Origin of the sequence: Shewanella sp. 38A_GOM-205m, from assembly GCF_000518445.1 — a bacterium.
Lineage (GTDB): Bacteria > Pseudomonadota > Gammaproteobacteria > Enterobacterales > Shewanellaceae > Shewanella > Shewanella algae.
In genome coordinates, this window is the sequence record NZ_JADP01000002.1 from 262,417 (window position 1) to 320,087 (window position 57,671).

The following is a 57,671-nucleotide window of genomic DNA, read 5'->3' on the forward strand; positions in this document are numbered from 1 at the left end:
GAACTGGCCGACGATAATGGTTATCGCCACCCCGTTGAGCAGCCCCATCAAAATCGGCCGCGAGAGAAACTCGGCAAGCACCCCGAGCCGAAAGCGACTGGCCAGCAGGCACCAAATGCCCGTCATCAGGGTCATGGTCATCACCAACTGCCAGTGCACCTTGGCATCTCCGGCGGCCAGTGGCGTCACCACAGCGGCTATCACGGCACAGGTCGCGGCATCCGGACCCACTATCAGTTGCCTCGATGTACCAAACAAGGCATAAATCAACATAGGTAAAATACAGGAGTATAGCCCGGCAACGGCGCTTACCCCGGTAAGCTGGGCATAAGCGATGGCCACAGGCAAGGCCACTGCGGTTACCGACAAGGCGGCACGCAGATCATCCCGCAACCATTCTTTTTGGTAATGCAGCAATCCTGCCAGCCCGGGAAGTGATTGAGTCAGCAACTCCCTGGTGTTCCATTGTGGAAAATTAACTCTCATATTCAGCACTCAACTCCATCAATTTAAGCGCATACTGTCCTGAGTGGATAATGTAGTGAGCTTATGCCAGGAAGTCATCCAGGGTGAAATAAAATATTCTCACTATTCACATTTCCGCTTTTGTTTGTCAGTAATGTAAAGAAACGACTCTGGGGGATTGGCTAATTGGGCGCCGCGATTTAACATAAACCCCAAGCCCTTTTTCGTGGCACGAATCACACTCCTGACCAAGCATCCAATGCTTTTTGGCCAATATAATGAGGTTAAATTGGATACCCAACCCCAGATAACCAGGCGCACGCCCCAAGGGCTGCATCTGGCCTTGCTTATTCCCATGCTGTCGGCCATCGTGGCGATAACGCCTTTGGCTATCGACATGTATCTGCCGGCCATGGCTACCATAGCCGAAAGTTTCCATTCCGATATCACTACAGTGCAGCAGTCTCTGAGCCTGTATCTGGCCGGGTATTCTCTGGGTATGCTTACCTTTGGGCCTTTGGCCGATCGCTTCGGCCGTCGTCCTTTGGTGATCATTGGCCTATCGGGATTTATGTTGGTCAGCCTGGGATTGGCGCTGTCGCAAACGATAGAAATGTTTTTAAGCCTCAGATTTGTCCAGGCCTTTATCGGCGCCGCCGCTACCGTGGTGATCCCCGGCTATATCAAGGAGGTCTATGGTGACAATACGGCCAAGGGCATGTCCTATGTCAGCCTAATAATGATGCTGGCGCCACTGCTGGCTCCATCCATAGGCAGCTTAATTCTGGAGCTGGGTGAATGGCATTTGATTTTCTTTATTCTCGCCTTCTATGCCCTGCTGCTGCTCATGCTGGTATTGCTGAAACTACGTTTGCCTTCGGATATGCAAGGCGCCGAGCGCAGCCGCAAGTCATTCTTTGGCGCCTATGCCACCGTCTTTACCCGGCCAGGCGTTAAGCTGCATATCGGCAGCGGCGTGCTGACTTCATTCGCCTTCTTCTGCTATCTGACAGCCTCGCCGTTTGTCTATATGTCGGTATTTAACTTGGATAAGTCACTGTTTGCCATACTATTCAGTACCAACGTAGGCGCCTTGATGCTGGCCAATATTATCAACTCACGCATTGTTGGTCGCTATGGCTCAAGACGCATGTTGGTTGCCGCCACTATGCTCGGCAGTATTGCCGCTACCGGGCTGTTACTGGTGAACCTGCTCGACTTGAGTTACCACTTTACCGTGGCCATGCTGATCCCCCTGATGGGATGCCTGGGGATAATGTCGGTTAACGCCGATGCCATAGTACTGATGAAGTTTCAGCAGGAAACAGGCACAGCCACCGCGGTTATTGGCACCCTGAGGTTTGGCTTTGGTGCTCTGGCAGGACCGCTGCTGGCGCTGTTTTACACGGGTACTGCCGTGCCCTTTGCCGCGTTGATGCTGGCCTCTGTGCTACTGGTGGGTCTGTGCCAGTTCGCTGTCAGTCGCCGCCCTGTGCCAGAATGCCGCAGTACCGACTCCTAAAATAAAGCTGGCGGTAAAGCACGCTCAAGCGTTTGAAACCGCTTGAGCGAAAAGCGCCGTTTGTCGATTTCCGCAACCCAAAGAACCACAATTTTCAAAGACTGGGTTCATACACAAGGAATTAGCGGCACTTTAGACCAAAGTCTAAAAAGATCCTCAATTAGGTATAAAACATAATAAATTCAATACTTAATAAATAGCACTTTAGCAAAACCCTACCGCAATCAGGGCCGCTTTTCGGCGGCAAAAATGAAATTTATTCATGCTCATAAAAAAGCCGCTCCCTGGGGCTTGAAAACTTCTCTCTTTCCAATATGATGAAATTCTGTCCATTGGTGACAGAGACCCCTTCCCTACAGGGAAGTGAGCCCCAAGGCCGGGTCGACAACTGGCCGGAACTACCCTTCCGGCCCGAATTAGAGCGATAACCGTCGCTGTAAAAGTTACTGTTTACCGTAACGGTATCTTATCAAGGAGTACCAAATGGAGATGCTTTCAGGCGCCAGCATGATAGTGCGTTCGTTAATTGACGAAGGCGTAAAACATATATTCGGCTACCCGGGTGGCTCAGTTCTCGACATCTACGATGCCCTGCATCAAAAATCCGATATCGAACATATTCTTGTCCGCCATGAACAGGCGGCCGTGCACATGGCCGATGGTTACGCCAGAGCCACGGGCAAGGTCGGCGTGGTGTTGGTGACATCCGGCCCGGGAGCGACCAATGCCATTACCGGCATCGCCACCGCCTACATGGATTCAGTCCCTCTGGTGGTGCTTTCGGGCCAGGTGCCCAGTAACCTGATCGGCAATGATGCCTTTCAGGAATGCGACATGATAGGGATCTCCCGCCCTGTGGTAAAACACAGCTTTTTGGTGACAGATCCCACCGAAATTCCCACCATTATCAAGAAAGCCTTCTATATCGCGGCCAGCGGCCGCCCAGGCCCTGTGGTAGTGGATCTGCCCAAAGACAGCCTCAACCCGGCGATACTGCACGAGTATCAATACCCGGAAGAGATTAAGATGCGCTCCTACAACCCGACGCTTTCGGGTCACAAGGGCCAGATCCGCCGGGGTTTGCAGGCCTTGATGGCCGCCAAGAAACCTGTGCTGTATGTGGGCGGCGGCGCCATTATCTCCGGCTGCCACCAGCAGCTGTTGACACTGGCCGAACGACTGAAACTGCCTGTGGTCAATACGCTTATGGGGCTGGGCGCCTTTCCAGGCTCTCATCACAACAACCTGGGCATGCTGGGGATGCACGGCCTGTACGAAGCCAATATGGCCATGCACCATTCAGATTTAATCTTCGGCATTGGGGTGAGGTTCGATGACAGAACCACCAATAATGTCGCCAAATATTGCCCGGATGCCACCATACTGCACATAGATATCGACCCTTCATCCATCTCCAAGACCATCAAGGTGGATATTCCGATTGTGGGCTCGGCCGATAAGGTACTGAACGAGATGCTGCAATTGCTGGATGAAGACAAGGTAACGCCTCAGGATGACGAGGCGCTGCAACACTGGTGGCAGCAAATTGCTTCCTGGCGCAGCCGCAACTGCCTCGAGTATCAGCGCAATGCCGAACGGATCAAGCCTCAGCAAGTGATAGAAACCCTCTATCGTCTGACAAACGGTGATGCCTATGTGGCCTCGGATGTTGGCCAGCACCAGATGTTTGCCGCCCTCTATTATCCCTTTGACAAACCGCGGCGCTGGATCAACTCAGGAGGCCTTGGCACCATGGGATTCGGCTTGCCGGCCGCCATGGGTGTCAAGATGGCGATGCCGGATGAAACCGTTGTGTGCGTCACCGGCGACGGTTCGATTCAGATGAATATTCAAGAGCTTTCCACCGCACTGCAATACGATGTGCCGGTGAAAATCATCAACCTCAACAACCGTTTCCTCGGGATGGTGAAACAGTGGCAGGACATGATCTACTCGGGCCGCCACTCCCACTCCTATATGGACTCAGTCCCTGATTTTGCCAAAATCGCCGAAGCCTACGGCCATGTGGGGATCAATATCGACCATGTGGATGAGCTGGAGAGTAAACTGGCGCAAGCCCTGGCCATGAAAGACAGGCTGGTGTTTGTGGATATCAGTGTCGATGAAACCGAGCACGTCTACCCGATGCAAATTCGTGGTGGCGCTATGAATGAAATGTGGCTGAGCAAGACGGAGAAAAGCTGATGAGACGTCGAATCATATCTGTATTGATGGAAAACCAGCCCGGCGCCCTGTCAAGAGTTGTCGGTCTATTCTCCCAACGCGGCTACAACATTGAAACTCTTACGGTTGCACCCACCGATGACCCCACCCTGTCGAGACTGACGGTCACTGTCGCCGCCGATGAGAGTATTCTAGAGCAGATAGAGAAGCAGCTGCACAAGCTTATCGATGTGCTCAAGGTATCCAACATCACAGAGTCCACCCATGTGGAGCGGGAACTTGCCTTGGTCAAGGTCAAGGCAAGCGGCGCATTGCGGGAAGAAGTGAAACGCACCGCCGATATCTTCCGCGGCCAAATCGTTGATGTGACAGCCAATCTCTACACAGTACAGATGGCGGGTACCAGCGATAAACTGGATGCCTTTATTGCCGCGCTGACCGAGGTCACCAAGGTGGTGGAAGTGTCTCGCTCCGGAGTCGTGGGGCTTGCCAGAGGCGACAAGGCGATGCGCGCCTGAGTCCCCCGTCAAAGTCCACGCATGAAAAAACCAGGCTTGAACCTGGTTTTTTACTGTCTGTGAAAACTTATGTTATTGCAGAGGTTTGCTTATCCGGATAACCACCCGGCGGTTGCGGGCCCGCTCGTCACTGGAGTCGTTTGAAGCCACATGGCGGCGCTCGCCGTGCCCTTCGGTGTGGATCCTGTCACCCGGGATACCCCGCGCCACGAAGAACTCTTTGACTGAACCGGCGCGCTGCTGAGACACCTTCTGGTTGATACTACGACCACCATAGCTGTCGGTATAGGCGTCTATCAGCACCAGTTCCACTTCGGGATCATAGGCCAGATACTCCTGCACCCGCGCCAACTGCGCCTTGGAATAACGGGTCAACTCGGTACCGCCCATCTCATAGGTAAGCACGGTAAAGGCGATATCATCGAAACTGTAAGGCAGTAGATTGGCCAGGCACTGCTTGAACTCGCGGTATTTCTGGGCAAAGTTGGCCGCAGAAAGGCCGACCGCCACCTTGTTGCTTTGGTTGTACCAATCGCTGTAGTAGAAAGTGGGTTCCATACCGCGATCCAGCTCTGCCAGCATGGACCAGGCGGCCTTTTTCGGCACTTCACCATTGAAGTATTTCTGGTAGCTCAACTCGGTAATCGCCTTGGATGTCACCCCGGGACGCCAGGCCGGCGCCTTGCTCATCAAGCGGGCATGGGTCACGGCATCAGGCTTTTGCCACATATCCAGAGTAAACTGCAGATTCAGCTCTTTACCCGCATGACTGGAAAACACCGCCTTGCCGTAGGCGGGAATGTCGTGCTCCAGGCTGCAACCTATGGGGGTATTTTGCGCCACGCGCCAATGAGAGTCGTCAAGTGACGCCACATAGTGCCTGAGATCCGCCATCGCCGACAGCGGCAGACAAAGAGTCGACAGCAGGAACAGTTTACGCCACATAGAAATCTCTCTTTTCGCATACCATGTTGTCTCTATCGGCAAAGAAATTCATTCCTTTAGCCTATAAAAACAACAATCGAACATGACACCCTGTTGATGTTTTAGCATAATAGCCGCTTCGTTATTTTCCAGGGGAAATGCATGACTCAGCCAAGCCTAGCCAACCAACTCAAGCACAGATTCAGGGGCTATTTCCCTGTGGTGATCGACGTGGAGACCGCTGGCTTCAATGCGCAGACCGACGCGCTGCTGGAGATTGCCGTCACCCTGCTGAAGATGGATACCGATGGCAATCTGGGAATAGACAGAACCCTGCACTTCCATATCGAGCCTTTTGAAGGCGCCAATCTCGAGCCGGAGGCACTGGCATTCAACGGCATAGATCCCAACAACCCTCTCAGGGGCGCCGTCAGCGAGAAAGAAGCTTTTCTGGAAATATTCAAGGCGGTGAAGAAAGCGCAGAAGGCGGCCGATTGCCACAGATCTATCATAGTGGCTCACAATGCCGCCTTCGATCACGGCTTTGTCAGTAAGGCAATTGAGCGCAATGATATCAAGCGCTCGCCGTTTCATCCCTTTGCCACCTTCGATACCGCCACTCTGGCCGGATTGGCCATAGGCCACACAGTGCTGGCCAAGGCCTGCGCCTTGGCCGGGATCCCCTTCGACAACAAAGAAGCCCATTCGGCGCTTTATGATACAGAGCGCACCGCCGAGCTGTTCTGCTACATAGTGAACCGCTGGAAAGCCCTTGGCGGCTGGCCTTTGCCTGCCGCTGCCGAAACCGAAGCCCCACAGGATGTGGTCTAAACCCGCTCAAATATACGCTCAAACATAGTAAGTCGGCTCAGACATATAGCCGACTCAAACTAAAGAGTGTCCCGCCCTCACGCCAAATCCTTTGAGCATCTGGCGTGAGGGCGCATCAAAACCCAGCGACCAAAGACCAGCGTTCAGAAACCCGTTCAGAAGCCAGTGACCGGAAACCAAAGATAGCCAGGCTCAAAACTAAGGTCTTGAGCCTCATGTTTAAAGCCCGGTGCAATTATCGAGTTTCAGGGCTTTAATCAAGTCGAATACTTCATGGATTTCTTTAAACACTTGCTCTATGTCTGCGCTGAGATCCAGCGGTTTGAGTAGATCCAGTTGCGGCTCAAAATAGCTGTGCTGACAGGCTATTTTGACAAACAATCGCCCCTGTTTAAAACAGGCTTCCAGCTCGCCTTGATAAAATCCTGATAGTGACAACAAACGTTCCATAGTCGCTGTATTGAGCACATATCTGGCTTCGAGCTGATCGTCACTGTAGACCTCAAATCTACGCTCAAAGTCCGGGTCTTCCAGCTTTACCCTCGAGAGCTTGTTTCTAAACTGCGCCAAGCCATTGGCCATAAAACCTTTATCGCGGCGCACTTGGATGGTCGCGGAAAATGTCTTCGGCAGGTCAAACTCTATCACTATGCCATCGAACAGCGTCTTATATTGGGGACCATTATCGTTCTTGCCTGTGCGTTCGAGTAACGTCAGTTCCCTAAGCAGAAAAGACACATTAAGATATTTGCCTCTGACCGAGTTTTGAAAATAACCTTTGTCATAGTCGGGAAAGAGACCATAGTCTTTATAGCTTTCCAGTTCAGGCAATCCCGAGGGGTTGAACGCAAAGCTTTTACCGAAATACCCCAGCAATAGAGGATAGATCTCCTCGACTATCTGGGTACGCAGTTCACTTATCTCACTGCCAGCCCAGATGTTGGCCAACACCACCACCGCCAGAGATAGCACGGCGCCGCCAAAGCCGATAAAAAACACCCCTTCTTTAAAATTCAACATCAAGGCGCCGTAGAAACCCATAGCAAAAAACAGCAAAAATGCCGGAATGCCGATAAAGGTGAGAGGCGCAACTATCTTTCTACGCTCTTTATACCTGGCAGCAGCGGCCTCTCGAACCGACTCATAACGCCGACACTTGGGTGCAATCTTTTGCGCATAATATTGGTCGAAGGCCTGCTTGTCTTGCTCCGGAATAGCAAACTCCATTGAATTCATCCTGTTTTCCTTGCTATTTTTCCGGTTCAATTAGCAACTATCTAGAACCTTTCGTCAAGCTCTTAGCTCTGGAATGGGCAATAAAGGTTTAGATAGGTGTAAAAAAAGCTGCCCGAGGGCAGCTTTATAAAGCCATACATGCAATTACAGCTCTTCAGCGTTCTCAGACAGGTAGGCAGCAACACCGTCTGGGCTGTCTTTCATGCCTTTCTTGCCTTTTTCCCAACCTGCAGGACAAACTTCACCGTGCTCTTCGTGGAATTGCAGCGCGTCAATCATACGCAGCATTTCATCGACGTTACGGCCAAGAGGCAGATCGTTAACGACCTGGTGACGCACCATGCCTTCTTTGTCGATCAGGAAAGAACCACGGAAAGCCACACCGGCTTCAGGGTGCTCAACATCGTAAGCCTTACAGATATCGTGGCGAACGTCGGCTACCAGAGTGTATTGAACCTGGCCGATACCGCCTTTTTCCACTGGGGTGTTACGCCATGCATTGTGAGTAAACTGAGAATCGATAGAAACACCGATCACTTCAACGCCACGCTTCTTGAACTCTTCCATGCGGTGATCGAAGGCGATCAGCTCAGATGGGCACACGAAGGTGAAATCCAGTGGGTAGAAGAACACTACCGCAGGCTTGCCTTTGATTGCTGCAGTCAGGTTGAAGCTGTCAACAATTTCACCAGAACCCAGAACAGCTGCTGCAGTAAAGTCCGGAGCCGGACGGCCTACTAATACGCTCATTTTATACCTCCATCTATGGATTGAGCAGTGAATAAAACAGAATCCGTTTTAACTACAAGCCATTATAAGAGGTGCCATGCACCTGACAACCTATTTAGGATCAATATCACGCTTTTGCTGCATTTTAAGGCTTGTCTGGGTAAGAAATCGGCAAGTGTGCGGCCACCGCAATTACCTGGCTCACAAAGCGACTCAATAACCTTAGGATCCAGTTCACAAAGAGAGATTTTTTCCCGCAAACACTGATTGCAGCTGGACATCCAAGCCACCCCAGTCAAAAATAGCCCCTTTGTTTAGCGAATAAGACTTTACTATGAACGCAGTTGTGATTGCCGTCTGTCTGATGCTCGCTCTCAGCCTGGCCCGGGTCAATGTGGTGATCGCCTTGACGATCAGCGCCCTGGTCGCCGGCTTGATGGGAGGACTGGACATCCACCAGACCATAGAGGCATTCAATACCGGCCTGGGCGGTGGAGCCCAAATAGCCCTGAGTTATGCCCTGCTCGGCGCCTTTGCCGTGGCCCTGTCCCACTCAGGGTTGACCACTTTGATCTCCACTACTGTGATCAAGGCCCTTGGCAAGGATCCCGATAGTCAAAACCTCAAGTGGGTTCGCAGCCTGTTGCTGCTGTCCCTGCTGGCCATGGCTATCAGCTCACAAAACATTCTGCCGATCCATATCGCCTTTATCCCCATTCTGGTGCCGCCACTCTTGCATCTGATGTCCAAACTCAAGCTGGACAGGCGTTTGGTCGCCTGTGTTATCACCTTCGGCCTGGTCACCACTTATATGGTGTTGCCTGTGGGCTTTGGCGGCATATTTCTAAACGACATACTGCTGGCAAACCTGCAGTCCAACGGCTTAGAGGCCCAGTCAGGGGATATTCCCCAAGCCATGCTTATTCCGGCCGCCGGCATGCTGGCCGGACTGTTGACGGCCGTGTTTATCAGCTATCGCAAGCCAAGAGAGTATCGGGAAGAGCAGATCCTCGCCGCCGAGCCGGAAACCGGACTCAGCAAGCGCAACATCATCATTGCTGTGCTGGCCATTCTGGCGACTCTGCTGGTGCAGCTGCAGACAGATTCGATGATCTTCGGCGCGCTGGTTGGCTTTATGATCTTCTCATTCAGCGGCGCGCTCAAACATGTGGCCGATGAAGATATCTTTAACCAAGGCGTGCGCATGATGGCCAACATAGGCTTTATCATGATAGCCGCCGCCGGTTTCGCCGCCGTGGTCAAACAAACCGGTGAAGTGCTGACTCTGGTGAGTGCCATAGGTGAGTTGATTGGTGACAACAAGGGCCTGGGCGCGCTGTTGATGCTGGTGGTGGGTCTGTTGATCACCATGGGTATTGGCTCATCCTTCTCGACTATCCCTATTATTGCCACCATCTATGTGCCGCTGGCGCTGAACTTTGGTTTCTCTGTGCCTGCGGTTATCGCCCTGGTCGGCACCGCCGCGGCGCTTGGGGATGCCGGCTCACCGGCATCGGACTCGACGCTCGGCCCCACCGCCGGCCTCAATGCCGATGGTCAGCACGACCATATCCGCGACAGCGTGATCCCAACCTTTATTCACTACAATATCCCGCTGCTGATCTTCGGCTGGATTGCCGCCATGGTACTCTAAGCACTGCCTTGGGGAATGATGGCCCTGAATACAAAAAGCCAGTCTGTATCAGACTGGCTTTTTTGCTTTAGCGGCCTGCTTTACAAGCCGGGGCCGAGCTTATCAGCGCTGTTTTAGGCCTGAGTTTCTTCTATCAGGCGGTTACCTGAGCCTATCTCAATTTTGCGCGGTTTCATGGCTTCAGGGATCTCGCGCACCAAATCTATATTGAGCAGGCCGTGTTCCAGATGGGCGCCTTCGACGGTCACATAATCGGCCAACTGGAAGGTACGTTCAAAGCCGCGCTCGGCAATGCCCTGATACAGGTATTTACGCTCCGGAGCCTGTTCGCCCTTGGTGCCTTTCACCAACAGCTTTTCGCCCTCGCTGGTGATCTCCAGCTCATCCATGGCAAAGCCTGCAACCGCCATGGTGATCCGGTAACGGTTCTCACCCAAGAGTTCGATATTGTATGGAGGGTAACCGGCATTGCCATTATTGGCGGCGGCATGTTCGGCCAAACGGGCCAAACGATCAAAACCGATAGCGCTGCGGTAAAGGGGAGTCAAATCATAGTTACGCATAGTCATATCCTCATAAATTAAGCAATATGTAGTGTCGGGCCGAATCATCGCACCCTAGGTTCAAACGGCCGCCCAATGGCACGGCCTTTAATTTATCGGTCAAGGCGCTTCCCCTGCCGACACTCAATAGATAGGGTCGGGCAATGGTATTTCAAGTCCCGGTAGAATTAATTGGTTAAAATTTACACAAAACCACATAACCACCCTGCTCTTTTGCCACAAAAAAGCAGCCCCGAAGGGCTGCCTGTAAAGTGACTTAAAATGCTATTTACTGAGGCACTTCACAACCCAGTGGGCTGTTGGAGTTTTCATAAACGATATTGCCTACCGGCTCGTAATCAACGGCCTTGATGCTTTGCTTCTCTTTCAGGAAGCTGTAGAAGACTTCGGCATCAACATAGCCGGTTTGTACAGGATCCAGCTTGGGATAGCCGTCACCGCCCGCGGCGTTGAAGCTGGGTACAGTGAAGGTGTAGCTGTCTGTTGCACTGTAATCCTTGCCGTTGACTTCGCTGATAGCGACCGACTTGGCCTGACAGTCAACTGTCATTTTCACACCTGTGATCTGGGCATAAGCCCCTGAACCGCGCTGCATGGTCGCCACTACACCCAGATAATCGCTGAGCTCGGCACCTGTCATAGTGCTCAGGGTGATCATGTTACCGAAAGGCTGCACTGTCAGTACATCACGGTAGCTGATATCACCGGCGGCGATAGAGTCACGTACACCCCCCGAGTTCATCACGCCAATATCGGCATTAACCTTGGTGGCCTGCGCCATGGCGAGCAAACGGCCCAGGTTGGTCTGCTGACCACGAACCACGGCGCGATCGCCTTCCAGTTTTCCATCGGTAGTGGCGATGATTTCGCCCAGTTTTTCACTACCCTTGTCCTGATATTGCTGCAGCACAGCCTTCACTGTGGTATCGGCAGGGATAGGCTCACCGGCCAGTTCCTCTGTCTTCTTGCCTTCGGCATCCAGTTTCCTCAGGTTGACCGGGATCAGCTTGTAGCTGGCCAGGTGCAGTTTGCCGCCATAATATTCAAAATCGGCGCGGCCAACATATTTACCCCATTCATGGGCCTGCATGATCCAGGTGCCGTTTTGCTGATCAGGGCGACAATCATCACCTGGGTTGAAATCGGCATAGCTCTGGGTACCGGGTTCCATACAAACCGGGTTCTGTGAGTGGCCACCTATGATAACCTGCAGCTGTCCCTCTTCCAGGGCGCGAGCCATGGCCACGTCACCCGGGGCGTTGCTGCCGTTCTGGCCATCGGCATAGTGACCCATGTGAGTGGTCGCCACTATGATGTCGGCGGCTTTGTTATCATTGATCTCTTTGATGACCTTTTTGATCTCTTCTTTGGGATCAGTAAACTCAAGCTCGCCGATAAACTCAGGGTTACCTATCTTGGCGGTATCTTCTGTGGTCAAACCTATGACAGCCACTTTAAGACCTTTAACATCGAAAACCTTGTAAGGCTCGAAGTAACGGGTGCCATCTTTTTTGTAGATGTTGGCAGCCAGCATAGGAAACTCGGCGAGCTCACGCTGCATATCCAACACGCTCAGTGGGTTATCAAACTCGTGGTTACCCACGGCCATGGCGTCATAGCCAATCAGGTTCATGCCGATAAAGTCAGGCTCGGCGTTTTGCAGATCCGACTCAGGCACACCTGTGTTGATATCACCACCGGAGAGCAACAGAGTCTGGCCGCCGTTGCTTTCCACTTCGTTGCGTAAGCGCTCAACCAGCGTCTTACGGGCTGCCATACCATACTCACCGTCACTGTTTTCCCAGAAGCGGCCATGGTTGTCATTGGTGTGTAAAATGGTGAACTTGGTGCAGTTATCGGCGCCGCAGACTTCCGGTGCCGGATCCTTGTCATCACTGTTACAACCGGCGAGAGCAGCCAGAATGGTTGTCGCCAAAAGTCCTTTCATCAGTTTATTAGACATAATTAAATCAACCCCATGTTTTTATTTATTTTTACCATCATCATTAATAAGCGGTGAAGCGAACTTCCCGCGCCCGACATACTAGCAAGATTAAGTCGAACATGTGTCATTTTTATTAATAAAAGTGAGCTAAATGTGTGATTTTAAGGCGGGAAATAATACAGTTTGTTTACGCTACCAAATAACCCCCTAAACGAGGGGGATATCAAAGCGGGATATGCTGCGGGACCAGGATTTAAGAACTCTAACCAACCATAGTTATCTTGCTGTTATTTAAGATAATAACTAAAGCTTGCCATGAGACATGGCCATTGTTTGGCAAAACAAACAGCCCGGGTGATAATTTTCTTGCCCCAGGCTGCTTAGTTTTCAGGCGCTCAACCCTTAACTTAGGGAAGGTGCGAACAAGTCCCATGCGTGCTCTGCGTCGGCTTACGGGCCTGAATGCAAGGCGTGGTTCGCAGCAAATGGCCTGAGTCCTTTGCAAGAAGCACAACACAGCAGACAGGTCTGTAAGCCACGCCCTTTGGGGCTTGCACAGCAACCGGCTCTCTGCGTTATCCGACTTTGACAGGCCCCGGCATGCCTTCAGTCAGATGCCTTGAACGCCAATTGCTGTGCAAGCCAGAGTGCCACGAGGACTTATTCGTACCTTCCTTAGCTCAAACGCGCCTGCAGCCACTGACTAATGAGATTAAGCTCCTGCGGTACCACGCCGTGCGCCATTGGGAAAGTGTGCCATTCAAGCCGATATCCCCGCTGCTCGAGCGCCTCTTTAGCCATAAGCCCGGCACTGAGGGCAACCACATCATCCTGCTCGCCGTGGCATTGCAAAATAGGTGTATCACGGTTGGCGCTGCTCAAGTCTTCCGGCAGTTGCTCACCCCCTGGCAAATAACAGGACAGCGCCATAATGCCAGCCAAGGCTTCGGGATAGCGCAGTGCGGTAAAGAGGCTCATCACCCCACCTTGGCTGAAACCGGCAAGCACAATACGGTTGGCGGCAATGCCCTGAGCGACTTGCTGCTCTATGAGTTGTCGAACCAAACGCTCGGATTGCAACACCCCTGGCATATCGGCTCTGTCATGGAGATTGAGGCTCTTGATGTCATACCAGGCGCGCATCACATAGCCACCATTGACAGTAACAGCCTGCTCAGGCGCATGTGGAAACACAAAGCGTATCGAGTGATCGGCAGGCAGTCCCAATGCCGGCACCACAGGGGCAAAGCCGTCACCCGAGTCACCCAAACCATGCAACCAGATAACACAGGCCGTGGCCGGCTCCCGGGGTTCAACAACAACGGCATCCAGGGTGGCTGACGACATAACAACATCCTTCTTGATAGGCAAAAAATGTGACCGACATCATATCAGGCTGAAGATTCCTTGCCAGTACCATTCTAAAAATTCGAATAAAAACACATGTATTTCGCGCTTTACCCATAAATAACCACCACCTAGACTGAGATGCGAGCCATGAAAGCAAAGCCGTTAAAGGAGCGACAGATGGGATTATTGCAGCAGGGCAAATGGGTTGATCAGTGGTATCAGACAGACAAAAGCGGCGGCAAGTTCGTCCGTGAAGATGCAAAGCTGCGAAACTGGATCACCCCGGACGGCAGTCCGGGCCCCAGTGGCCAAGGCGGATTCAAGGCCGAGCCGGGCCGCTATCATCTCTATGTTTCACTCGCTTGCCCCTGGGCCCACAGAACCTTGATATTTCGCGCCTTGAAGGGATTGGAAGCGCTGATCCCTGTCACTGTGGTCGAGCCCCACATGTTGGAAAACGGCTGGGAATTTGCCACAGAGGCGGCGGGCCCAAAGGGCGGCCACCATATCCAGGGCGCCGAGCAAGACCCTTTGTTTGGCAAAGCATTCCTCTACCAAATTTACCAGCTCGCCGCGGCCGATTACAGCGGTCGGGTGACAGTACCTGTGCTGTGGGACAAACATCATCAGACCATAGTCAGCAATGAATCGTCGGAAATCATCCGTATGTTCAACTCCGCCTTCGATCATCTGACCGGCAATAACCTGGACTTTTACCCGCCCCATCTGAGAGAGGAGATAGATACGCTCAACGAGTTCATCTATCCCAATATCAATAACGGGGTTTACCGGGCCGGTTTTGCCACCTCACAACAAGCCTATGAAGAGGCCTTTGAGCAGCTGTTCAGTGCCCTTGACAGATTGGAGTTGCAATTGAGTGAACGCCGCTTTCTCACAGGTTCACAAGTCACTGAGGCAGACTGGCGCTTGTTTACCACTTTAATCCGTTTCGATGCCGTCTATGTGGGCCACTTCAAGACCAATAAACGCCGCATTGAAGACTACCCGGCGCTGAGCCAATACCTGCGCGATCTGTATCAGTACCCCGGCATTGCTGCCACGGTCAACTTTGAACATATCAAACAGCACTATTACTACAGCCATGGGCAGCTAAATCCCAGTCGCGTCGTACCCAAGGGCCCCGAGTTAGACTATCAGCGCAGCCATCAACGCCACAGACTGGAATAGTAAATCACTCGGGCGTCAGGCCGTAAAAGTCTGCCAGTTGCTCGAGCTGTTCATCTGAGTCGAGCCGCAGCTGCCAACGCACGGCGCCGGCATCGGCCAGCAGAATGCAAGGGCCTTTGAGCAAACGGATATCGTCGCTCAGCGCCATCAACACTGTCTGCATGGCCGGCAAGCGTACCTGCAGCTCATTGGGACTCAGCAGCAATCGCCCCTGCTCGCAGTCAATTTTCATCCCCTCTCCTCTCAATGGTTTTTCAATCAAAAACGCCCGCAGAAGCGGGCGTTTTCAGTTAAAGCCAAACTCAGTGGTGATGGCCACCGACGCCATGGGCATGACCATGGGCTATCTCTTCATGGGTGGCTTCACGGGCTGAGACCACTTCGATATCAAAGGTCAGCTCGCGACCGGCCAATGGGTGATTGATGTCCACTGTGGCCATAAACTTGCCCACCTTGAGCACAGTCACCTGACGCTGGCCTTGATCTGTATTGACTATCGCGCGCATGCCTGGCTTCCATACTTTAGCACCCATCAGGTGTTTTACCGATACGCGCTGCTCGGCGCCTTCAACCCGCTCACCGTAAGTTTCAGAGGCAGGCAAGGTCACACTGAACTTGGCACCTATCTCTTTGCCTTCGATGGCTTTCTCGACTCCAGGCATCATGTTGTCATGGCCATGCAGATAGGCGATGGGATCGTGCCCCTCGTTGGTTTCCAGCACTTCACCCTTTTCATCGCGCAGCGTGTAATTGAACTGCACCACCATATCTTCTTTAACGCTCATTCTGAGTCCTCAGTATTCATGATTCCGGCGCAGCTTAACAAAACTGTCGCCTGCACTCCACTGCTTTGGATTAGCGCCCGGCACCCGGCACTATCGCCAGATGCTCGAGTCGCTCCAGCACCTGGTGATTTTTAAGTGCCAACTGACAAACACCACCATCGATTTGATGCTTGGCGGAGCAATCCACACTCCAACTGCGCAGCAGATATCCGGCCAAGGCCGCGTTGCTGGCCACCTTGAGTTCACCATCCTCCATACGATAGTCGAGCATAATCGCCTCCGGATGCTTCAGGCTCGGATGGGGTACCAACACCAGTTCCACCGGCGTCAACCAGTTGCTGTCGGCCGCCGGTTGCTCCTTGGGCAAGGGAGAGCCCTCAAGTTCTCTGGCCTGCTTGATACGGGTCACCACAAAGTCGTTGAACTTGCCATGCTGTCTGTCAAATGCCCGTACATGCCAGCGCTGGCCGTTGTTGACCAGGGCATGGGGCACAATTTCACGGAGGGTTTCACCGCTTGAGGTTGAAACATATTGCAGTGCCAGCGCCTGCCCTTGCTGAATCGAGCGCATCAGCGCCGCGATAATCTCGGTATCCGGATGAATAAGCCGCACCGCATCAAAACAGACCTGGCTGGGAACCAGGGGCTGTGACAAACCATCACCAAAGCCACGGGCCAAACCCGAGAGAATGGCTTCGGGATCGTGATGAAACAAGGGCTTGAATTCATGCTGGCGCTGATAATGACGACTTGGGTGCATCAGCTTGAGGTTCTGCGGCGCCAATTCGCGATAGAGGCTGAAGTCGCGGGTGGCGGCCGCCAATCCGGTGGCAAACTTGGCAATCAGATCCTGACGACTGACCTGGCCAAAATACTGCAGACTGAAATCGATAAAGGCCAGACGCTGACGCTGGCCGTGACTCAACTTATCTATGTTGCTCATCTCGCTGCTCATATCATTCCCTGAGTTCAAATAGGTGAGGGAGAACGCCAATTTCTGCTGCCGGCATTATCCGGGCAGTTTCTTGGCGCCTTTATGAGCTAACATTAGCCAATCCCTTGGCTGCTGGCAATCATTTTGATTAGCAGAACTAGAGTCCCAGAGCTTTAAAGGTTTCGGCAGAGGGGAAACCGTCGGCCACCAAGCCTTTGCTGAGCTGAAACGCCTGTAAACTGGCGCGGGAGTTACGCCCGAGAATACCGTCCGGCTTTCCGGCATCAAACCCCTGCTCATTGAGCTTTTGCTGCAGCGCCTTTATCTGGGCGCGGCTCAAGCGGGTTTGCTGCGGCGGTGCTTTGGCCAGCCGTCCGGCGCCACTTATTCTGTCGGCCAAATGGCCTACTGAGATGGCATAAAACTCAGAGCGGTTCCAACGCTGGATCACCTGGAAGTTATCGTAGCCGAGAAACGCAGGTCCCTCGTGCCCGGCGGGCAGATAGAGTGTGGCTTCCATCTGGGCCTGTGGCAGCACCTCGCCATTGCTCTGGGTCAATCCCAGCGCCTGCCAGTCGGCGAGAGACTTTTTCTGCCCCAGGTGCTGATAATCAAACGCCTCAGGTAAGCGAACCTCCCTGCCCCAGCGTTCGTTGCGCTGCCACCCCAGGTGAGCAAGAAAGTTTGCCGCCGAGGTCAGGGCATCATCTATGCTGTTCCAGAGATCCGCCTTGCCGTCACCGTCACCATCGACGGCATAACTGGCGTAGGCACTGGGCATAAACTGGGTGTGTCCCATGGCACCGGCCCAGGAGCCTTGCATATCGGCGGCAGCAAAACCATATTTCTGGCTCAGCTTCAGCGCTGTCATCAACTCCTGGGTAAAGAAACCCGAACGGCGGGAGTCACAGGCCAGAGTCGCCAGCGAGTCCAGGACCGGCATCTTACCCTTGTAGCCTCCGAAATTGGTCTCCATGCCCCAGAAAGACAAGAGATATTGCGGCGGCACACCATACTCGCGCTTGAGCTTGTCCAGCAGCGCCTTGTGCTCAACCAGCAGTTCCCGGCCCTTGGAAACCCGCCAATCTGTTACCCGTTTATCGAAATAGTTGGCAAATGTCTGGGTAAACTCGGGCTGACTGCGATCCAGCTCTATCACTCTGGGGACAAACTTGAGTGGCTTAAGATGTGAGTCGATGGTCTGTTGACTGATACCCTCGTTAAGGGCCTTGTCCTGCAACTCCACAATACACTGAGGAAAAGCCGCTTCTCCGGCCTTTATCAGGGCTTCTACAGGATCCTCATTCTGGGGGGCTGCCAGCGTTTGCGTGGCCAGCAGCAGGGGAAACCAGGATAATACTCTGAACACCTTCCGACTCCTTAAAAGATTAAACACCCCATCGAGTTCCATCCTAACCAGTCGCACAGCGTTTTTTAAGCCCCGCAGGCATAATTCCCTGTCGTTGAGCCGATTTTTAAGCATTTATTCCTGTTTGTTCATCTGAGGTTAAGATTCACTTGGACTCCAGTGCTTATGCCGTATAATGGCGCCACTAACCCTTGCTCAAGAGAGAGATCATGACTGATTTAGCGCCGGCACTGAGCCAATTTATCGATAACGTCAAAGAGCACCAGCAGGTGTGGGGCTTACAGGACGACTCCGGCGAAGGCTGGGTGGTGTGTGACTCCAGTGAATATGAAGACACAGATGTCATGCCTTTATGGTCTGATCAGGCGGTGGCCCAGAGCCATTGCACCGAGGAGTGGGTCAACTTCGCACCCGTAGCGATTTCACTGGAAGAGCTGCTGGAGTTCTGGATTGAAGATCTCAACGAAGATGGCGTATTGATAGGTATCGATTGGCGCGCCGAGCAGGAATGTCCCGAAGTTGAGCCGGTAGAGCTGGCCAAGTTCCTGGTGGACGTGGAAGCCGAATAAGCTTTACCCGGTCGGGAGTCACCAAGGCTCCCGACTTCTTTTAAGACTCAGAGCAGCATCTGCACAACCCTATGCCCTGTCCCTTGGTCGACATCCCCTTTAATTGCCGTCACAGTTGCTGGTTTTGTGCCGAACCCTGTGAGCACGTTTTTGCCTTTAGAGCCTCCCCCCATGCAGAACATGCCTCACTGAGCGTGCCCGCCTGTAAGGAGTGCCTGACGCTGGCCCGCCAACATCCTCTCACCTCAATATACGAGTGCCGTATTGCGGTTAAAGATGCGCTGATGAAGCGCTACGCCAAACATCTGGCCATAGGGCTGAATTGGACCCGTGAAGAGCTGGAAGAATCGGAGTTTTCCTGCAAAATTCTTGGCGGCTTTAAACGCAGCGCCTGGTTTATGTATGAAGTGGCCAGAGACAGGATCAATGCCAAGGGCTGGCCCCTCTGTATTGAAGGGGTTCCGCTGAGCGACGAGACGCTAAATACCGGGTTTGACTTCGACGGTTTGCACTACAGTTCGGTGTTTGCCGCCATAGAGCACTACGCCAAAAACTTTGCACTGGATAAAGACTTTCTGCAGGCCTTGACTGCGATCTGCGGCCGCGACAGATTTGCCTTTGCCGTGCGCCTGGCCAGACTCAACATCGCCGCGGACAAACGCACCAAGAAGCAACTTATCCGCGAACTGGAGCAGGAAAACAGCCGCTAATCAGCCGAGCTGACGAATTCTGTCCTGCACCGCTTCCACCAGCAGATCCGGCTGGAACTTGGAAATAAAACGATCGCAACCCACCTTTTCCACCATCGCTTTATTGAAACTGCCACTGAGTGAGGTATTGAGGGTGATATAGAGATCGGCCATCCGCTTGTCGTTGCGCACCTCATAAGTCAAACGGTAACCGTCCATTTCAGGCATCTCGGCGTCGGTGATCATCATCAAAATCTGATCTGTCACCTTGAGCCCCTGATCGCACCATGACTTGAGCAGCGTCAGCGCCTCGCGCCCATCGCTGCGTTCAATCACTTCAAGCCCCAACTGTCCTAAAGTATCGCGAACCTGGCGTCTGGCAGTGGGCGAATCGTCGACAATTAAAATCTTGTGCCCCGGCATCTTGGCCACCAAGGACTCATCCAGCACACCTTCCGAGAGACGCACGTCATAGTGGATGATCTCCGCCAACACCTTTTCCACATCGATAATTGACACCAACTCAGTTTTACCCTGAGTCTCAATACGGGTAATGGCGGTAAGGTAATGATTACGGCCGGCAGTCTTCGGCGGTGGCATGATATCGCCCCAGGTCATGTTGACGATATGCTCAACCTTGCCCACCAGAAAACCCTGCACACTGCGGTTGTATTCTGTGATGATAAGGTTAGCGTCTTCGCCCACCGGCATGGGCGAAAAACCTATGGCACTGCGCAGGTTAATGACAGGGATGGACGTACCGCGGATATTGGCGACGCCACTGATGGCGGGATGACTGCCGGGCATGGCAGACAGTTCCGGCAGTTTAACTACCTCTTTGACCTTGAATACATTGATGGCAAACAGCTGGGTCGAACTGATCCTGAACAGCAGCAGTTCCAGACGGTTCTCACCCACGAGTTGGGTACGTTGATCTACGGATTCCAATACTTTTGCCATAACGACTGCGTTTCCAATTTAACTTCGGAGTATTGAGCAAATTATAGTGGTAAAGCGGCACAACAAACCATGCTTCAGGGCAAATTTAGGCTAAATTGTCTTAAATGATACGCACTTGGATGCTGTTATATCGGCTACAAAAGATAGGGAAGGTGCGAACAAGTCCCATGCGTGCTCTGCGTCGGCTTACAGGCCAGGATGCAAGGCGTGGTTCGCAGCAAATGGCCCTAGTCCTTTGCAAGAGGCATAACACAGCAGGCAGGTAAGCCACGCCCTTTGGGGCTTTCACAGCAACCGGCTCTCTGCGTTATCCGACTTCGACAGGCCCCGGCATGCCTTCAGTCAGATGCCTTGAACGCCAATTGCTGTGTAAGCCAGAGTGCCGCGAGGACTGATTCGCACCTTCCATAGGATTAAACGCATAAGTGCTTATAGAGTGGAGCTGGGCAAAACCAAACCACCAAGCACGACAAGGCCCGGCTTGACCCGTCATTATCCTGCTCAAGCTTTGCCGACGGTTTTACGGGCCAGGATGATACCCGCCAGCGCCGGCAACTGGTGTTGGCGGATAATCTCAAAGTTGCCGGTATCTTCAAGAACAGCCAAGAGTTCAGCGTGATTGAAACGGTTTTCCTGGGGATGTTCAAACAAACGCCGACTCAAGGGATTACAGATAGCAACGCGATAAAGCTCTTCCATGACGAAATAGCCGCCAGGACGCAATACTCTGTGTACTTCGGCCACCGCCTGTTGCCAATCCGGAATATGATGAAAGGCGGCAAAATCAACCACAAGGTCAAACTGGCTATCGGCAAAAGGCAAGGCGCTGCCATCGCCCTGGCACAGATGCAACCAGTTTTGATCCGAATACCACCCGGCGCAGTGGCTGACCATGTCGAAATCAAAATCGAGCGCCCACACTTCTTCCGCCCCCAGATCCTGACGCACAAGCGCGATTCCCTCACCAAAGCCGCAGCCTATCTCCAAGGCGCGACTAAAAGCAGGTAAAGGCTTGGCAAACAGCTTCAACAACATCCGCCGCTCCAGCTGTCTTTGCAGCCACAAACGCAGCGGATGCCTGACTATCGATTTTTCAAAGCGATTGAGTTGCATGAATGGCAAACCACCCAAGATAATTCATGGTTAATATTTAAGGCCCTTGCGGCGACAATCATCTTCACTCTTCCCCAAAGGGTTCCAGCGGCAGTTGATCCCAATAGATGCCCTGACCGAAGAAGTCTTCCAACAGTTGATTGAGCCGCGAAAAACTGCTCACCCTTTGCGGCTTGCCACTGATACAGTGCCACACGTACCTGTGGCAGTTATTGTCAAACAAGTCATAATCCCGATACTGAAACAGGCTCTCGCCGGCGCGGGCCAGCGCCTGTTCACTGACCAGGGGCATTCTTTGATGATCGCAGGCAACAAACACCTTGCTGCCGCTGCGACCTGCCAGGAAACGCTTCACCGACACTGGCCGCACCAGACCGCTGCCGTGGAGTTCGGCCAACATATCGTCACCGAGCCAGATACCTGTGTGTTCAATGACCCCGAATACGTGGCAGCACACCAGCATCCCGGGCTGCACTCGTTTGACACTCTGACTGTGAAACCATTCACTGGGTGTCAGCCGCGCCTGACCCTTGGCCCCCTTTGTCGGCATATCCTTGAGTACTCGATTGCGGGCGACTTTCTTACGCTTCTGCCCTTCATCGGCAAGCCACACGGCGCCGAGTGCGGCAGAGCCGAGCCAGAGTAACGGAAGTGCCATAGCTTTGCTCCTTAACGCCTTGAGTGGCACTTTGAAATTAATCGAATTCGGGCCGCTTGGCAAAGTTCAATTCGACCAAGCTCAGTTCTGACAACGCTCTGATCAGTATCAAACCAAGGGAATACACCCAGGAAGTGTTCACCGACTGCTATACCCAGGAGAGGAAATTGGCCACAGGCTCTTTGGCGGCATCACAGCTTTGCGCCAGAAACAGCTCGCCACAGGCCAGCGCATCGGTCAGGGCATTGTGGGCCGAATACGGCGGCAGATGATAGCGGCTGCGGCAAGCGCCGAGGCGCAGACTACCGCTTGGCAGCACCTCCTGTTGCCGCTGCAGGCGGGTCTTTTCCAGCAGCAGGGTATCTATCACGGGAAGGTGCAACTTAGTACCATATGCCTGCTGACAAAGCCTGCTGAGAAAAGCGCAGTCCAAAGGAGCATGATGCATCAGTAAAATGCGCCCCTGACTTTGCCCTAACAACCAAGGCAAGAGCTGTTCGGGCGCCAGCGCCCCCTGTTCAAGATGGCGATCCATAATGCCGTGAATCGTGGCGCTCTGACCGACACTGCCGGCAATACTCACCAATTTGTGGCGGGCGCCGCTGAGCTCCAGTCTGCCTTTGTTGATGGGCACCACACCGATAGAGAGTATCTGATCGCACCCCGGCTCTAGGCCGGTCATTTCCAGGTCCAACGCCATCAAAGGCGCCTCTGCCACAGGCTTGGATAACACAGGACTCAAAGCCTGGTAAAAAGATTTGAGTGGCTCCTTAGCCTGCCAACAATGCCAGGCCAGGCGGGCTTTGTGCAGCAAAGGCATCCTAGAAACTCCGGGTAAACTTGAGTCTCAACGCCGCCTGGGCATCATGCACCACTTTGAAGGCATCCCTGAGTTGATGACGCATCAGTGAAGAGAGTGCCTGCGGCAACAGAAAATTGCTTATCTTCTGGCCTTGCTCAAACTGACGCCCCTGATTCGCCAGCCGCATATGGGCAATAAATTCATGGGCATCGGCAAGGTTGAGGGCGTCTTTGCGGCTCAGCAGCTTGCTCTCCATCAAGGCGCGGATCCGTTTGGCGGTATTGACCTCTTTGATACCAGTGGCCAAGGCATATACCCGGGCGATGTCATTGATAAGGGCGCTGCCCCTGTGTTTGAGATCCATCCCCTTGACCTCACTGCCATCCCTGTCGAGCACGAATTGGCGGAAGAATCCCAATGGCGGCGACTCACTTAAGGCATTGCCGGTCAGGGCCGCCAGAAAGATATCCTTGTCTTTGGTCTGCGCCAGCACCTTGTCTTGCAGCGCATCGAACAGGCTGTCCGGCCCATATACGGAGCGCATATCGAAAAAGATGCTGGCATGCATCAAGGCCTTGGGCTCAGGGGTGTTGACCCAAGAGGCAAACTTCTGCTGCCAACTTGTCAGCGACAAACACCAGTTGGGATTTTGCGCCATGATATCCCCGGGGCAGTATACATAACCGCATTCGTTGAGCCCGGCGCACACCCCCTTGGCCAAGGCCTGAAAATAACCTCTGGCATGCTCATCCGGCTCTTCTGCCAGCAATAAACCATTGTCCTGATCCGAGCAGGCGGCCTGATCCTGCCGCCCCTGAGAGCCAAATGCCAACCAGCAAAACGCCATCGGCGCCTCCCCGAGCAGCGCCTGATTGAGCTGGATAAGTCTGCGGGTAAGCGCATCGGTAACTGAGGTCAGTACCCGGCCAATCTCCTCGGCACGGGCATCCGCACTGATAAGGTTTTGCAGCAAAAGTGGAATTTGTCGACTGACGCCGATAAGGCTTTGCAAATCTTTTTGCCGCTCTATCTCGCCTATCAGCAGCAAAGGTTGGGATGCCTGACTTCGCAGTATGTCTGTGCTGGTGATCATCCCGACCGGCTGCTCTCGCTCCATGACCGGCAGATGGTGAATGTTGTGCTCGCTCATCAGCAGCATGGCTTCAAATACCAGGGCCTGGGCATCTATGTATACGGGCTGGCGGGTCATGGCTTGAAACACGGCTTCATTGCCGGTAAGCCCCTCGGCCAGCACCCGATTACGCAGATCCCTGTCGGTGAGGATCCCCACCAGTTTGTGATTATCCAGAACCAAGACAGACGACACCCTGTGCTTGCGCATCAGCTTGGCCGCATCCGTGATACAAAGGCGGTGATCGACACTGACAGGCTCATGGGTCATCAGGGTGCTGATACGGCTGGTGGTGGTCAAATCCCTGGCCCGAAAACGACCTTGGTGGCGCAACCGTTTGGCATAGGCGCGGTTGAAGAAGCGGTCGAAGCTGCGACACTCCAGGCGCAGAGTGTCAAACAGCGCCGGTGGCACATGATAGACCAAGCCATCTTCGAGGATCAGCACCTTGTTACTGATCTCCTCGCCCGACAGCAGAGAGGGAAAGCCAAAGCAATCGCCCTCCCCCAAACGGTCCAGCAACTCGCCTTCGGCATCGCGCACTTCAAAGGCACCGCTGCGAACGATATAGAGCATGGGGTTGGCCGAATCCAGCGGCACGGCTTTCATCGACTTGCTGTAATAACCTATGCCGATGGCGCGGCAACATTGCTCCAGCAAGGGTTGCGGCAGTTCATCGAAAGGAACCGTCTGTTGCAGAAAGCTGCGAATAGGCAGCAGTTCACTCTCATCCATGGGCGGCCTTTAGAGTTGGACTGACTAATCTCAATATTGCCCACTCTGTATCATGCTGGCTATCTGGCTTTAGTCGAATACAGCCAGAACCAAGGCAGAAAGCCCGAAACAGAAAGCCCAAACCAAAGAAAAATAGAAAGTTGAGTATCCAACCCAAACTGCACTGATAAAAAAATCCCCCGGCCAAGCGGGGGATCTTCCATTTATGCAGCATCAGACTATCAGTGTTCCTGCGCCGTGCCTGCACCTTTGGGGAAACGGATGGATTCAACCATTTCCTGTACATGCTCCGGAACAGCGGCTGTCATCTTGGCAACAATAATCGCCACAACAAAGTTGAGTATCATGCCAATCATGCCTATTCCTTCAGGCGAAATACCAAACAGCCAGTTTTCAGCGCTGTTATCGGCAGGATTAATGAACTTGAAGTAGATGATATAAGCCGCGGTAAAGCCAAGCCCCACCACCATACCGGCTATGGCTCCTTCCTTGTTCATCGACTTGGAGAAAATACCCATCACGATTGCCGGGAACAGTGACGATGCCGCCAAGCCAAAGGCAAAGGCCACCACTGCCGCCACAAACCCTGGCGGATTAATCCCGAAGTAACCGGCAATCACTATACCAACAGCCGCCGCGGTTCGGGCATAGAACAACTCCTTCTTGTCTGAGATGTCCGGCATAAAGTTTTTCTTCAACAAGTCATGGGATACCGAGGTTGAGATAACCAGCAGCAAGCCCGCAGAAGTCGACAGCGCCGCCGCCAGACCACCGGCTGCAACCAGAGCAATCACCCAAGCCGGCAGATCGGCGATTTCAGGGGTTGCCAGCACCATGATATCGCGGTCGATATTCATCTCATTGCTGCTGTCGTCGGTGAGATTACCCTTGGCGTAGTACATCTTGCCGTCGCCATTTTTATCATTCCACTTGATAAGCCCGGTGGTTTCCCAGTTTTTGATCCACTGCGGCGCCGACTCATAGGCAACACCTGTCGATTCAGGACCATTGATGGTTTCTATCATGTTCACCCGGGAGAACGCCGCCAAGGCAGGCACAGTGGTGTACATAATGGCAATAAACACCAGCGCCCAACCGGCACTGATACGGGCATCTTTCACCTTAGGTACGGTAAAGAAACGCACAATAACGTGTGGCAAACCGGCAGTACCTACCATAAGCGCAGCAGTGATGGCGAATACATCTATGGTGCTCTTGGCGCCTTCTGTGTATTCAGTGAAACCCAGCTGGGTTTGCAGGCCGTCGAGTTTTTGCAGCAGATACACCCCGGTATTATTCCCGGCGGCGTCTATCAGTTCAGCGCCAAAACCGATTTGTGGAATGATATGGCCTGTCATCATCACAGAGATAAAGATGGCCGGAACCATAAAGGCGAAAATAAGTACGCAATATTGGGCCACCTGAGTGTAAGTGATCCCCTTCATGCCACCGAGTACGGCGTAGAAGAACACTACCGCCATACCTATATACACCCCGGTATCGACATCCACTTCCAGGAAGCGGGAGAACACCACCCCAACACCGCGCATCTGCCCGGCAATATAGGTAAAGCAGATAAAGATGGCGCAAATCACAGCCACCACTCGGGCCGCCTGGGAGTAATAACGCTCACCAATAAAGTCAGGCACAGTGAACTTGCCGAACTTACGAAGGTAAGGCGCCATGCACAAAGCCAGCAACACATAGCCGCCGGTCCAGCCCATCAAGTACACACTGCCATCGTATCCGACGAAAGAGACAATCCCCGCCAGCGAGATAAAGGAAGCGGCCGACATCCAGTCTGCGGCCGTCGCCATACCGTTCATCACTGGGTGAACCCCGCCACCGGCAACATAGAAATCTTTGGTAGAGCCGGCTCTTGACCAGATGGCAATCCCTATATAAAGGGCAAACGAGAGCCCCACAATCAAAAACGTTAATGCTTGAACATCCATACGGCCCGCTCCTTAGTCTTCGTGTACGTTATATTTTTTATCTAAGGCATTCGCTTTGGCCGCATATACGAAAATCAGCACTACGAATACATACATGGAACCTTGCTGGGCAAACCAGAAGCCAAGCTTGAATCCCATAAAATGAATTTCATTGAGAACATCCACCAGCAAAATCCCACAACCGTAGGAAACCACGAACCAGATGGCCAGTAGTGCCAGTACCAAGCGCAAGTTTTCGCGCCAGTACCCCTTTGCCTTGTCATTGTTTTCAAAACCCATAGCGACTCCCCTGTGGTAATAATTATTAAGTCACAGTTAATCTAGCAACCGCCGGGAGTGCCACAATCAAGACCTTAGTCTAACCCCAAATTTACACATTAATAACAATTGTAAAAATCCAATATTTATCAGCTGGTTAAAACAAAATACGCCAATAAAACGCTCGTTTAATTGGCGCTTATTATTAGACCAATGTCGAAGTGATTTTCAGGATGGTTTGCATCAGGAAGCGGCCCTTCTCCGCCATGGGAAGGGTCGAACAAGAACCCAAAGCTGCCATAAACGCTTTTATCGAACCGAGGTGGAATAAACTCTTATGACCATTCAGGCTCTTGTCTGAATTTGTTCGGCAGATTAATGCCAAAAAGCGTAAAAAAAGAGGCCATTCGGCCTCTTGATTGCATTTTCTTGACTGCATTTGCAAAGTGGTCGCTATGGCGCTTCCTGGTTCAAATAGAGGACAAGCGCTGCCAGCTCCTTGGGATCTGAGCTTTGGGAGGTGATCAAATACTTGCCATTGACCAAGAGTGAAGGCACACCACGGATCCCTGAGAGCTGAGTCTGGGTATCATAATTGGCCAACGCCAGCTTGCTGTCGGCCGAGCCCAAGGTTTGGTTAAGCTCTTGCTCATTGACCCCCTGCGCCAAGAAGAAATCCTTCAACTGCTGCGGCCGATCAAAAGCCTGATGTTTCTCATGGATCCTGTTGAAAATATTGCCGTGCACCTGATCGGTTATCCTGAATTTTTGCGCCAGATAATAGGCTTCCTGACTGAGGATCCAGGAGGGACGCCCGGCACCGACCGGGGTTCGTTCAAAATCCAGTTTCCCCTTCAGCAGGGCAGCAGTTTGCTGCATCAAGGGATCCTTGTGATAGCAATGGGGGCAGTTATAGGAGAAAAACTCTCTGACTATGCCACTCTTGGCTTCCGGGATCCCTGGCACCTTGACATAATCGCGCCCTTCCTGAAAATCGGCCGCACTGGCACTGAAACTGCCGAAGGCCAAGAGTATCAGCGGCAAGGCTCTCACCATTCTGGATAAAAAAGACATAGGGTTTCCTCTTGTTCTGTTTTTAGTCACGCTTTTTATTGGCAAGCGGCAATAAGGCTATCAGCCTCGGGGTAACTGTATTCAAAGTCAAGCTCGCGGCAGATGAGAGAGCCATCCACCCACTTACCAGTTTCACTCTCTGTTGCAAACTCAGGCGATGCCAGGCCAAGCGCCTTGGCGGCAAGCGGATAGAATTCTTGCCTGGTTGGATGACACGGCGCACAAAGGTTATAGATGGCCCCTGGGTTAGCGGCGGTCAATAACTGCAGGCAGGCATTTATGCAATCATCGAGATGCACCAGATTCACCACGGCGTTTGCTCCGGGCAGCCCTTTCTTGCCGGCCAGGAAGCGCCCGGGGTGACGGCCAGGTCCGACCAAGCCGGCAAATCGGATGACAGTGACTTTGAGACCTTCGTTGGCAAGCGCCAGTATCTTCTGCTCAGCCATCGCCAAGGTGCCGGAATAGCTGTCCGCCGGAGCATCAACAGATGTTGCCTCTGTGACCACGCCCTGAGATTGTGGGTAAACCCCTGAACTACTTATAAACAACAGACGTTTGATGGAACTTGCTGCAATCACAGGCAATAAACGCTCGAGAGAGGACAGATAATCATTGGCGCCGCGCCTGAGGCCGGGGGGGATATTGAGCACCAAGGCATCACAGCCATCCGGTAACGAAGGTAAAGGTGCAGGCTCAGCAAGATTGAGGGTTACGGCATCCATCCCCTCTTTTCTCAACAGATCCGCGCCCTCCTCGGTACGCTTACTGCCGCAAACCTTAACGCCTCTGGCCAGCAGTTCCTTCGCCAGTGGCAAACCAAACCAGCCGCAGCCCCAAACCGCAATATGTTTCATCGCCCTACTCCGTTGTAAACCGAGCTCAAGCATAAGACAAATAACAATAAAAACCAGAGGTGAACCTATGAGTGGCCAAACTTTGGCCTCTCACGGCAAGAGAAAGCGGGTTGCAAGCTATTCCAGGGCACTGAAATAAAAACTGATGCTGGCACCGGTTTGCAGGGTTTTTGAGGCGCCTTCGGTCAGTTCATCAGACTTGAGCACGGCCTCCACGCTGACCTCCTCATCCATCAGAAAGCGCAACTTAGGCTCGCTGCCATCGCGTTTACAGGCCCAGACCTGGGGTTGTCGCACCTCTGCGGTCGTCATCATCACCTTGCCGACACTGTTGTCAGACAGACTCACCAGGGTGCCAGGCGGATATATACCCAGCACCTTGACCAGCGCCGAAATCAACTGCTCCTGATGTTGGCCGACCCTATTTTTAAACAGATAACCCAGGGCAATTTGCGGTGACACCATCTCCTGACGCGCCAATTGGCTGTCGTAGTCATTGGCCAGTGCCACTATCTGAGTGGTCAGGGGCAGCTTGGCCAGCTTGAGCCCATCGGGGTAGCCTGAGCCATCGATAAACTCATGGTGATGCATCACTATATGCAGTACCTCATTGCCGAACAGGCCACTGCGCTTGAGCATGTCATAGCCAAAATTGGGATGCATGGAGAGAAAATTGCTTTCATGGGGGCTCAAGGGGCCGCGCTTGCGCCTGATGGCATCGGGCACCTTGAGTTTGCCTATATCATGCAGCAGTGCCCCCAGAGCAATATCCCTCAGCTTGTCCTTGGACAACTCAAGCGAATGACCGATCATCAAGGCCAGTACCGCCACCGATATCCCGTGCTGAGTCACGCTGGGAGCGCCTTCACCACTGGACACCAAGGCCAACTTGGGATTATCGGATTCCAACAGATGCTCCAGCATCAGCTCTACCAGAGCTGAGGCTTCACGAACGGCGCCTTCGGGATCGGACACCAACTTACTGACCACGGTACGACTGTCATTAATGGCATTCAAAAAACGCCCCTGGCTCTTGCGTATCGCCTTGCGGGCAGAGGCTTTGGGATCCGGTTTATTGTCCTTTGTTTGCTCTGTTGCCTGCTGCGCCTCGTCTTCCTCTTCAATCACATCATTGAGCAGCTCCTCGTCGGAGAGCAAGATGACATAGGGCACCCCGAGATTACGGATCATCTCTATCTGGCTGGCATCTTTGATTTCTATACGATTGAACAAAAAGGGATGATCTGTCCAGGACAGAGGCAACTTGACTGTAATGCCGGTTTGCAGGCGTGACAGCGGGAGATGGATCCTTTCAGCTTTGGCCACTCAAAGTTTCTCCAGAGAACAACTTGATAAACAAGGTTTTAAAAAACCAATACCCAAGAGTCTTAACTATAGACCATTGAAAACCAAGCGTAAGACTTCAGCGCCAAATTTATGACAAAAACAGCATATTTGACAGTGTTTTAGTTCCTAAACGGCCGCTGAAGCCCTTTTCTGTTCATATTTCATCCAAAATGGCTGCAATTGATAACTCTTTAAGCCGAAATATGCCAATGGGTTTCTGTTTTATATAGCAAAAAACCGCCAATCTTGCCTTGTATGTCACTCCAACTTGTCTTGTTTTTGCCAGTCGTTCAAATAGTGGCGCAAATGAGCCGACTTGGCGAGGTACAGCAAAGACCAGAACAGCAGCAAGGCATCCAGCGCCAGATTCCAACTGAACAGCCAGTCGCTGTGACCAAGACGCTGAATAAGCAACATGCCGTCTATCCCCAGCAACAGCGCCAACCACCAACGAATTTGCCGAAATAGTGGGATCACCACCTCAAATACCCGTTTACGTTCCGCCACGATCAAACCATAGACCAGCAAGGCGCCGGCACCGGCGGCCAGAGCCAATAGGAAGTCGCTCTTTTCCGGATAAAATAGCCGCACCAAAGCGGCCCTGTCGCTGGCCTGGGTAAGGGACGCGGCAAACACACACCAGCCGCGGGCCAGAAACAGTACTATGATGTAAAGCAGTAACGGCGGCTTGATATGACCGTTATTGTCGAGCCAGCGCACGTGTTCAAATTTAAGCAAGGGCAGAATTCCATCATTGTGACTCACCCAGACAGGGCCTGGCGCAGCCATCATAAAAAAGTAACCGAAAGCGCTCACGCTTTTGACTGACTCAGGCTTCTAGGCAGATGAACCTACAGGCCTTGAGTCCGAAGCATCTTCCAAAACAATGAGGTGGGTCCTGCGGCGGCGCAATTCAAGTTGTGTAAGGCAAATAAGCTAAATAAGGGGGGCCTGAACAGACTGTTTGGCTTTTTTGAGTTTGAAATGTTAAGAGTCCTTATCAACTCGGGTCAGTTGATGCTAAGTGAACATAAAAAAGCCCCGCAGCTTGGCGCAACGTAGATCAGATAAGCGGAGCTGCCTTGTGATTAACAGGATATTGGGTCTTTGATATTTTTACCGCCCTAGGCCGATTTGGCTTAGGGCGTTTGTCTATAAAAAGGATGGACAAGTCTCCTCGCAGACTGTTTAGACGCTTCGGCGTATTACCTGGTGACACCGCTTTGCTCATGACTTTGAGCTGACTTGCGATGAACTGACAAGCGTATTTAAAGCTGATTTCATTGGGCATTCGACCATGCTCTACTGCCGCCTGGCTCGCTTCTCGTCTCACCAAGTTATAACCAAAGTCGGCAAAGCAGTTTTGAATAGACATAAAAAATCGGAAACCTACAAACAGGTTTCCGATTATCTCTCATCAGGAGGATCGGTCAACCGATCCTTATCCTGATCTACGTTGCGCAGCTTAGCGGGGCTTAAACAGAGAAATAGAGCTCAGGGCTGCAGCAGCGCCAGCAGGCCGGCTTCATCCAACACCTTGACCCCCAGCTCATTGGCCTTGGTCAATTTGGAGCCAGCGGCCTCGCCGGCCACCACGCAGTCTGTCTTCTTGGAAACACTGCCGGACACTTTGGCGCCGAGCGCCTCCAGCTGCGCCTTGGCGTCAGTGCGGCTCATCTGGCTCAGGGTGCCGGTCAATACCCAGGTCTGCCCCTTGAGCGGTTGCTCGTCTTCAGACGGCGCTTCGATGGCCGGCCAGGTCACCCCGGCGGCCAGCAGTTTATCTATCACCTCAAGGTTGTGGGGCTGAGCAAAAAAGTGCGCCACATGCTGAGCCACTATGGTACCGACATCTTCCACTTCGATAAGCTGCTCGACATTCGCTTGCTTGAGGGCATCGAGCTCTTTGAAGTGCCGTGCCAAGTTGGCAGCGGTAGACTCGCCTACCTCACGGATCCCCAAAGCGTAGAGAAACTTGGCCAGGGTTGTTTGCTTGGCCGCTTCTATGGCCTGCACCAGATTGGTGGCCGACTTGAGCCCCATCCGCTCCAGCATGGTCAGGGCCGAAGCCGTGAGTGAGAACAGATCCGCCGGGCTCTCTACCAGCTCCTTATCGATCAACTGCTCGACTATCTTGTCGCCCATGCCGTCTATATCCAGCGCCTTGCGGGAGGCAAAGTGCTTGATGGCTTCCTTGCGCTGCGCTTCGCAGAACAAGCCACCGGTGCAACGGGCCACGGCTTCGCCCTCGAGGCGTTCTACCTGGGAGCCACAAACCGGGCATTGCTCTGGGAAACTGATCTCTTTGGCATCCTCAGGTCTTTTTTCCGGCACCACGGCAACCACTTGCGGGATAACATCACCGGCGCGGCGAATGATCACAGTATCGCCAACTTTGACCCCAAGGCGGGCGATTTCGTCGGCGTTGTGCAAAGTGGCGTTGGAAACTGTCACCCCACCGACAAACACAGGCTTGAGCCTGGCGACCGGTGTCACGGCGCCGGTGCGGCCTACCTGAAAGTCGACCCCTTCGAGTAGAGTCATCTCTTCCTGGGCCGGAAACTTATAGGCGATGGCCCAGCGCGGTGCACGGGAGACAAATCCCAGTGTCTGCTGCGCTTCTATGCTGTTGACCTTGAATACCACACCATCGATTTCATAGGCCAAAGCACTGCGGCGCGCCATAATATCCCGGTAGTAGTCATCCACTTCGCTGAGGTCCTTGGCAAGGCGGATCTCACTGCTGACCGGCAATCCCCAAGTTTTAAGCTGCTGCAACTGCCCAAGATGGGTGTCCGCCAGCGGGAAGGATTCCGGCTCAACCACACCCAATGCATAAGCGTAAAACGCCAGTGCCCGGGAGGCAGTGATCTTGGAGTCCAACTGCCGCAAACTGCCGGCGGCGGCATTACGCGGATTGACAAACAGCTTGTCTCCCTTGACCCGGTTACGCTCGTTGAGCGCCTCGAAGGCCGCCTTGGGCATGAATACTTCACCGCGCACTTCCAACAGCGGCGGATAATCATCGCCCCTGAGTTTCAGCGGCACCGCCCGAATGGTACGAACGTTTTCGGTAATATCTTCACCGACCGCGCCATCGCCCCGGGTGGCGGCGCGCTCCAGCACGCCATCGCGATAGAGGATACTGACCGCCAGACCATCGAGTTTGGGCTCGCAGCAATAGCTAAACTCGCCGACTCTGTCAGTCACCCGCTTATGGAAGGCGGCAAAGTCTTCTTCACTGAAGGCGTTGTCCAGACTGAGCATAGGTTTGAGGTGAGTCACCTGTTCAAACTTGGCCAGCGCCAGACCACCGACTCTGAGGCTTGGCGAGTCGCTGCGTTGCAGCTCAGGGTGCTCGGCCTCCAGCATCTTGAGCCGCTGCATCAGGCGGTCATATTCGGCATCGGGAATGCTGGGGTTGTCATCCACATAGTAGCGAATGTTGTGCTCGTTAATGGTACTTATCAGCTGATCAATTTCGTTTTCAATGGCTTGCATAAAAATTCCGCACAAAACAAAGGCCGCAGAGGCGGCCTTGGATAGAGAGACTCACACAGGCTCCCCGATGGATATCAGCCCTGAGCCCGAATACGGCCCAGGTAAGCTTGTTTGGTGTCCTGATGCCATAGCTGACGCTGGCCGTCCAGCAGATCGGCACCAAGATCATCCGCCAATTGATGGGCGGAATTGAGCATGATGGAAAAGTTCATCAGTGGATCGCCGTGACAAGGCAAGGTCATAAACAGGACTATCCCTTGAGTGTTGAACTGCTCCATGTTGTCCGGGTCAAACACCCCGGGCTTAACCATGTTGGCCAGGGAAAACAGCACCCGACCTGTGCCGGCGTTGTCTTCATGGCGATGGAAAATGTTCATGTCACCAAACTTGAAGTTCAGTGCCAACAGGCAAGGCAGCAGCTCAGCGCCGCTGAGGCTCTCGCCCTCTTTGGCAACCACATGCAGTACCAAAACATCTGTGGGATCGGGCAACTCATCGTGGCGCGATTCTTCCTTGGCCTGCTCGCGGGTCTGTTGTTCAGTGGCAAGTTGTGGCTCTGGCTGGCTGTTTACCTGATGACCGGCCTGGGCCGTGGTTTGAGTGTCGCTGTGATTATCCGCGCCCAGCCCAAGCTCCATCTGCATTTCGGCAGTATCTTCTTCATCATCGATATGCAACACAGGCTCTTGCCGTTGTGGCTTGCTGTTCACTCTCGGCTCGGGTTTGGCGCCTGAGAGGGAAAACGACTGTTCGCCTTCAACTTCATCCTGCTGAGGCGGCTGGAAACCAGGTTTACGCAACTTGCTGCTCTTGAGCTTGGGTGGCTTCTCGTCCGGCGAAACTTTACGCACCCTCACCTCACCAATTCCATCGGCATCGAAACCTTCGCTGTCACGCCGGGCCTGGTCCTTGTAGAAACCTGTCAGCGGATTTTCTTTCAGCGACTTGGGCTGTTGTTTGCGGATAGACCAGAAACCGTGAACCAGCACGGCGATGATGGCAATCGCACCCAACACAAACAATACCAGTTGCAAATTTTCCATTGGTTACCTGTTTTCCTATGGTTATCCGGCGTCGGCCATAGCCACCGCTTCTTCAATATCGACTGCGACTATGCGAGAGACACCCGGCTCATGCATAGTGACACCTATCAACTGATCAGCCATCTCCATGGTGAGTTTATTGTGGCTGATATAGATAAACTGTACGCTGTCCGACATCTCCTGCAAAAGGCGGCAGAATCTGTCGACGTTGGCGTCATCCAAGGGTGCATCGACCTCATCCAGCATACAAAAAGGCGCCGGATTGAGCCTGAAAATCGCAAACACCAATGATAAAGCCGTCAGAGCCTTTTCTCCACCCGAAAGTAGATGAATCGTGCTGTTCTTCTTACCCGGTGGCCGGGCCATGATGGTCACTCCGGTATCGAGCAAATCATCATCTGTCAGTGCCAAATAGGCACTGCCGCCACCAAATACCTTGGGAAACAACTCGCCCAGTCCGGCATTGACCTGCTCAAAAGTCGCCTTGAAGCGACTGCGGGTTTCCCTGTCTATCTTGCGGATCGCCTCTTCGAGACTGGCCAGCGCCTTGTTGAGATCTTCATCCTGGGCATCGAGATAAGCCTTCCGCTCTTTTTGCTGCTCATACTCTTCAATGGCCGCCAAGTTAATGGCGCCGAGGCGACTTATCTTGCGCCGAACCGATTCCAGCTGGTCCTGCCAGGGCGTTATTTCCGCCTCATCCGGCAGGTTTGCCGCCACTTCATGCAGCTTGATCTGTTGCTCGCTGAGCTGCGCCAATTGGCTGTCGGCCTGACCTTTCAATCCCTCGCGACGTAACTTTAACGTGCTGATTGTCTGAGTCAAGTGCTCCAGTTGTCCAAGCTGTTGTTTTTGCTTTAAAGCTGTACTATCCAACTGCTGTTGCTGCTCGGCAAGTTGGGCCCGGGTGCGCTCAAGCTCCGTCTGCATCCCGTGTTGCTGCGCAAGCAATCCTTCCAGGCGTTGCTCCAGCGGTTGCAGCTCGGCACTATCTGCATCTTGCTGCGGTTTATCCAGCAATTCCCTGCGCTTGTGCTCGGCCTGCTGCAACTGCTCGGTCAACTGTTTACGCCGCTGCGATGCCAACGCCAAGGCGGTTTTCTGCTCCGCCAGAGTCCCATTCAAGGTTTTTAACTGGCGCTCGAGTTCGCTCAGGCTGACTTTAAGGCTGTTTTTTTGCTGATTGGCCTCATTGTGGCGCTCACTCAGCAATCGCTCCTGCCGCTGGCGCTCATACAGAGTATCATCGGCAGCAAACTGACTCTCAATCAGCGTCTCCAGCTCAAACTGCTCCTGCTTGAGGCGCTCTTTCAACTCGGCGATTTCCGCTTCTATCTGTTGCCTTTGTCTGAGTTCGCGTGCCGCCTGCTCGGTGGCCGCCTCACAAGCCATCACAGCGCGGGTCAACGCCAGTTGCTGTTGCTGTAGCGCCTCGGACTTGAGCTGCTGAGCCTGCCTTAATTCGTTGAACCTATCCTGAGCCGCAGTGGTTTGTTGCTGCGCCTGCTGGCTCTCGCTTGCAAGCTTATCGAGCTCAGCCTGAATGGCGCCCTGCTCGGCAGTCAGCTTCACCAGTGACTGGCCATCCTCGGCGAGTGTCAGCTTTACATCATGCGCAAAAAGGTTGCCATCGCGGCAGAGGATTAGCTCCCCCTCTGCCAGCCCCTGCTCGAGCATGTTGGATGCCTGCTGCGCCGACTCGGCCCAGCGCACCCTGTTAAGCCAGGGGTTTAAGTTGACGCCGGCGCTGACCGGTCCCCAACTTTGGCGGCGAGTCTGAGCAAAACCTTGGCCATCAAATGGTTTGGAGTCAGGATAGACAGCGGCGCGCATCAAGGGGCCAAGCCAGGCCTCAACCACTTGCTCCCAACCGGCCTCAACCTGAATTTCCTGCCAAAGCTGAGTCAAGGCAGTTTGTGTTTCTTGCGTTGCTTGAGCGGCGCCTTCAAGCCACTGACTTATCAGCTCCAGGCGGCCAACTAGCCCCGAGCGGCGCTGCACCAACTGCTGCTCCGCTTGTCTTGCTTGCTCCAGCGCCTCCTGGGCCTTGGTCAACTCTGCGCCATGCCGTTCGATATCGGTTTTAGCTGCCGCCAATTGTGACTCACACAAGCTGACCTGCTGCTGAAGCTCTGCCGGGTTTGCCCCGTTATCGGCCTCAGGTTGCTGCAATCTTGCACTGAGCTTATCAAGCTGCTCGCTGCGCTGGGCATGTTGCTGCTTAAGATGCTGCTCCCGGGTAGCGGCCAGCTCCTGTTGATGCTTGATATCTCTGACCGCAGTCACCGCCTGTTGCAACTCGCCGGCAAGGCTTTCACTTTGCGAGAGCGCCGCTTCATACTGCTGGCTCAGTTCAAACTGCTGCTCTTCCAGCTCTTCCTGGCGCGGCAAATGTTGCTGCAAACTGTCATCCAGGGTTTGCTCCTGCTGCTTGGCCTGAGTCAGCTGTTCATTCAATGTGGCGATTTGCTGTTGCAGCGCACCCAATTCAGATGCCTGCTGTTTATCCCGTTCTTTGAGATACTTGAGCTGCTGCTCGATACGGGCGATTTCAGTGTTGTTGTGATAAAAATCGGCAACCTGGCGCTGCTCCTTTTCACTGAGTTCATCCTGAGCCAGCTTTTGCCGAGTCAGGCTCAACTCCAACTCTTGTTTCTGCGCCTGTTGCTGGGCCAGCTCTGTCTCCAGCCTTTCTATCTCGCTGTTTTGCGCCTCGGCCTGATCATTGAGCTCCAAAAAACGCATCACCAAGAGTTCGGCATGCAAGCGCCGCTCGCTTTGCTTGTATTCCCGGTAGCGTTTGGCGGCCTGAGCCTGAATCGTCAACTTATCCAGTTGCTTACCAAGCTCGGAGCGAATATCCCCCAGGCGCTCAAGGTTTTCACGGGTATGGCGAATACGGTTTTCCGTGTCCTTGCGCCGCTCTTTATAACGGGAGATGCCTGCGGCCTCTTCGATAAAGACCCTGAGTTCCTGAGGTTTGCATTCGATCAAGCGGGAGATGGTGCCCTGGCCTATGATGGCGTAGCTGCGCGGCCCAAGGCCGGTGCCCATAAAGATATCCGTAATATCCTTGCGGCGGCATTTTTGACCGTTGAGAAAATAAAGGGCTTCGCCATCGCGGGAGACCTGGCGCTTGACGGAGATTTCGCCGTAGTTGGCATACTGGCCGCCGATACGCCCAAGGGTGTTGTCGAATACCAGCTCAACGCCGGCGACAGAAACAGGCTTACGGGCACTGGAGCCGTTAAAGATAACATCGGCCATGGAGTCACCGCGCAGGTGTTTGGCCGAGCTTTCACCCAGCACCCAGCGCACGGCATCAATCACATTGGATTTACCGCAGCCATTGGGGCCGATAATGGCCGTCAGCGGATTGAGAAAAGGAATTTTAGTTGCATCGACAAATGACTTGAAGCCAGCGAGTTTTATCTGTTTGAGTCTCATATTTGCCGTTGGATGTCAGTGCCGATTGTTTTTGTTTTGCGGGCCAATCCTGAAGGGAATTCAATAGCCTGATTGAAACGCCGCCGTCCTGGCCCAATAAGCTGTATAAGCGCTGTCACTTTAGCAAAGCGGGCCGCATTTTGTAACGCTTTTTATTCCCTTGGCTGCGTTTTTCCCTTGTTTTCGTGGCCTTGGTTGCTCAAAATCGGCCCTAAGTGTTCTTTTATTGAGAGTAAGTGGTACATGTCCGCATCTTCAAGACCCGCCAAGAGCGGCGTCAACTATTTTCTCGAAGGCTTTAGCCTAATCAAACGTCCGGGCTTGCGCAGCTTTGTGTTTATTCCGCTGATGATCAACCTGCTGTTGTTTGCCGGGGTCATCTATTTTGCCATAGGCCAACTGGGGAATGTGTTTGCCTGGCTCGAAGGCCAACTGCCCGACTACCTCAGTTGGCTTAATGTGATCCTCTGGCCACTGGCGATTATCACCCTGTTGGTGCTGCTGTCGTTTATCTTCAGCTCTGTGATGAACTGGCTGGCAGCACCATTTAACGGCCTGTTGTCCGAAAAGGTGGAACAACTGCTGACCGGCAAGCCGCTCAATACCGGCGGCACCTTGGATTTAATCAAGGATCTGCCGCGGATCCTCGGCCGTGAATGGCAAAAGCTGGTGTATTACCTGCCGCGAGCCATACTGATCTTGCTGCTGTTTTTTATCCCTGTGATTGGCCAAACCGTTTTCCCTGTGGTCTGGTTTATCTTCAGTGCCTGGATGATGAGTATCCAATACTGTGACTATCCGTTCGATAACCACAAGGTGGCGTTCAAAGAAATGAAGTTTGCCTTGAAAAATACCAAGGGCAGCAGTATGAGTTTCGGCGCTGCCGTCACCCTGTTTTCCATGATCCCGATAGTCAACTTTATCGTGATGCCGGTTGCCATTTGCGGTGCCACCTCCATGTGGGTCGACAAATATCGTGAAGCCTATCGCAATCCTGCCATAGCGCCAGATTAAGCGCCGTAAGGCCAATTGAGACACAAAAATGCCTGCAGTTGCAGGCATTTTTATTGCTGAGGAAAGCTCTGTCTTAACAGGCACGCAGAATTAAACTGCCGATGGAGTAACCCGCACCAAAGGAGCTCAACAGGCCCAACTCCCCCTGTTTGAAGTCCTGGTGATATTTATGGAAAGCGATTACCGAGCCGGCCGATGCCGTGTTGGCGTATTGATCCAGCACCACGGGCGCCTTCAAAGGCTCAGGGGTTTCACCCAGGAGCTTTTTCACCACAAACTGGTTCATATTGATATTGGCCTGATGCAGCCACAGACGCTTGAACTGCTCGGGCGTGATACCTGCTTCTTCGAGCTGCCCATCCAAATGCTGGTATATCATGGGCAGCAGCTCTTTAAAGACCTTGCGCCCCTGTTGATGAAACAACTTGTCTGCCTCGCCGGAAGTGGCCGGATCACAACGGTTAAGGAAACCAAAGTTGCTGCGGATATTGTTCGAGTAATGAGTAAAGCAGCGGCTCGACAGAATTTCAAAGGCTTGCTGGGCGCGGCAAGTTGCGGCCTGCTCCAATACCAAGGCCGTGGCCACATCACCGAAAATAAAATGGCTGTCGCGGTCACGATAATTGACCTGAGCCGAACATATCTCAGGATTGATGACCAACACGCGCCCGGCGCTACCACTGCGAATGGCATTGGCCGCTGTCACCAGGGCAAAAGTCGCTGAGGAACAGGCAACCTGCATGTCAAAGCCATAACCCCGGGTGCCGAGGGCTTGTTGAATTTCAATCGCCATCGCCGGATAGGCCCGCTGGGTGTAGGCACAGGCGACTATCACCAAGTCAATGTCATCCGCCTTGAGGCCGGCATTATCAAGCGCTTGCTTGGCCGCATGCAAGCCCATTTCAGCCTGCAGTGACAGGCTGTCGCTGGCACGTTCAGGGATCATCGGCATCATGACTTCAGGATCCAAGATCCCCTCTTTGACCATCACAAATCTGTGTTTGATGCCTGACGCTTTCTCGATAAATTCACTCGATGAGTAATTCAGCGCCGCCACATGGCCAAGATCTATCTGGGCACGGTTCTCGGTATTGAACAGGTCAACATACTGATTGAAGCTGTCCACCAGTTCTTGATTGGTTATTCCTTCCGGAGGGGTAAACAGCCCGGTACCGGAAATGACAATCGCATCCTTCATAAACTACCTTCTTATTGTTTTGTGACCGGATCCGCCTGCAGCACAGTCTCTATTGGACTCATGCGTGGCTTACTCAGATCGATGACAACTGTTGCTGAGATCTTATCCTGGATGGCTTGCCTGTTGGCATCCCAAAAAATCTGCAAGAAACCCAGCAGTCCAGTGGCAAAGCCTGCACCGTATCCCCCGTAACGGCCAAAGGCGTCCCATAGGGAAAGCTTACCACCTCCGAGGGCAATCACCCGCACCCGCATGATTTTTTTGCCTAAAGTCTGACCATCAAACCAGGCAGTGAACAAGGTAAAATAGAATGCCGCCCAGCCAAATCCAAACCCGAGGTCATTGAGCATCCCCTTGGCCCAAGCGAGCAGACTGTATTGTGTTTCTTCCTCCTGCTCCTGCTCGTCCTCTTCAGCTTCCGGTCTTGAGTCGTCTTCGGCAGATGCTGGTTGGGTTTGTGTGTCGATTTTTGCATCGTTTTTTACATCGGTTTGTGCGTTAGCCATTTCATTGAGTGCCGCTACAGACTCGGGCTTCATTGAAGCCAACTGCGGCATCAAGTCTGCATTTATCGCCGCAATATCGGCTGAAGCCAGCGGCAAGTCATCCAATTCACCTTGCAACATGGTCTCGGCCTGGGTACGTGACAGCCCTGCCTCAGCCGCGGCATTGACCAGCAAACCCGCTTCATGTTGGGCGCAGGCCTTGTCCTCACACAAACTCAAACGCAACAGCTGCGGCGTCAAGGTCAGCAGTGTCTGCCCCTGAATTTCATTATCGCGACGCTCTTGCAGGCCGTTGACTTTTATCATCTGCGGCACCGCAGACCAAAGCAAAACCACCGCCATAAACAGGTACAAAAACCCCTTGGCCCAAGTGGAGATCCTGTTGGCGTGATTGTGTATATAGTAAGCCAGCAGGCACACCAAAAGCACAAACAGCGGGCCGGCCTGTTCGGCCAGTACTGCTATCAACAAACCGTCTATCGTGATAGCCAGCGCCCTTTTCCAAGGCTTTGCCAAGGGGGTGTAGAGTAGCTCCGGCGCCACACTGAATGCGGCCGGTGTCACTATGCTGCGGGGATCTTTGCCCGGATACAGCTTAAAGCCGCTCTTTTGCCCGGTTCGATTCGGATTTGCCTCCTCGGCATTGAAGTTGTGATCCAAGCCTGCTCTCCTATTTGGAATAGAATGTTGATTTTTGGTTAACATCGAATTGGCGTTGAGATTAACATAAAGCTAAACTGGCTTACTCCGAAGTTACGAATAACAGAGATTCATGTAATAACTAAAAAGAATAAAGAAGAACAAAGATTCACTTCTCTTTGATCTCATGGAGATTATGCTTTAGGGATGCAATCAAAGGAGGCCAGCAAGCCATGAGCAAAATTTTCGAAGACAATTCCTACACCATTGGTAACACTCCACTGGTTCGTCTTAACCGCGTCAGCAACGGCAAGGTGCTGGCCAAGGTAGAAGCCCGTAACCCAAGCTTCAGTGTCAAATGCCGTATTGGTGCCAATATGATTTGGGACGCCGAGAAAAAAGGCCTGTTGACCAAAGACAAAGAGCTGATTGAGCCCACCTCGGGAAATACGGGTATTGCGCTGGCCTATGTTGCCGCGGCCCGAGGTTACAAGTTGACTCTGACCATGCCCAACACCATGAGTCTCGAGCGCCGCAAGCTGCTCAAGGCACTGGGCGCCAACCTGGTACTGACTGATGGTGCCAAGGGCATGAAAGGGGCCATCGAAAAGGCCGAGGAAATCCGCCAATCGGCGCCGGATAAATATCTGCTGCTGCAGCAGTTTGACAACCCGGCCAACCCTGAGATCCACGAAAAAACCACAGGTCCTGAGATCTGGAACGATACCGATGGTCAAATCGATGTATTTGTTGCCGGTGTCGGTACCGGCGGCACCATTACAGGGGTGAGCCGTTATATCAAGAACACTCAAGGCAAGGCGATCACTGCTGTGGCCGTTGAACCAGCCGACTCCCCCGTGATCAGCCAGACTCTGGCGGGCCAACCTGTGCAGCCGGGTCCGCACAAGATCCAGGGCATAGGCGCCGGCTTTATTCCGGGTAACCTGGATCTGGAGCTGATTGACAAGGTAGAGCTGGTCACCAATGACGAAGCGATAGAGATGGCTCACAGGCTGATGAAAGAAGAAGGCATTTTAGTGGGGATCTCCTCCGGTGCCGCCGTCGTTGCCGCCAACCGCATCGCCGCCCTGCCAGAATTTGCAGACAAAAACATAGTGGTGATCCTGCCATCTGCCGCCGAGCGTTATCTGTCCTCGGCCCTGTTTGTCGGCCAATTCGGCGATCAGGAAAACGTGCAGTAAGTAAGCATAAACCGCAACTTGAAAGCCCTGTCTAATGACGAGGGCTTTTTTATGCCAACGTCTCGTCCTGAAATCAAAAGGGGTAATAACCACATATTTGCCCTCTTGATCAAAGTTTTATGCAACTGGCCTGTACTTGACTTGGGCTTTGGGCCATAAAGGCTTTTTTGAACCTTTCCCACGGCTCCCTAGACAATGCCCTTTTTCAGTGAACCCGCCAAACTCAGTGCCTTCGAAGCCAAATTTGAAGCACAAAAAATCGCCTTCGCTCCGGTCAGTTTTCAGGTGACCCGCTGCCTGCTGCAGTTCGACATCCTCAAGCATATAGATGCCGCAGGCGATGAGGGCATTAGCCTTGAGATACTCAAAGAACAAACCGGGCTGACAGAATATGCTCTGGGCGTTCTGCTCGATATGGCGCTCTCCATGGGGCTAGTTTGGCACAAGGGAGACGATTACATTCTCGACAAGACAGGCTGGTTTCTGCTGCATGATGATATGGCCGCCACCAATCTCAATTTTATCCACGACATCTGTTACCAAGGCCTGTTTCATCTGCAACAGGCGCTGGAGCAAGGCTCTCCCGAGGGACTGAAAGTATTCGGCGATTGGCCCACTATTTACCCAGCACTGAGCCAGTTACCGACAGAGGCCAAACACAGCTGGTTCGCCTTCGATCACTATTATTCAGATCACGCCTTTGACAGCCTGATGCCGCGCATATTTGCCAAAGGGCCGGCTCATTTGGTGGATATCGGCGGCAACACCGGCAAATGGGCCTTGAAATGTGCCGGCTACAATACACAGTGCCGGGTAACCATAATGGATCTTGCTCCCCAGCTTGAGCTGGCCGCCGAGGCCGCAAAAGCCGCAGGTTTGAGCGGGCGGATATCCGGCCTGGCGTGCGATCTGCTTGCCCCTGACGGCCCCTTTGTGACCGACGGCGATCTCTATTGGATGAGCCAATTCCTCGACTGTTTCAGCGAGGCACAAATCCTGGCCATCCTGCAGGCTTGTGCCAAAGCCATGCCGGCGACAGCCGAGCTCTGCATTCTGGAAACCTTCTGGGACAGGCAGCCCAATGCCGCCTCCGCCTACTGTGTCAATGCCACCTCGCTCTACTTCACCGCCATGGCCAATGGCAACAGTCGTATGTATCACTCTAAGGTATTGCTGAAACTACTGCAACAGGCAGGTTTCTATGTCGATGAAGATATCGATGACATAGGGCTTGGGCATACTCTGCTGCGCTGCAAGCTTAAATAGATTTGAATCAATGAATAACTTAATTTCAATTTTATTAATCAAAGACCGATTTTAGACTAGGACCATCAAATTGGAATCTAGAGGTCACAGTATGAAACTCGTTGCCACTACCACTGAAGAACTCAGCACTCGCGAGTCCAAGTTCAGTAAAGCCGCTTTCAAGCGACTGCCAAGCCCTCTGGCCGGGTTGGCGCTGGCTATCGCCAGCCTGGGTTGGGCCTGGGAAAACGTGTCAGCAGAATTTCCCGGCCTGGCATTGGGCGCGGCGGTTGCCGGCATATTACTGTCTCTGCTGACAGTCAAATTCATTCTGCATCCTGAATTACTGAATGAAGAACTGCGCCACCCTGTAGTCGGCAGTGTGCTGCCCACCTTTGCCATGGCACTGATGGTGATCTCCAAAGCCGTAGGGATCCATCTTCCTTTGTGTGGCTTCCTGATCTGGTTGACGGCTATCGCCATTCACTGCTGTTTACTGGCAGCCTTTGTGCTGCATAGAGCAATGGACTTCAACCTGGAGCATATGGTGCCCAGTTGGTTTGTGCCCCCTATCGGCATGGTGGTGGCCGCCGTGACCTTTCCCGGCGCCGAAGCCGGCGAGGTAGGCGCCCAAATCGCTCACATCATTCTGATGTTCGGCCTGGTGAGTTACTTGGTGATGCTGCCTGTGATGCTCTATCGCTTAATCTTCTGTAACCCGGTCGCGGATGCAGCCAAGCCTACCATAGCGATTCTGGCAGCACCGGCCAGCCTGTCTCTGGCCGGCTATCTGACCCTGACCCCGGAGCCTGAGCTTTGGTTGGTCGCCCTGCTGCTGAGTCTGGCCCTGCTGATGACCCTGGTCATCTATCTGGCCTTCCTGCACTTGCTGCGCCTCCCTTTCAGCCCTGGGTTTGCTGCCTACACCTTCCCCATGGTCATAGGAGCCACTGCCCTACTGAAAACAGCCGCCTGGTGCAACAGCCAACCCATGCTGCAATCGCTGCACCGGCCACTGGCGCTACTTGGAAATATTGAGCTTGTGATAGCCAGTGCTATTGTCGGCTTCGTCGCTATCAGTTACCTCAGACACTACCGCCCATGGTCTCTGGGAAACTGAAATTCCCATACACAGAAACCTGCAAAATCGTGATTTGCATCACACTTTTGCGATTTATTGAATCTTCAATGGTCCATTGAAATCTACTCAAGCTCCTAGACAAAGCAAATTCAATTTTTTATTCCGAACAAATTTAAACAAATAAAATACATTTGCGATCATATAAATTCACACAAAGGAATAATTTACTAATTAATGTGACTAATTAGTCAGCATGACCAAGAATCACAATAAATAAATGCTGTACGTTATAATTATGATAAAAAAATGATTAAGTTTGGTTTCAGGCCAATTTAATTACATCTGTATCATCCTTGTTGCACTTTTTATTTCACTAAGGTTATATTCCTGATACGTCCGGAAACATTATTTAATTAATTCGGATGAAAAAAATAAAAAACACACAAAAGTATCAGGGAGAAAAACATGCAAGCTAATTCTAAATTAGCCAAAGCGGTGCGCTTTGCGTTAATTAGTGGCGCAGCAGTAACCGCTATATCCATCCCCACTGTTCAAGCTGCAGATGATGGCGAAAAAGTGGAACGTATTGAAGTAACGGGTTCACGCATTAAGCGTACCGATATGGAAACGGCTACTCCAGTGACAGTGCTCAGTGCCGATGACATGGCCAAACAAGGCTTTACCAACGTCCAAGATGCGTTGGAAAGCTTGACTTCAACGACAAGTGCTATGACAACTCAGGCCGTACATGGGTTTACCCCAGCGGCATCTTCCATCAGCCTTCGCGGCGCAGGAGCGAGTCGTACCCTGACGCTGATCAATGGCAAACGCTTGAATCAGTATCCAAAGCCTGCTGGTGGCACTGACAACTTCGTTGATACTGCGAACCTGCCAATGGAAGCAGTTGCACGTATTGAAGTATTACAGTCTGGTGGTTCAGCTATTTATGGTGCCGACGCTGTTGGTGGTGTAGTTAACATTATCCTTAAGCGAGACTTTGAAGGCGTTGCCCTGAAATACCGCCATGGGGATACAACCAATGGCGGTGGCACCAGCGATCGTATTGCCCTTTCATTGGGTGCATCAAACGACCGCGGTAACATTTCTACTTTTATCGAATTCACTGACACTGAACAGTTGAAAGCAACTGACAGGGACAATTTTGGCCTGCATACGGACAAAGTACCTTACAGTGAGTTTTCTGCATACAGTTCGTACGGCGCACGTATTACAGGCCCAGCGGGTAGCCCAGCAGTAGGCAGCTTGCCAATGGATCGCTGTATCGCAGAAGGTTACTTGTGGAACAATGGTACCTGTGGCTTTGATCGCACCCAATGGCGAGATCTGGCACCTGAGAGCAGCCGTTTCATTAGTTCAACCAACTTCAACTATGAATTGTCTGACAACCTGACTTTTGTTGGTCGTCTTGACTTTGCTCAAGCCAAATCTACAACTCGTATCGAGCCTATGGCTACCGATGACTTCAAAGTTAAGGTTGCCGGTGACACTCTGACTCTGACGACAGATTTAGATTCTACGCTGAGTAAAACATTTAATAAGACAACCGGTCTCGGTGGTGACTTTGCCAATGCAACTGATGGCGATTACACCTATGTACGGCGTTTGCATGAGTTTGGTCATCGTGCCGGTGAAACCAATACCCGCAATTATTTTTTCACTGCTGGTCTTGAAGGCATGCTGGCCGATACCTACTCTTGGGACGCCTCCGTCAATTATGGTCGTACCAATGTTGATGTATACAGCAGTGGCTTCGCCAGTGTTGCCAACATGTATAACTACATAGCCCAAGGCAAAGATGGTGTTTCTTTCCTTGCACCTATGAGTGCCGCAGATGTCAAGAACACTAGCTACTCACCTTTCGAGCGTGCCCAATCAACTCAGAAGAACGTTCAAGCCAATATCTCCGGACCTGCGTTTGAACTGCCAGCCGGCGATGCTGAGTTTGCCTTCGGTGCAGAGTGGACCAAACAAGATTATCAAACTGAATCTGATTCCGAATCAACTAAAGGTAACATCCTCAGCCGAGGTGGTTCGTCTGGTGCAGGTGAACGTTCATTCTGGGCAACGTATGCAGAGCTTCGCGTTCCTGTAACAGAGCAATTGGTGGTCGATGCGGCGGTTCGCTATGACAGATATGATGACTTTGGCGGCAACTTGTCTCCACAGTTGACCATTGAATATCGTCCTATCGACGAACTCTTGCTGCGCGGTGCCATAGGTAAAGTATTCCGTGCCCCCGATATGCACAGAGTATATGGCGATGCCACCAAAGGTTACGCCACTGTTATCGACTTCAAGCAATGCCAAGCGTTGGGTGGAATACCTGGTGAAGCTTATGACAACAATCCGACTCTCAATGAAGTATGTAAAGAACTTCATATCGACAGTACTACAGGTGCCAACAAGGATCTGAAGGCTGAAGAAGGTTACACCGCAAACATTGGTGCCGTTTATGGTGGCGATGCCCTGAATGCCTCTTTAGACATTTGGGAGTGGAAACTGGACGATATGGTCAGTGATATCAGTGCCGAAAAAGCAGCTCGTGAGTACGATACTTACGCCGATATGATCACCCGTAACGATGCAGGAACCATTACTCACATCAACGCGGTTGCTCAAAACCTGGCGTTCCAAAAAGTTCGTGGTATTGACCTGACTGCAGGTTATGGTTGGGATCTAAACGAATTCGGTGAACTGAAACTGAACTTCAATGGTACCTATATCTTATTGTCAGAAGGTCAAACAGATCCTACAGCAGAAATTGATGACGATCTGGATGATGGTGGTCTCCCACGTTATCGTGCCAACCTGGTATTGGGCTGGTATATAGATGATTTTGAAGCGACTCTTGGAGCATACCATACAGCCCGTATGCACGGCCTACAATACAAATCATTCAAACGTTCAGCTATCAAAAACGGTGAACAGTTTGATGAGAGCGCCCACGAAGTTGCATCTCAAACACGTTGGAACTTGACTGCTGCCTACAACATAACAGACAGCATCAAAGTCACTGCCGGTGTAGTCAACATGTTCGATGCGGGTCCAAACTTTGACCCAACTTATACTTCATGGCCTCACTACCCACGCTCCATATACAATGCCCGTGGGCGAGAGTGGTTCATTGAAGGTGAAGTGAAGTTCTAATCGTTCCACAACAACAAAAACGGCACATCATAATGTGCCGTTTTTTTATGCTCATTTCTTCCCCGAAGATCCTTTATCACGAACCTAAGAACCTGGCTTTCTGAAGTTTAAAAGCCGGTATAACGCTTAAGTTCGGTATCGATAACCTGTTCGATAAAGACTTGCCTTATGGTTCGACCGGTACCACAGCAGGTTCTGCAGCGTACGATAGCGTCGGTCGCTTCTCCTACACCAGTCTGAGCTATTCCTTCTAAGCTCATTTAAACTGGATATTATTCGGTAAATAAGCGGCTCATTTTGCGCCGCTCATTATTTATTCAACCAACCTCGAAATTGTTAATTTAATGTTTTTATAATGTTTTTAAATATGGGAATTGATGTTTTTCTATAGTTTCAAAACATCTGATTACATCTTTATTACAATAAATAATCGGGTAACAAGCATTTAACCACTTGTATTATTTGTATCTTAATGGTTACATTTTGTCGCCGAATTGTTCTATACCGGCTCGAATAAATACAAAAAGACAAAATAAATATCATAAAAGGATATAAATGATGAATCTCAGTGTCAGCAAAGCTGTGCGCTTCGCCCTCTTTGGCGGTGCAGCAGCGGCCACTCTTAGCCTACCTGCAGTTCAAGCCAACGAAAACGAACAACTGGAGCGCATCGAAGTTACCGGTTCACGTATCAAGCGTACCGACATGGAATCGGCACTGCCGGTAACTGTGATGAGTTCTGAAGACATAGCCAAAACCGGCCTGACAGATGTTTCTGCGGTACTGGCACAAATGCCATACAACACTGCGGGCAGCTTCATCAGCGACGCCGGCAGCTCTGCCAGTAACCATGCCAGCTCGGGCATGCGTGGTCTGGGTTCAAACCGCACCCTGACCCTGATCAATGGCCGCCGTATCGCACCATCAGCCACTTTTGGTGCCGATGCAACCAACCTTAACCTGATCCCTATGGACGCCATCGAGCGCATTGAGATCCTTCGTGACGGCGCTTCTGCCATCTATGGTTCCGATGCCATTGGTGGTGTAATCAACATCATTCTGAAGAAGAACTATGACGGTCTTGGATTCGATCTGAAATACGCCAACCCGACTCAGGGTGGCCGTGATGAAATGTCGGCGTCGATGACCTTCGGTAACACTGGCGATAAGAGCACCAGCCTGGTAATCATAGAGCACAAGAAGTTTGATCCTCTCAAGGGTGGTCAGCGTGATCATTTGACCGCCAACTGGGATGAGGCCTATGGCCGCAGCTCTCTGTATGCACCGGAAGGTACCTGGCGCCCAGTGGCTGCCCGCCCAGGCAAAAAAGAAGACGGAACCTTTGAAACGCCAACCTACACAGGTAACTATGTACCGGGTAAAGACTGTCCGGCCGATCAAATCGTTCAGAGCAAAGATGGTCCACGTTGTGGCTATAGCATGTATGAAGGCACCGATTACCTGCCGGATCAGACCAAAGACTCTTTGTTCAGCAACCTGACTTACAGAATTACCGACAACCTGGAGTGGTTCGGTCAGGCGATTGTGATGCGTGACAAGTCCACGACTTCCTCTACCGCACTGTGGACCCCTAACCTGTACATAGCTGCCGACAACCCACTGAACCCAACTTATGGCACAGCCAACGCAAGCGAAGTACAGGCTTACCACCGTCTTACCGGTGTGGCCGATCGCAGCACGACGTTCAAGTCCGATGTGATTGACGTGGTTACCGGTCTGAACCTGGAGCTGGATGCCGGTTCACTGAACTGGTATGTACAGTACTCAGATCAGCAGGTAGACATAAGCACTGACTCCTACGTATTTGAAGACAACCTGCAACAAGCCGTAGACGCCGGCCTGTACAACCCATTTGTTCTGGGCGGCAATGCTACTCAGGCAACCCTGGACAGCTTCCTGCACACCGCCACCCGTCAAGCTGACTCCAAGACCACAGCGACTGCCATTTCCTGGGCTGCGCTGGCGCCTATCGCACTGCCAGGCGGTGACATAGGTTATGCCGTGGGTGCCGAGTACCAGAAGATGGAATTCAGCGATCGCCGCGACGCGCAGCAAGCTGCCGGCAAAGTACTGGGTACTTACGGTGGTGACTCCGCCGGTGAGCGTAACTACAAGGCTGCCTTTGTTGAGCTGGAACTGCCGGTCACTGACGATCTGAACATCAAACTGGCCAGCCGTTATGACCAATACAGCCTGCCGGACGAAGGCCAGCTGTCCAGCTCTATCAACCTGCGTTACCAGTTGTTGGATAACCTGGTACTGCGCGCCTCTTACGGCCAGGGTTTCCGTGCTCCGTCACTGGATGATCTGCTGGGCGAAGCCGCTACCAGTTATGACAGAGTGATCGACACCAAAGGCTGTCAGATGCTGCCGGCTGACCAACGCGAAGGCGCTGATGTGTGTGAGTCAACTCAGTATCTGCGCAAGAGTTCAGGTAATCCGGAGCTGAAACCTGAAGAGTCTGATCAGTATGCCTTCGGTGCAGTGTGGAACATCACTGATGATATCTCTCTGGTTGTGGACTACTACAACATAGAGATCAGCAACCAGGTCAGCTACGTTGGTGCCCAGACTATTCTGGATCTGGAAGCCACGACCGGCCTCGGTGCGTACGATCCTAAATATGTCTATGTGAAGCGTGATACCGACGGCAAGATTGAAGAGATTGGCGCCGGCTACATCAACATGGACGGGGTACAAACCTCGGGTCTGGACGTCTCTTTCAGCTCGCGCTTCGAGCTGGGTAACTACGGCAACCTGAAGTTCGCACTGGAAGGCACTTATGCACTGGAATACACAGAGCAGGCCAGCCCGGTCGACCCACGTTACGATGTGTTGGGTACCAAGGGATACCCTGAGCTGCGCTTCAACTCCACCTTCAGCTATGAGTATGATGCCTTCAGCGCCTCGCTGATCGCCAAGTACATAGACTCCTATGCCGGTGAAACGCCACAGCAGCAAGCTGCCAATATCGACAAGCAGGACTTCGGTTCCTTCACCACTTGGGATCTGGCCATGAACTATGACTTTGACAAGTTCGGTAAAGTCACAGTCGGTGCCCGTAACCTGTTCGATGCCATGCCTGCGGTGAACTATGAACTGTCCTACCCAGGTTATGACGCCGATACCCACAACATTATCGGCCGCGTAGTCTACGCGGGTTATCAGATCCGCTTCTGATAAACGCTTTAATAGCCAAAAGCGCAGTCAATGACTGCGCTTTTTTTGTTTAATTCCATCCTCAACAATCAAGCATGGAGCGTCATTCCGCTTTGTCCTGTGTGGTAACCAAAACTTCCCGTACCGGCAACCATGCCTGACAGCCCAGCATGGCCACGAGGGAAACCAGCAAGGCCGGTACCACAGGGTGAATATGAAGCGGCAAAGGCAAGGCCAGCCATTGCAGCATTCCATAACTCAGCAATCCGGAAATCATCGCGGCAAACACCGAGTTGCCAGTCAATGAAGGCCAGAATACCGCCGCCAATATTGGCCAGAGAAACACCGCCTGCAGCGCGCCGAAAGCCGCCAGATTGAGCCAGACTATCATGGCCGGCGGCTCCAGCGCCCAGTAACAGGCGAGCGCAGCAATCATCAACATAGCGATGCGGCTCAAACGCAGCTGGCTTTGCGCCGAGGTTTGTGGCCTCACCTTAACCCAGGCATCCCGCACCAGACTGACCGCCGCCTGCAGCAACATGGAGTCCACCGACGACATCACGGCGGCGATGGGCGCCGCCAGCAACACCCCGGCAAAGAGCGGCGAAAACAGTCCGGAGATCAAGGTAGGCATGATTTCATCCGGTACCTGCAAATCAGGATAAAGCGCCCGCCCCATCAGTCCGATAAGATGCGGTAACAAGGTCATCAAAACACTGATAAGGGTGCCCCAAATAATGCCTTTCTTGAGCGCCCGGGTATCTTTAACCGCCAATAAACGCACCACAGTATGTGGCAACCCAAGCGTACCGAAACAGATAAGCACCCAAAACGACAGCATCATGGGCCAGCCCAGTTGCCCTTCATTGCCGTGGGGCTGCAACAAGGCAGGATCTTCGCTGGCCACCTTGGACATCAACTCTGTCATCCCACCATGGCCAAGCAGGGTGAAAAACAGCAGCAAGAGCCCCATTAGCATTACTATTCCCTGAAAGGCATCTGTGATGGTCACCGCCCTAAAACCACCGCTCAGGGTGTAAGCCAACACTGTCACCACAAACAGTGCCAGCCCCAGGCTGTAGTCGATACCGCTGACCCCGGCAAACAACCTGGCGCCACCGATAAACTGCACCGTTATCATGGCGATAAATCCAAGCACCAAGGAGCCCAGCGCCAACATGCTGACTCCTTTATGTTCGAAGCGAGCGTCCAACCACTCAATCAAGGTGGCGTAAGGCGCCTTGGCCGCGAGGATCTTCGGCCCCAGCACTCCCAGGGTCAGCATGGCAACCGGCACCTGGATCAAGGCAAGCCATACCCAGCCCAAACCTATCTTGTAGGCGGCGCCCGGACCACCTATAAAAGAGCTGGCGCTGGTATAGGTGGCCACCAGCGTCAAGGCCAACATGGGGCCATTGAGAAAACGGCCACCGATAAAAAAGCGCGCCGCCTTATCCTGATAGAGGCTGGCCTTGTCTTGTCTGGCGGCAATAAAGCGGGTCAACACCAGGCTGAGCAACAGATAAAGTAATACCGGGATAAGAGTGGTCACTCTTTATGCCCTCCCCGGCCAAACAGGTAGAAGAGTCCCATAATGAAAAACAGCGGGGTCAGGATACAGGACAGCCAAAACCACAATGGCAGGCCGTAATAGTCAGGTTTTGAGTCCCAGACCCCCATATCGGTCAACAGGGGTCCCAGAGCCCACAACAGGGCGTAAATCAGGGTAAGTATGATGGCCAGACGTGCCATGGATGGCATAACGGCCTCCTTGGATTGCTCCTGGGGTTGGAGCGTGACAGCAAAAAGAAAGCGTTGATTCTAATCAACTCTTCCCCCGAGTGCCAAGGCATGACTCAAGTTACGCTTTGGTTGTTGGATAAAGTTATCACCCGGTTACCTGATGATATTCCGTTAACTTTTTGACTGCATGCCGAATTAACCATGACAGGACTCACAGCCCTGAGCCTGCTCCCGAACAGGTCACAACGGCCCAAAATTCAAGACCTGACTCAAACTTTGACACCGATTTGTGAAGCTGCGGAAATAAGGATTTACTTAAATAGACTGTCGGCGGATCCCCCTGTGTCGGCGCTATGGCATACAATTGTTAACCTGCTCGCAAAATTTAGCTTTTCCCTGTGGGTAAAGGCCGATATCAGATGCCGACAGCGCGGCTCTGTGTTAATATTTTTGTGGTAAATTGGTAAGACCAATTTTAAGGTTCGATGCATAACGAGCGATTCTTTGAACAGACTTTCTCGGGGTAGCTAAAACCTCAACCTGGGCTCTGTAAGTAAAGAAGGTGGAGATTGCGGCAACATGGGAGATGTAAACATTTCCAGTTTGCAGCCATTCATCGCGAGCAACAGCACAGATTGGACTTTTATAACGTGTTACAAGCTTAGGCTTGGGTTAAACACCAAATAGAAAGCACAGGCTGCGGTAGATAACACTGCAAGACAATTAAGATTGCGGTGAATTGTTTCAAGACGGTTTTTCAGGCAAAAAAGGGATGGCAAAAGGTAGTTTAATTTCATAATTCAGATTATACGGCGATTAAATTGATCTGAATCACGTAATTTAATTACATTTTGCTTATAGTTAACGAATTCGATGGCTCAAGGGTCATCACACAGAACAAGCGATAAATGAATTTCATAACCTAAACCGGTGGCCAGCCACCAAATGAGCGAAAGAAGGCAGCTATGAACAACAGTCCTAGCCCATTTGATGCATCAACCCCTGCCAATACTGCGCAGAAGGTCGAGGATGCGGCCGTCGTCAAAATCGGCCGCGATACCCAGTCGACCCTGTTGCTGGCCATGACTGCGGGGGTGTTTATTGGCCTCGCGTTTATCTTCTATGTTGTCGCCACTGCCGGTGGCAGCGCCCTTCCCTACGGTCTCAACAAACTCATCGGCGGCCTGTGCTTCAGCCTGGGCCTGATGTTGGTGGTGGTTCTGGGCGGCGAACTCTTCACCTCTACCGTATTAACCATTACTGCCAGAGCCAGCAAACGGGTCACCACCAAGGCCTTACTGCGCAACTGGGGGCTGGTCTATCTGGGCAACTTTATCGGCGCCATGCTACTGGTAGGCCTGATGATCACCGCCAAACACTATGATGCCGGCCACGGTTTGATAGGCCTTGGTTACATGAAGACAGCTCAGGCCAAACTGCACCATGACTTTTTCCAGGCCATCGCCCTCGGGATCATGTGTAACATCATGGTGTGTCTGGCGGTATGGATGGCCTATGCCGGTCGCTCGGTCACTGACAAACTGCTGGCCGTGGTGTTGCCGGTTGCCATGTTTGTCGCCGCAGGCTTTGAGCACTGCATCGCCAACATGTTCCTTATTCCCATGGCCATTATCAGCAAAAATATGGCCGGCACTGAATTCTGGACAAGCGCCGGGGTCAGCCCCGAGCAGTTTGCCGATCTCACATGGAGCCAATTCGTGTTCCATAATCTGGTTCCCGTCACTCTGGGTAATATCGTGGGGGGAGCTTTATTTGTAGGGTTGACTTACTGGTTTGTGTATCGCCGTCCCTTGCTGGCCAAGCAAGGCAGCGAGGCCAGCAAGTAACTTTATCTCAACTAGAAGGTATGAGTACTATGACCGAGAAAACTGAGCTGTTTGCAAGCGCATGGGAAGGCTTTGTTCCCGGCGATTGGAAGACCGAAGTCAATGTACGTGACTTTATCCAGAAGAACTACACCCCCTATGAAGGTGATGAGTCTTTCCTGGCTGGCCCCACCACTGCGACCACAGCCCTGTGGGACAAAGTCATGGAAGGCATCAAGCAGGAAAACCGCACCCACGCTCCGGTCGACTTTGATACAGACAAAGTCTCTACCATAGATTCCCATGATGCCGGCTACATCAATCAGGAACTGGAAACCATTGTTGGTTTGCAGACTGATGCGCCACTCAAACGCGCCATGCTGCCCAACGGTGGTATCCGCATGGTTGAAGGCTCCTGCGCCGCCTATGATCGCGAGCTGGATCCTGAAATCAAATATGTCTACTCCGAACTGCGTAAGACCCATAACCAGGGTGTGTTCGATGTTTACACTCCGGAAATTCTCGCTTGCCGTAAGTCAGGTGTACTGACAGGTTTGCCCGATGCCTACGGTCGTGGCCGTATCATTGGTGACTACCGTCGCGTAGCCCTCTACGGTATCGACTACCTGATGAAGGACAAGGTTGCCCAGTTCACTTCACTGCAGGCTCAGATGGAAGCCGGTGAAGATCTGAGCAACGTAATCCAGTTGCGTGAAGAGATTGCCGAGCAGCACAGAGCACTGGGCAAGATGAAGAAGATGGCAGCCAAATACGGTTATGACATCTCCGGCCCTGCCAAGAATGCCAAAGAAGCCATCCAATGGACCTACTTCGGCTATCTGGCCGCGGTGAAGAGCCAAAACGGCGCCGCCATGTCTCTGGGCCGTACTTCAACCTTCATCGACGTTTATATCGAACGCGATCTGAAAAACGGCGTGCTCACCGAAGAGCAGGCTCAGGAAATGATCGACCATTTCGTGATGAAACTGCGTATGGTGCGCTTCCTGCGTACTCCTGAATACGATGAGTTGTTCTCAGGCGACCCAATCTGGGCTACCGAATCTATCGGTGGTATGGGTCTGGACGGTCGTCCACTGGTGAGCAAGACCAGCTTCCGCTTCCTGCACACCCTGTACAACATGGGCCCAAGCCCAGAGCCAAACATCACTGTGCTTTGGTCCGAGCAGCTACCTCAGCCATTCAAAAAATACTGCGCCAAAGTGTCTATCGACACCAGCTCCATCCAGTATGAAAACGATGACCTGATGCGCCCTGACTTCGAGTCTGATGACTACGCCATCGCCTGCTGCGTGAGCCCAATGGTTGTGGGCAAGCACATGCAGTTCTTTGGTGCCCGTGCCAACCTGGCCAAGACCATGCTGTACGCCATCAACGGTGGTGTGGATGAAAAGCTGAAAATTCAGGTTGCTCCCAAGGCAGATCCTATCACAGACGAAGTGCTCAACTATGATGACGTCATGAGCCGTCTCGATGGCCTGATGGATTGGTTGGCAACTCAGTATGTCACTGCGCTGAACACCATCCACTACATGCACGACAAGTACTCTTACGAAGCCGCGCTGATGGCGCTGCACGACAGAGACGTACGTCGCACCATGGCCTGTGGTATCGCCGGTCTGTCTATTGCTGCCGACTCACTGTCTGCCATCAAGTATGCCAAGGTGAAACCGGTTCGCGATGAAAACGGTATTGCCGTAGACTTCGAAATCGAGGGTGATTATCCCAAGTTCGGTAACAACGACGCCCGTGTTGACGACATCGCCTGTATGCTGGTTGAAGGCTTTATGGCCAAAATTCGTGACAAGAAGATGTACCGTAACGCCATCCCAACCCAGTCAATCCTGACCATTACTTCCAACGTGGTGTATGGTAAGAAGACAGGTAACACTCCGGATGGTCGCCGCGCCGGTGCACCATTTGCCCCGGGTGCCAACCCAATGCACGGCCGTGACGAGAAAGGCGCTATCGCTTCACTGACTTCAGTGGCCAAGCTGCCCTTCGCTCACGCTCAGGACGGTATCTCTTACACCTTCTCCATTGTGCCCAATGCACTGGGTAAAGATGAAGATGCCCGCCGCACCAACCTGGCCGCGCTGATGGATGGATACTTCTCCCACAAGCCAGGCCATGAAGGTGGTCAGCACCTGAACGTCAACGTGATGAACCGTGAAATGCTGGAAGATGCTGTCGTCAACCCTGACAAGTATCCACAGCTGACCATACGTGTTTCAGGCTATGCAGTGCGCTTCAACTCACTGACCCCTGAGCAACAGCAAGACGTGATTACCCGTACTTTCACCAAAGCACTGTAATCCGCGTTTGAAACCGGGCTGCAACGGCCGCCGCTGCAGCCATTCCAAGGAGAGCACATGACAGTAAAAGGACGGATCCACTCGGTGGAATCCTTTGGCACAGTAGATGGTCCCGGCATTCGCTTTATCGCCTTTATGCAGGGTTGCCTGATGCGCTGTAAATACTGTCACAATCGCGACACCTGGGATCTGGATGGCG

At 52.6% G+C, this 57,671-nt stretch carries 46 protein-coding genes and 1 pseudogene (2 of these 47 only partly in view); 17 read left to right on the forward strand and 30 right to left on the reverse strand.

Annotated features, from left to right (window positions below; genetic code table 11):
* On the reverse strand, positions 1-486 hold the start of the coding sequence (locus N512_RS22100; RefSeq protein ID WP_044734343.1) for a SulP family inorganic anion transporter. The gene continues 1,302 nt to the left of window position 1, outside the view; 486 of the gene's 1,788 nt are visible here — the first part of the coding sequence; it begins with the start codon at positions 484-486; the stop codon falls past the left edge of the window.
* Between the two features lie 268 nt (positions 487-754).
* Here N512_RS22100 and N512_RS22105 point away from each other — a divergent pair, with 268 nt between their 5' ends.
* The 3 genes from N512_RS22105 to ilvN all read left to right on the forward strand — a co-directional run bounded on the left by N512_RS22105 (position 755) and on the right by ilvN (position 4,689).
* Positions 755-1,987: a multidrug effflux MFS transporter gene (locus tag N512_RS22105; RefSeq protein ID WP_051472630.1), complete on the forward strand. Its 1,233-nt coding sequence runs from the start codon at positions 755-757 to the stop codon at positions 1,985-1,987.
* A 483-nt stretch (positions 1,988-2,470) separates the two neighbouring features.
* The gene (locus N512_RS0102910; protein WP_028779342.1) at positions 2,471-4,192 is read left to right on the forward strand and encodes an acetolactate synthase 3 large subunit; all 1,722 of its coding nucleotides are present in this window, start codon (positions 2,471-2,473) and stop codon (positions 4,190-4,192) included.
* Positions 4,192-4,689 carry an acetolactate synthase small subunit gene (gene ilvN, locus N512_RS0102915; protein ID WP_037473968.1) on the forward strand — a complete coding sequence of 166 codons (498 nt, stop codon included), beginning with the start codon at positions 4,192-4,194 and terminating at the stop codon, positions 4,687-4,689. The genes N512_RS0102910 and ilvN overlap by 1 nt, the downstream gene beginning before the upstream one ends.
* Positions 4,690-4,761: 72 nt before the next feature.
* On the opposite strand, the gene N512_RS0102920 is transcribed toward ilvN, so the two are convergent.
* Positions 4,762-5,634 carry a flagellar protein MotY gene (locus tag N512_RS0102920; protein WP_025009508.1) on the reverse strand — a complete coding sequence of 291 codons (873 nt, stop codon included), beginning with the start codon at positions 5,632-5,634 and terminating at the stop codon, positions 4,762-4,764.
* A 141-nt stretch (positions 5,635-5,775) separates the two neighbouring features.
* On the opposite strand from N512_RS0102920, the gene rnt reads away from it, so the two are divergent.
* Positions 5,776-6,444, forward strand: coding sequence for a ribonuclease T (gene rnt, locus N512_RS0102925; RefSeq protein WP_028779344.1), 669 nt, complete (start codon positions 5,776-5,778; stop codon positions 6,442-6,444).
* Positions 6,445-6,663: 219 nt separating this feature from the next.
* Here rnt and N512_RS0102930 read toward each other — a convergent pair whose 3' ends face one another.
* Both N512_RS0102930 and N512_RS0102935 read right to left on the reverse strand, forming a co-directional pair.
* Complete coding sequence (locus N512_RS0102930) at positions 6,664-7,680, reverse strand: DUF3137 domain-containing protein (protein ID WP_028779345.1); 1,017 nt, start codon at positions 7,678-7,680, stop codon at positions 6,664-6,666.
* A 144-nt stretch (positions 7,681-7,824) separates the two neighbouring features.
* Positions 7,825-8,430 carry a peroxiredoxin gene (locus N512_RS0102935; protein ID WP_025009505.1) on the reverse strand — a complete coding sequence of 202 codons (606 nt, stop codon included), beginning with the start codon at positions 8,428-8,430 and terminating at the stop codon, positions 7,825-7,827.
* 313 nt (positions 8,431-8,743) lie between these two features.
* On the opposite strand from N512_RS0102935, the gene N512_RS0102940 reads away from it, so the two are divergent.
* Complete coding sequence (locus tag N512_RS0102940; RefSeq protein WP_028779346.1) at positions 8,744-10,063, forward strand: Na+/H+ antiporter family protein; 1,320 nt, start codon at positions 8,744-8,746, stop codon at positions 10,061-10,063.
* 113 nt (positions 10,064-10,176) lie between these two features.
* On the opposite strand, the gene N512_RS0102945 is transcribed toward N512_RS0102940, so the two are convergent.
* The 3 genes from N512_RS0102945 to N512_RS0102955 form a co-directional block, all read right to left on the reverse strand.
* Positions 10,177-10,626 (reverse strand): Hsp20 family protein, encoded by a 450-nt coding sequence (locus tag N512_RS0102945; protein ID WP_028779347.1) that lies wholly within the window; start codon positions 10,624-10,626, stop codon positions 10,177-10,179.
* A 268-nt stretch (positions 10,627-10,894) separates the two neighbouring features.
* Entirely contained in the window at positions 10,895-12,589 is a 1,695-nt protein-coding gene (ushA, locus tag N512_RS0102950; protein WP_028779348.1) for a bifunctional UDP-sugar hydrolase/5'-nucleotidase UshA, read from the reverse strand.
* Positions 12,590-13,246: 657 nt separating this feature from the next.
* Positions 13,247-13,918, reverse strand: coding sequence for an alpha/beta hydrolase (locus tag N512_RS0102955; protein WP_028779349.1), 672 nt, complete (start codon positions 13,916-13,918; stop codon positions 13,247-13,249).
* A 180-nt stretch (positions 13,919-14,098) separates the two neighbouring features.
* Between N512_RS0102955 and N512_RS0102960 the strand changes: the two genes are divergently transcribed.
* A complete protein-coding gene (locus N512_RS0102960; RefSeq protein WP_028779350.1) occupies positions 14,099-15,109 on the forward strand; it encodes a glutathione S-transferase family protein in 1,011 nt (336 codons plus the stop codon).
* Between the two features lie 4 nt (positions 15,110-15,113).
* Here N512_RS0102960 and N512_RS0102965 read toward each other — a convergent pair whose 3' ends face one another.
* The 4 genes from N512_RS0102965 to N512_RS0102980 form a co-directional block, all read right to left on the reverse strand.
* Positions 15,114-15,341, reverse strand: a complete 228-nt coding sequence (locus N512_RS0102965) for a DUF3389 family protein (protein ID WP_025009501.1) — start codon at positions 15,339-15,341, stop codon at positions 15,114-15,116.
* Positions 15,342-15,411: 70 nt separating this feature from the next.
* Positions 15,412-15,894, reverse strand: coding sequence for an FKBP-type peptidyl-prolyl cis-trans isomerase (locus N512_RS0102970; RefSeq protein WP_028779351.1), 483 nt, complete (start codon positions 15,892-15,894; stop codon positions 15,412-15,414).
* A 70-nt stretch (positions 15,895-15,964) separates the two neighbouring features.
* Positions 15,965-16,849, reverse strand: coding sequence for a WYL domain-containing protein (locus tag N512_RS0102975; RefSeq protein WP_223828942.1), 885 nt, complete (start codon positions 16,847-16,849; stop codon positions 15,965-15,967).
* 136 nt (positions 16,850-16,985) lie between these two features.
* A complete protein-coding gene (locus N512_RS0102980) occupies positions 16,986-18,197 on the reverse strand; it encodes a lytic murein transglycosylase (RefSeq protein WP_391564070.1) in 1,212 nt (403 codons plus the stop codon).
* A 209-nt stretch (positions 18,198-18,406) separates the two neighbouring features.
* Here N512_RS0102980 and N512_RS0102985 point away from each other — a divergent pair, with 209 nt between their 5' ends.
* Both N512_RS0102985 and N512_RS0102990 read left to right on the forward strand, forming a co-directional pair.
* Positions 18,407-18,766 (forward strand): DUF2750 domain-containing protein, encoded by a 360-nt coding sequence (locus N512_RS0102985; protein ID WP_025009498.1) that lies wholly within the window; start codon positions 18,407-18,409, stop codon positions 18,764-18,766.
* A gap of 71 nt (positions 18,767-18,837) precedes the next feature.
* A complete protein-coding gene (locus N512_RS0102990) occupies positions 18,838-19,476 on the forward strand; it encodes a hypothetical protein (protein ID WP_037473970.1) in 639 nt (212 codons plus the stop codon).
* Here N512_RS0102990 and N512_RS0102995 read toward each other — a convergent pair whose 3' ends face one another.
* The 15 genes and pseudogenes from N512_RS0102995 to N512_RS0103075 form a co-directional block, all read right to left on the reverse strand.
* Positions 19,477-20,415, reverse strand: a complete 939-nt coding sequence (locus N512_RS0102995; protein ID WP_028779355.1) for a chemotaxis protein CheV — start codon at positions 20,413-20,415, stop codon at positions 19,477-19,479.
* A 501-nt stretch (positions 20,416-20,916) separates the two neighbouring features.
* Positions 20,917-21,528, reverse strand: coding sequence for a class I SAM-dependent methyltransferase (locus N512_RS0103000; protein ID WP_028779356.1), 612 nt, complete (start codon positions 21,526-21,528; stop codon positions 20,917-20,919).
* Positions 21,529-21,592: 64 nt separating this feature from the next.
* Positions 21,593-22,186 carry a hypothetical protein gene (locus N512_RS0103005; RefSeq protein ID WP_028779357.1) on the reverse strand — a complete coding sequence of 198 codons (594 nt, stop codon included), beginning with the start codon at positions 22,184-22,186 and terminating at the stop codon, positions 21,593-21,595.
* 148 nt (positions 22,187-22,334) lie between these two features.
* Positions 22,335-23,006, reverse strand: coding sequence for an exonuclease domain-containing protein (locus tag N512_RS0103010; protein ID WP_028779358.1), 672 nt, complete (start codon positions 23,004-23,006; stop codon positions 22,335-22,337).
* Between the two features lies 1 nt (position 23,007).
* Complete coding sequence (locus tag N512_RS0103015; RefSeq protein ID WP_028779359.1) at positions 23,008-24,855, reverse strand: DUF294 nucleotidyltransferase-like domain-containing protein; 1,848 nt, start codon at positions 24,853-24,855, stop codon at positions 23,008-23,010.
* Between the two features lie 221 nt (positions 24,856-25,076).
* Positions 25,077-26,810, reverse strand: coding sequence for a sodium:solute symporter family protein (locus tag N512_RS0103025; protein WP_025009491.1), 1,734 nt, complete (start codon positions 26,808-26,810; stop codon positions 25,077-25,079).
* A 12-nt stretch (positions 26,811-26,822) separates the two neighbouring features.
* A complete protein-coding gene (locus tag N512_RS0103030) occupies positions 26,823-27,089 on the reverse strand; it encodes a DUF4212 domain-containing protein (protein ID WP_025009490.1) in 267 nt (88 codons plus the stop codon).
* 432 nt (positions 27,090-27,521) lie between these two features.
* Complete coding sequence (locus N512_RS0103040) at positions 27,522-28,142, reverse strand: thiol:disulfide interchange protein DsbA/DsbL (RefSeq protein WP_025888354.1); 621 nt, start codon at positions 28,140-28,142, stop codon at positions 27,522-27,524.
* Positions 28,143-28,177: 35 nt separating this feature from the next.
* On the reverse strand, positions 28,178-28,999 hold the full coding sequence (locus N512_RS0103045; protein WP_028779361.1) for an SDR family oxidoreductase: 822 nt from the start codon (positions 28,997-28,999) through the stop codon (positions 28,178-28,180).
* A gap of 117 nt (positions 29,000-29,116) precedes the next feature.
* On the reverse strand, positions 29,117-30,325 hold the full coding sequence (locus N512_RS0103050) for an HD-GYP domain-containing protein (protein ID WP_028779362.1): 1,209 nt from the start codon (positions 30,323-30,325) through the stop codon (positions 29,117-29,119).
* Between the two features lie 279 nt (positions 30,326-30,604).
* Positions 30,605-31,084, reverse strand: a complete 480-nt coding sequence (locus N512_RS0103055; RefSeq protein ID WP_037436491.1) for a DUF2919 domain-containing protein — start codon at positions 31,082-31,084, stop codon at positions 30,605-30,607.
* Between the two features lie 325 nt (positions 31,085-31,409).
* Positions 31,410-31,691: pseudogene (locus N512_RS22110) on the reverse strand (IS4 family transposase); the annotation flags it as partial.
* Between the two features lie 149 nt (positions 31,692-31,840).
* Positions 31,841-33,847, reverse strand: coding sequence for an NAD-dependent DNA ligase LigA (gene ligA, locus N512_RS0103065; protein ID WP_051472622.1), 2,007 nt, complete (start codon positions 33,845-33,847; stop codon positions 31,841-31,843).
* Positions 33,848-33,921: 74 nt separating this feature from the next.
* Entirely contained in the window at positions 33,922-34,890 is a 969-nt protein-coding gene (gene zipA, locus N512_RS0103070; RefSeq protein WP_028779365.1) for a cell division protein ZipA, read from the reverse strand.
* A 21-nt stretch (positions 34,891-34,911) separates the two neighbouring features.
* Positions 34,912-38,337 (reverse strand): chromosome segregation protein SMC, encoded by a 3,426-nt coding sequence (locus N512_RS0103075; RefSeq protein WP_028779366.1) that lies wholly within the window; start codon positions 38,335-38,337, stop codon positions 34,912-34,914.
* 243 nt (positions 38,338-38,580) lie between these two features.
* Here N512_RS0103075 and cysZ point away from each other — a divergent pair, with 243 nt between their 5' ends.
* Complete coding sequence (cysZ, locus tag N512_RS0103080; RefSeq protein ID WP_028779367.1) at positions 38,581-39,351, forward strand: sulfate transporter CysZ; 771 nt, start codon at positions 38,581-38,583, stop codon at positions 39,349-39,351.
* Positions 39,352-39,424: 73 nt separating this feature from the next.
* Here cysZ and N512_RS0103085 read toward each other — a convergent pair whose 3' ends face one another.
* Both N512_RS0103085 and N512_RS0103090 read right to left on the reverse strand, forming a co-directional pair.
* Complete coding sequence (locus N512_RS0103085; protein WP_028779368.1) at positions 39,425-40,549, reverse strand: beta-ketoacyl-ACP synthase III; 1,125 nt, start codon at positions 40,547-40,549, stop codon at positions 39,425-39,427.
* Positions 40,550-40,560: 11 nt separating this feature from the next.
* A complete protein-coding gene (locus tag N512_RS0103090) occupies positions 40,561-41,715 on the reverse strand; it encodes an RDD family protein (protein WP_051472623.1) in 1,155 nt (384 codons plus the stop codon).
* 212 nt (positions 41,716-41,927) lie between these two features.
* Here N512_RS0103090 and cysK point away from each other — a divergent pair, with 212 nt between their 5' ends.
* The 5 genes from cysK to N512_RS0103115 all read left to right on the forward strand — a co-directional run bounded on the left by cysK (position 41,928) and on the right by N512_RS0103115 (position 51,591).
* Positions 41,928-42,896, forward strand: coding sequence for a cysteine synthase A (gene cysK, locus N512_RS0103095; RefSeq protein WP_025011786.1), 969 nt, complete (start codon positions 41,928-41,930; stop codon positions 42,894-42,896).
* A gap of 195 nt (positions 42,897-43,091) precedes the next feature.
* Positions 43,092-44,162, forward strand: a complete 1,071-nt coding sequence (locus N512_RS0103100; RefSeq protein WP_028779370.1) for a methyltransferase — start codon at positions 43,092-43,094, stop codon at positions 44,160-44,162.
* 91 nt (positions 44,163-44,253) lie between these two features.
* Positions 44,254-45,261, forward strand: a complete 1,008-nt coding sequence (locus N512_RS0103105) for a TDT family transporter (RefSeq protein ID WP_028779371.1) — start codon at positions 44,254-44,256, stop codon at positions 45,259-45,261.
* A gap of 426 nt (positions 45,262-45,687) precedes the next feature.
* The gene (locus N512_RS0103110) at positions 45,688-48,390 is read left to right on the forward strand and encodes a TonB-dependent receptor (RefSeq protein ID WP_028779372.1); all 2,703 of its coding nucleotides are present in this window, start codon (positions 45,688-45,690) and stop codon (positions 48,388-48,390) included.
* A 555-nt stretch (positions 48,391-48,945) separates the two neighbouring features.
* Positions 48,946-51,591 carry a TonB-dependent receptor plug domain-containing protein gene (locus N512_RS0103115; protein WP_028779373.1) on the forward strand — a complete coding sequence of 882 codons (2,646 nt, stop codon included), beginning with the start codon at positions 48,946-48,948 and terminating at the stop codon, positions 51,589-51,591.
* Between the two features lie 82 nt (positions 51,592-51,673).
* Here the strand turns inward: N512_RS0103115 and panF are convergent, their stop codons facing one another.
* Both panF and N512_RS0103125 read right to left on the reverse strand, forming a co-directional pair.
* A complete protein-coding gene (gene panF, locus N512_RS22115; protein ID WP_051472624.1) occupies positions 51,674-53,122 on the reverse strand; it encodes a sodium/pantothenate symporter in 1,449 nt (482 codons plus the stop codon).
* Positions 53,119-53,331, reverse strand: a complete 213-nt coding sequence (locus N512_RS0103125) for a DUF997 family protein (RefSeq protein WP_025011781.1) — start codon at positions 53,329-53,331, stop codon at positions 53,119-53,121. The genes panF and N512_RS0103125 overlap by 4 nt, the downstream gene beginning before the upstream one ends.
* A 947-nt stretch (positions 53,332-54,278) precedes the next feature.
* On the opposite strand from N512_RS0103125, the gene focA reads away from it, so the two are divergent.
* The 3 genes in view from focA to pflA are tightly spaced (at most 57 nt apart) and all read left to right on the forward strand, a layout consistent with a single transcriptional unit that may run on beyond the window.
* Positions 54,279-55,160, forward strand: a complete 882-nt coding sequence (gene focA, locus N512_RS0103130; protein WP_025889524.1) for a formate transporter FocA — start codon at positions 54,279-54,281, stop codon at positions 55,158-55,160.
* 29 nt (positions 55,161-55,189) lie between these two features.
* On the forward strand, positions 55,190-57,472 hold the full coding sequence (gene pflB, locus N512_RS0103135; protein WP_028779374.1) for a formate C-acetyltransferase: 2,283 nt from the start codon (positions 55,190-55,192) through the stop codon (positions 57,470-57,472).
* A gap of 57 nt (positions 57,473-57,529) precedes the next feature.
* On the forward strand, positions 57,530-57,671 hold the 5' portion of the coding sequence (gene pflA, locus N512_RS0103140; protein WP_025011778.1) for a pyruvate formate lyase 1-activating protein. It continues 599 nt past the right edge of the window; the window shows 142 of its 741 coding nt (coding positions 1-142); it begins with the start codon at positions 57,530-57,532; the stop codon falls past the right edge of the window.

Coding starts and splice junctions, on each gene's coding strand:
- N512_RS0102910 (WP_028779342.1), top strand. CDS start 2,471: ATGGAGATGCTTTCAGGCGCCAGCATGATAGTGCGTTCGTTAATTGAC.
- ilvN (WP_037473968.1), top strand. CDS start 4,192: ATGAGACGTCGAATCATATCTGTATTGATGGAAAACCAGCCCGGCGCC.
- N512_RS0102920 (WP_025009508.1), bottom strand. CDS start 5,634: ATGTGGCGTAAACTGTTCCTGCTGTCGACTCTTTGTCTGCCGCTGTCG.
- rnt (WP_028779344.1), top strand. CDS start 5,776: ATGACTCAGCCAAGCCTAGCCAACCAACTCAAGCACAGATTCAGGGGC.
- N512_RS0102930 (WP_028779345.1), bottom strand. CDS start 7,680: ATGAATTCAATGGAGTTTGCTATTCCGGAGCAAGACAAGCAGGCCTTC.
- N512_RS0102935 (WP_025009505.1), bottom strand. CDS start 8,430: ATGAGCGTATTAGTAGGCCGTCCGGCTCCGGACTTTACTGCAGCAGCT.
- N512_RS0102940 (WP_028779346.1), top strand. CDS start 8,744: ATGAACGCAGTTGTGATTGCCGTCTGTCTGATGCTCGCTCTCAGCCTG.
- N512_RS0102945 (WP_028779347.1), bottom strand. CDS start 10,626: ATGCGTAACTATGATTTGACTCCCCTTTACCGCAGCGCTATCGGTTTT.
- ushA (WP_028779348.1), bottom strand. CDS start 12,589: ATGTCTAATAAACTGATGAAAGGACTTTTGGCGACAACCATTCTGGCT.
- N512_RS0102955 (WP_028779349.1), bottom strand. CDS start 13,918: ATGTCGTCAGCCACCCTGGATGCCGTTGTTGTTGAACCCCGGGAGCCG.
- N512_RS0102960 (WP_028779350.1), top strand. CDS start 14,099: ATGGGATTATTGCAGCAGGGCAAATGGGTTGATCAGTGGTATCAGACA.
- N512_RS0102965 (WP_025009501.1), bottom strand. CDS start 15,341: ATGAAAATTGACTGCGAGCAGGGGCGATTGCTGCTGAGTCCCAATGAG.
- N512_RS0102970 (WP_028779351.1), bottom strand. CDS start 15,894: ATGAGCGTTAAAGAAGATATGGTGGTGCAGTTCAATTACACGCTGCGC.
- N512_RS0102975 (WP_223828942.1), bottom strand. CDS start 16,849: ATGAGCAGCGAGATGAGCAACATAGATAAGTTGAGTCACGGCCAGCGT.
- N512_RS0102985 (WP_025009498.1), top strand. CDS start 18,407: ATGACTGATTTAGCGCCGGCACTGAGCCAATTTATCGATAACGTCAAA.
- N512_RS0102990 (WP_037473970.1), top strand. CDS start 18,838: ATGCCCTGTCCCTTGGTCGACATCCCCTTTAATTGCCGTCACAGTTGC.
- N512_RS0102995 (WP_028779355.1), bottom strand. CDS start 20,415: ATGGCAAAAGTATTGGAATCCGTAGATCAACGTACCCAACTCGTGGGT.
- N512_RS0103000 (WP_028779356.1), bottom strand. CDS start 21,528: ATGCAACTCAATCGCTTTGAAAAATCGATAGTCAGGCATCCGCTGCGT.
- N512_RS0103005 (WP_028779357.1), bottom strand. CDS start 22,186: ATGGCACTTCCGTTACTCTGGCTCGGCTCTGCCGCACTCGGCGCCGTG.
- N512_RS0103010 (WP_028779358.1), bottom strand. CDS start 23,006: ATGCCTTTGCTGCACAAAGCCCGCCTGGCCTGGCATTGTTGGCAGGCT.
- N512_RS0103015 (WP_028779359.1), bottom strand. CDS start 24,855: ATGGATGAGAGTGAACTGCTGCCTATTCGCAGCTTTCTGCAACAGACG.
- N512_RS0103025 (WP_025009491.1), bottom strand. CDS start 26,810: ATGGATGTTCAAGCATTAACGTTTTTGATTGTGGGGCTCTCGTTTGCC.
- N512_RS0103030 (WP_025009490.1), bottom strand. CDS start 27,089: ATGGGTTTTGAAAACAATGACAAGGCAAAGGGGTACTGGCGCGAAAAC.
- N512_RS0103040 (WP_025888354.1), bottom strand. CDS start 28,142: ATGTCTTTTTTATCCAGAATGGTGAGAGCCTTGCCGCTGATACTCTTG.
- N512_RS0103045 (WP_028779361.1), bottom strand. CDS start 28,999: ATGAAACATATTGCGGTTTGGGGCTGCGGCTGGTTTGGTTTGCCACTG.
- ligA (WP_051472622.1), bottom strand. CDS start 33,847: ATGCAAGCCATTGAAAACGAAATTGATCAGCTGATAAGTACCATTAAC.
- zipA (WP_028779365.1), bottom strand. CDS start 34,890: ATGGAAAATTTGCAACTGGTATTGTTTGTGTTGGGTGCGATTGCCATC.
- N512_RS0103075 (WP_028779366.1), bottom strand. CDS start 38,337: ATGAGACTCAAACAGATAAAACTCGCTGGCTTCAAGTCATTTGTCGAT.
- cysZ (WP_028779367.1), top strand. CDS start 38,581: ATGTCCGCATCTTCAAGACCCGCCAAGAGCGGCGTCAACTATTTTCTC.
- N512_RS0103085 (WP_028779368.1), bottom strand. CDS start 40,549: ATGAAGGATGCGATTGTCATTTCCGGTACCGGGCTGTTTACCCCTCCG.
- cysK (WP_025011786.1), top strand. CDS start 41,928: ATGAGCAAAATTTTCGAAGACAATTCCTACACCATTGGTAACACTCCA.
- N512_RS0103100 (WP_028779370.1), top strand. CDS start 43,092: ATGCCCTTTTTCAGTGAACCCGCCAAACTCAGTGCCTTCGAAGCCAAA.
- N512_RS0103105 (WP_028779371.1), top strand. CDS start 44,254: ATGAAACTCGTTGCCACTACCACTGAAGAACTCAGCACTCGCGAGTCC.
- N512_RS0103110 (WP_028779372.1), top strand. CDS start 45,688: ATGCAAGCTAATTCTAAATTAGCCAAAGCGGTGCGCTTTGCGTTAATT.
- N512_RS0103115 (WP_028779373.1), top strand. CDS start 48,946: ATGATGAATCTCAGTGTCAGCAAAGCTGTGCGCTTCGCCCTCTTTGGC.
- N512_RS0103125 (WP_025011781.1), bottom strand. CDS start 53,331: ATGCCATCCATGGCACGTCTGGCCATCATACTTACCCTGATTTACGCC.
- focA (WP_025889524.1), top strand. CDS start 54,279: ATGAACAACAGTCCTAGCCCATTTGATGCATCAACCCCTGCCAATACT.
- pflB (WP_028779374.1), top strand. CDS start 55,190: ATGACCGAGAAAACTGAGCTGTTTGCAAGCGCATGGGAAGGCTTTGTT.